General features: G+C 47.5%; 61 protein-coding genes (2 of these 61 running past the window's edge). 28 read left to right on the top strand and 33 right to left on the bottom strand.

Annotated elements, in window-relative coordinates:
• On the bottom strand, positions 1–67 hold the 5' portion of the coding sequence (locus KNQ12_RS11575; protein WP_023466910.1) for an ABC transporter substrate-binding protein. 1,241 nt of this gene lie to the left of the window's left edge; only the first 67 of its 1,308 coding nucleotides appear in the window; the start codon lies at positions 65–67; the stop codon falls past the left edge of the window.
• A 204-nt stretch (positions 68–271) separates the two neighbouring features.
• On the bottom strand, positions 272–1,285 hold the full coding sequence (locus KNQ12_RS11580; RefSeq protein WP_053452495.1) for a LacI family DNA-binding transcriptional regulator: 1,014 nt from the start codon (positions 1,283–1,285) through the stop codon (positions 272–274).
• Between the two features lie 221 nt (positions 1,286–1,506).
• Between KNQ12_RS11580 and KNQ12_RS11585 the strand changes: the two genes are divergently transcribed.
• Positions 1,507–1,935 carry a VOC family protein gene (locus tag KNQ12_RS11585; protein WP_053452494.1) on the top strand — a complete coding sequence of 143 codons (429 nt, stop codon included), beginning with the start codon at positions 1,507–1,509 and terminating at the stop codon, positions 1,933–1,935.
• 91 nt (positions 1,936–2,026) lie between these two features.
• Complete coding sequence (locus tag KNQ12_RS11590) at positions 2,027–2,200, top strand: nucleotidyltransferase domain-containing protein (RefSeq protein WP_082318502.1); 174 nt, start codon at positions 2,027–2,029, stop codon at positions 2,198–2,200.
• Between the two features lie 123 nt (positions 2,201–2,323).
• Here the strand turns inward: KNQ12_RS11590 and KNQ12_RS11595 are convergent, their stop codons facing one another.
• Entirely contained in the window at positions 2,324–2,458 is a 135-nt protein-coding gene (locus KNQ12_RS11595) for a ribbon-helix-helix domain-containing protein (RefSeq protein ID WP_214748433.1), read from the bottom strand.
• Between the two features lie 60 nt (positions 2,459–2,518).
• On the opposite strand from KNQ12_RS11595, the gene tnpB reads away from it, so the two are divergent.
• The 5 genes from tnpB to KNQ12_RS11620 all read left to right on the top strand — a co-directional run bounded on the left by tnpB (position 2,519) and on the right by KNQ12_RS11620 (position 5,150).
• Positions 2,519–3,691 (top strand): IS200/IS605 family element RNA-guided endonuclease TnpB, encoded by a 1,173-nt coding sequence (tnpB, locus tag KNQ12_RS11600; RefSeq protein WP_053452493.1) that lies wholly within the window; start codon positions 2,519–2,521, stop codon positions 3,689–3,691.
• Between the two features lie 66 nt (positions 3,692–3,757).
• Positions 3,758–3,988 carry a nucleotidyltransferase domain-containing protein gene (locus tag KNQ12_RS11605; protein WP_053452492.1) on the top strand — a complete coding sequence of 77 codons (231 nt, stop codon included), beginning with the start codon at positions 3,758–3,760 and terminating at the stop codon, positions 3,986–3,988.
• A gap of 1 nt (position 3,989) precedes the next feature.
• Entirely contained in the window at positions 3,990–4,397 is a 408-nt protein-coding gene (gene hepT, locus KNQ12_RS11610; RefSeq protein WP_053452491.1) for a type VII toxin-antitoxin system HepT family RNase toxin, read from the top strand.
• Positions 4,398–4,718: 321 nt separating this feature from the next.
• Positions 4,719–4,874, top strand: a complete 156-nt coding sequence (locus tag KNQ12_RS11615; protein ID WP_156357226.1) for a hypothetical protein — start codon at positions 4,719–4,721, stop codon at positions 4,872–4,874.
• Between the two features lie 3 nt (positions 4,875–4,877).
• A complete protein-coding gene (locus KNQ12_RS11620; RefSeq protein WP_053452490.1) occupies positions 4,878–5,150 on the top strand; it encodes a hypothetical protein in 273 nt (90 codons plus the stop codon).
• Between the two features lie 964 nt (positions 5,151–6,114).
• Here KNQ12_RS11620 and KNQ12_RS11625 read toward each other — a convergent pair.
• Positions 6,115–8,433: a DEAD/DEAH box helicase family protein gene (locus KNQ12_RS11625; RefSeq protein ID WP_214748417.1), complete on the bottom strand. Its 2,319-nt coding sequence runs from the start codon at positions 8,431–8,433 to the stop codon at positions 6,115–6,117.
• Positions 8,430–8,753 carry a nucleoside triphosphate pyrophosphohydrolase gene (locus KNQ12_RS11630; protein WP_053452488.1) on the bottom strand — a complete coding sequence of 108 codons (324 nt, stop codon included), beginning with the start codon at positions 8,751–8,753 and terminating at the stop codon, positions 8,430–8,432. Before KNQ12_RS11630 ends, KNQ12_RS11625 begins: the two co-directional genes overlap by 4 nt.
• Positions 8,754–8,842: 89 nt before the next feature.
• Between KNQ12_RS11630 and KNQ12_RS11635 the strand changes: the two genes are divergently transcribed.
• Together KNQ12_RS11635 and KNQ12_RS11640 are read left to right on the top strand one after the other, a co-directional pair.
• On the top strand, positions 8,843–9,232 hold the full coding sequence (locus KNQ12_RS11635; RefSeq protein ID WP_053452487.1) for a RidA family protein: 390 nt from the start codon (positions 8,843–8,845) through the stop codon (positions 9,230–9,232).
• A gap of 270 nt (positions 9,233–9,502) precedes the next feature.
• Positions 9,503–10,054, top strand: coding sequence for a DUF4352 domain-containing protein (locus tag KNQ12_RS11640; RefSeq protein WP_053452486.1), 552 nt, complete (start codon positions 9,503–9,505; stop codon positions 10,052–10,054).
• A 19-nt stretch (positions 10,055–10,073) separates the two neighbouring features.
• Here KNQ12_RS11640 and KNQ12_RS11645 read toward each other — a convergent pair whose 3' ends face one another.
• Positions 10,074–10,427 carry a hypothetical protein gene (locus tag KNQ12_RS11645; protein WP_053452485.1) on the bottom strand — a complete coding sequence of 118 codons (354 nt, stop codon included), beginning with the start codon at positions 10,425–10,427 and terminating at the stop codon, positions 10,074–10,076.
• Positions 10,424–10,804 carry a hypothetical protein gene (locus tag KNQ12_RS11650; protein WP_053452484.1) on the bottom strand — a complete coding sequence of 127 codons (381 nt, stop codon included), beginning with the start codon at positions 10,802–10,804 and terminating at the stop codon, positions 10,424–10,426. Before KNQ12_RS11650 ends, KNQ12_RS11645 begins: the two co-directional genes overlap by 4 nt.
• 149 nt (positions 10,805–10,953) lie before the next feature.
• On the opposite strand from KNQ12_RS11650, the gene KNQ12_RS11655 reads away from it, so the two are divergent.
• From KNQ12_RS11655 to KNQ12_RS11675, 5 genes are all read left to right on the top strand, one after another.
• The gene (locus tag KNQ12_RS11655; RefSeq protein ID WP_053452483.1) at positions 10,954–11,634 is read left to right on the top strand and encodes an ABC transporter ATP-binding protein; all 681 of its coding nucleotides are present in this window, start codon (positions 10,954–10,956) and stop codon (positions 11,632–11,634) included.
• Entirely contained in the window at positions 11,627–12,658 is a 1,032-nt protein-coding gene (locus tag KNQ12_RS11660) for an ABC transporter permease (RefSeq protein WP_055969991.1), read from the top strand. The genes KNQ12_RS11655 and KNQ12_RS11660 overlap by 8 nt, the downstream gene beginning before the upstream one ends.
• Positions 12,659–12,731: 73 nt before the next feature.
• Entirely contained in the window at positions 12,732–14,810 is a 2,079-nt protein-coding gene (locus KNQ12_RS11665) for a methyl-accepting chemotaxis protein (protein ID WP_082487290.1), read from the top strand.
• A gap of 21 nt (positions 14,811–14,831) precedes the next feature.
• Entirely contained in the window at positions 14,832–15,482 is a 651-nt protein-coding gene (locus KNQ12_RS11670; protein ID WP_055969986.1) for a Type 1 glutamine amidotransferase-like domain-containing protein, read from the top strand.
• Complete coding sequence (locus tag KNQ12_RS11675) at positions 15,479–15,886, top strand: NUDIX hydrolase (RefSeq protein ID WP_055969982.1); 408 nt, start codon at positions 15,479–15,481, stop codon at positions 15,884–15,886. Before KNQ12_RS11670 ends, KNQ12_RS11675 begins: the two co-directional genes overlap by 4 nt.
• Positions 15,887–15,933: 47 nt before the next feature.
• On the opposite strand, the gene KNQ12_RS11680 is transcribed toward KNQ12_RS11675, so the two are convergent.
• Positions 15,934–17,025: a GGDEF domain-containing protein gene (locus KNQ12_RS11680; RefSeq protein ID WP_035399134.1), complete on the bottom strand. Its 1,092-nt coding sequence runs from the start codon at positions 17,023–17,025 to the stop codon at positions 15,934–15,936.
• Between the two features lie 145 nt (positions 17,026–17,170).
• On the opposite strand from KNQ12_RS11680, the gene KNQ12_RS11685 reads away from it, so the two are divergent.
• On the top strand, positions 17,171–17,347 hold the full coding sequence (locus tag KNQ12_RS11685) for a hypothetical protein (RefSeq protein WP_023466867.1): 177 nt from the start codon (positions 17,171–17,173) through the stop codon (positions 17,345–17,347).
• A gap of 89 nt (positions 17,348–17,436) precedes the next feature.
• Positions 17,437–19,086 (top strand): methyl-accepting chemotaxis protein, encoded by a 1,650-nt coding sequence (locus KNQ12_RS11690; RefSeq protein WP_053452478.1) that lies wholly within the window; start codon positions 17,437–17,439, stop codon positions 19,084–19,086.
• A gap of 47 nt (positions 19,087–19,133) precedes the next feature.
• Here the strand turns inward: KNQ12_RS11690 and KNQ12_RS11695 are convergent, their stop codons facing one another.
• On the bottom strand, positions 19,134–19,661 hold the full coding sequence (locus tag KNQ12_RS11695; RefSeq protein WP_053452477.1) for an NUMOD4 domain-containing protein: 528 nt from the start codon (positions 19,659–19,661) through the stop codon (positions 19,134–19,136).
• Between the two features lie 132 nt (positions 19,662–19,793).
• Between KNQ12_RS11695 and KNQ12_RS11700 the strand changes: the two genes are divergently transcribed.
• Positions 19,794–20,372: an AAA family ATPase gene (locus KNQ12_RS11700; RefSeq protein WP_174315936.1), complete on the top strand. Its 579-nt coding sequence runs from the start codon at positions 19,794–19,796 to the stop codon at positions 20,370–20,372.
• Positions 20,373–20,410: 38 nt separating this feature from the next.
• Here KNQ12_RS11700 and KNQ12_RS11705 read toward each other — a convergent pair whose 3' ends face one another.
• Genes KNQ12_RS11705 through KNQ12_RS11715 form a run of 3 tightly spaced genes read right to left on the bottom strand, consistent with a single transcriptional unit; the run spans position 20,411 to position 22,839 of the window.
• The gene (locus KNQ12_RS11705) at positions 20,411–20,752 is read right to left on the bottom strand and encodes a GNAT family N-acetyltransferase (protein WP_053452475.1); all 342 of its coding nucleotides are present in this window, start codon (positions 20,750–20,752) and stop codon (positions 20,411–20,413) included.
• The gene (locus KNQ12_RS11710; protein WP_053452474.1) at positions 20,753–21,799 is read right to left on the bottom strand and encodes a DNA alkylation repair protein; all 1,047 of its coding nucleotides are present in this window, start codon (positions 21,797–21,799) and stop codon (positions 20,753–20,755) included.
• Positions 21,796–22,839, bottom strand: coding sequence for a bifunctional transcriptional activator/DNA repair enzyme AdaA (locus tag KNQ12_RS11715; protein ID WP_087681842.1), 1,044 nt, complete (start codon positions 22,837–22,839; stop codon positions 21,796–21,798). Before KNQ12_RS11715 ends, KNQ12_RS11710 begins: the two co-directional genes overlap by 4 nt.
• 162 nt (positions 22,840–23,001) lie before the next feature.
• Between KNQ12_RS11715 and KNQ12_RS11720 the strand changes: the two genes are divergently transcribed.
• The 4 genes from KNQ12_RS11720 (at position 23,002) to KNQ12_RS11735 (ending at position 27,519) form a co-directional block, all read left to right on the top strand.
• A complete protein-coding gene (locus KNQ12_RS11720; protein WP_214748414.1) occupies positions 23,002–23,577 on the top strand; it encodes a class I SAM-dependent methyltransferase in 576 nt (191 codons plus the stop codon).
• The gene (locus KNQ12_RS11725; RefSeq protein WP_058265507.1) at positions 23,555–24,244 is read left to right on the top strand and encodes a response regulator transcription factor; all 690 of its coding nucleotides are present in this window, start codon (positions 23,555–23,557) and stop codon (positions 24,242–24,244) included. Before KNQ12_RS11720 ends, KNQ12_RS11725 begins: the two co-directional genes overlap by 23 nt.
• Positions 24,241–25,590, top strand: a complete 1,350-nt coding sequence (locus tag KNQ12_RS11730; protein WP_058265506.1) for a sensor histidine kinase — start codon at positions 24,241–24,243, stop codon at positions 25,588–25,590. The genes KNQ12_RS11725 and KNQ12_RS11730 overlap by 4 nt, the downstream gene beginning before the upstream one ends.
• A gap of 135 nt (positions 25,591–25,725) precedes the next feature.
• A complete protein-coding gene (locus KNQ12_RS11735) occupies positions 25,726–27,519 on the top strand; it encodes an acyltransferase family protein (RefSeq protein WP_058265505.1) in 1,794 nt (597 codons plus the stop codon).
• A gap of 50 nt (positions 27,520–27,569) precedes the next feature.
• Here KNQ12_RS11735 and KNQ12_RS11740 read toward each other — a convergent pair whose 3' ends face one another.
• The 3 genes from KNQ12_RS11740 to KNQ12_RS11750 form a co-directional block, all read right to left on the bottom strand.
• The gene (locus KNQ12_RS11740) at positions 27,570–28,622 is read right to left on the bottom strand and encodes a copper resistance D family protein (RefSeq protein WP_082318498.1); all 1,053 of its coding nucleotides are present in this window, start codon (positions 28,620–28,622) and stop codon (positions 27,570–27,572) included.
• Complete coding sequence (locus tag KNQ12_RS11745; protein ID WP_023466847.1) at positions 28,556–29,083, bottom strand: copper resistance CopC family protein; 528 nt, start codon at positions 29,081–29,083, stop codon at positions 28,556–28,558. Before KNQ12_RS11745 ends, KNQ12_RS11740 begins: the two co-directional genes overlap by 67 nt.
• 63 nt (positions 29,084–29,146) lie before the next feature.
• Entirely contained in the window at positions 29,147–30,517 is a 1,371-nt protein-coding gene (locus KNQ12_RS11750) for a hypothetical protein (RefSeq protein WP_023466846.1), read from the bottom strand.
• A gap of 245 nt (positions 30,518–30,762) precedes the next feature.
• Between KNQ12_RS11750 and KNQ12_RS11755 the strand changes: the two genes are divergently transcribed.
• Positions 30,763–31,782 (top strand): hypothetical protein, encoded by a 1,020-nt coding sequence (locus KNQ12_RS11755; RefSeq protein WP_075642745.1) that lies wholly within the window; start codon positions 30,763–30,765, stop codon positions 31,780–31,782.
• A gap of 66 nt (positions 31,783–31,848) precedes the next feature.
• On the opposite strand, the gene KNQ12_RS11760 is transcribed toward KNQ12_RS11755, so the two are convergent.
• The 3 genes from KNQ12_RS11760 to KNQ12_RS11770 form a co-directional block, all read right to left on the bottom strand.
• Entirely contained in the window at positions 31,849–32,334 is a 486-nt protein-coding gene (locus tag KNQ12_RS11760; protein ID WP_075642746.1) for a FixH family protein, read from the bottom strand.
• Positions 32,327–33,694, bottom strand: a complete 1,368-nt coding sequence (locus tag KNQ12_RS11765) for a PepSY-associated TM helix domain-containing protein (protein WP_214748411.1) — start codon at positions 33,692–33,694, stop codon at positions 32,327–32,329. The genes KNQ12_RS11760 and KNQ12_RS11765 overlap by 8 nt, the downstream gene beginning before the upstream one ends.
• 276 nt (positions 33,695–33,970) lie before the next feature.
• Positions 33,971–34,552 (bottom strand): DedA family protein, encoded by a 582-nt coding sequence (locus tag KNQ12_RS11770; protein ID WP_053452466.1) that lies wholly within the window; start codon positions 34,550–34,552, stop codon positions 33,971–33,973.
• 272 nt (positions 34,553–34,824) lie between these two features.
• Here KNQ12_RS11770 and KNQ12_RS11775 point away from each other — a divergent pair, with 272 nt between their 5' ends.
• Positions 34,825–35,610 (top strand): NUDIX domain-containing protein, encoded by a 786-nt coding sequence (locus KNQ12_RS11775; protein ID WP_023466838.1) that lies wholly within the window; start codon positions 34,825–34,827, stop codon positions 35,608–35,610.
• Between the two features lie 48 nt (positions 35,611–35,658).
• Here KNQ12_RS11775 and KNQ12_RS11780 read toward each other — a convergent pair whose 3' ends face one another.
• Positions 35,659–36,507: a VOC family protein gene (locus tag KNQ12_RS11780; RefSeq protein WP_214748408.1), complete on the bottom strand. Its 849-nt coding sequence runs from the start codon at positions 36,505–36,507 to the stop codon at positions 35,659–35,661.
• A 121-nt stretch (positions 36,508–36,628) separates the two neighbouring features.
• On the opposite strand from KNQ12_RS11780, the gene KNQ12_RS11785 reads away from it, so the two are divergent.
• Positions 36,629–36,979, top strand: a complete 351-nt coding sequence (locus KNQ12_RS11785; protein ID WP_214748405.1) for a winged helix-turn-helix transcriptional regulator — start codon at positions 36,629–36,631, stop codon at positions 36,977–36,979.
• Positions 36,980–37,083: 104 nt separating this feature from the next.
• A complete protein-coding gene (locus tag KNQ12_RS11790; RefSeq protein WP_214748402.1) occupies positions 37,084–37,866 on the top strand; it encodes a nucleotidyltransferase domain-containing protein in 783 nt (260 codons plus the stop codon).
• Positions 37,867–38,126: 260 nt separating this feature from the next.
• Here the strand turns inward: KNQ12_RS11790 and KNQ12_RS11795 are convergent, their stop codons facing one another.
• The 3 genes from KNQ12_RS11795 to KNQ12_RS11805 form a co-directional block, all read right to left on the bottom strand.
• Positions 38,127–38,711 carry a DUF4352 domain-containing protein gene (locus KNQ12_RS11795; RefSeq protein ID WP_214748399.1) on the bottom strand — a complete coding sequence of 195 codons (585 nt, stop codon included), beginning with the start codon at positions 38,709–38,711 and terminating at the stop codon, positions 38,127–38,129.
• Positions 38,712–38,879: 168 nt separating this feature from the next.
• The gene (locus KNQ12_RS11800; RefSeq protein WP_214748396.1) at positions 38,880–39,815 is read right to left on the bottom strand and encodes an NADP-dependent oxidoreductase; all 936 of its coding nucleotides are present in this window, start codon (positions 39,813–39,815) and stop codon (positions 38,880–38,882) included.
• Positions 39,816–39,927: 112 nt separating this feature from the next.
• A complete protein-coding gene (locus tag KNQ12_RS11805) occupies positions 39,928–41,397 on the bottom strand; it encodes a methyl-accepting chemotaxis protein (RefSeq protein ID WP_058713456.1) in 1,470 nt (489 codons plus the stop codon).
• 153 nt (positions 41,398–41,550) lie between these two features.
• Here KNQ12_RS11805 and crcB (KNQ12_RS11810) point away from each other — a divergent pair, with 153 nt between their 5' ends.
• Positions 41,551–41,949, top strand: coding sequence for a fluoride efflux transporter CrcB (gene crcB / locus KNQ12_RS11810; RefSeq protein ID WP_214748393.1), 399 nt, complete (start codon positions 41,551–41,553; stop codon positions 41,947–41,949).
• Positions 41,950–42,300 (top strand): fluoride efflux transporter CrcB, encoded by a 351-nt coding sequence (crcB, locus tag KNQ12_RS11815; RefSeq protein WP_214748390.1) that lies wholly within the window; start codon positions 41,950–41,952, stop codon positions 42,298–42,300.
• 54 nt (positions 42,301–42,354) lie between these two features.
• On the opposite strand, the gene KNQ12_RS11820 is transcribed toward crcB (KNQ12_RS11815), so the two are convergent.
• The 11 genes from KNQ12_RS11820 to KNQ12_RS11870 form a co-directional block, all read right to left on the bottom strand.
• Positions 42,355–43,209 (bottom strand): DegV family protein, encoded by an 855-nt coding sequence (locus KNQ12_RS11820; RefSeq protein ID WP_058265493.1) that lies wholly within the window; start codon positions 43,207–43,209, stop codon positions 42,355–42,357.
• Between the two features lie 70 nt (positions 43,210–43,279).
• Entirely contained in the window at positions 43,280–44,308 is a 1,029-nt protein-coding gene (locus tag KNQ12_RS11825) for an aldose epimerase family protein (RefSeq protein ID WP_081637451.1), read from the bottom strand.
• A gap of 92 nt (positions 44,309–44,400) precedes the next feature.
• On the bottom strand, positions 44,401–46,077 hold the full coding sequence (locus KNQ12_RS11830) for a LytS/YhcK type 5TM receptor domain-containing protein (protein WP_214748387.1): 1,677 nt from the start codon (positions 46,075–46,077) through the stop codon (positions 44,401–44,403).
• A gap of 178 nt (positions 46,078–46,255) precedes the next feature.
• A complete protein-coding gene (locus KNQ12_RS11835) occupies positions 46,256–47,572 on the bottom strand; it encodes a hemolysin family protein (protein WP_023466825.1) in 1,317 nt (438 codons plus the stop codon).
• A 36-nt stretch (positions 47,573–47,608) separates the two neighbouring features.
• Positions 47,609–47,977 (bottom strand): MerR family transcriptional regulator, encoded by a 369-nt coding sequence (locus KNQ12_RS17150; protein ID WP_035399153.1) that lies wholly within the window; start codon positions 47,975–47,977, stop codon positions 47,609–47,611.
• Between the two features lie 157 nt (positions 47,978–48,134).
• Entirely contained in the window at positions 48,135–50,270 is a 2,136-nt protein-coding gene (locus tag KNQ12_RS11845) for a (Fe-S)-binding protein (protein ID WP_214748384.1), read from the bottom strand.
• A 177-nt stretch (positions 50,271–50,447) separates the two neighbouring features.
• A complete protein-coding gene (locus KNQ12_RS11850) occupies positions 50,448–51,782 on the bottom strand; it encodes an alkaline phosphatase (RefSeq protein ID WP_214748381.1) in 1,335 nt (444 codons plus the stop codon).
• A gap of 104 nt (positions 51,783–51,886) precedes the next feature.
• Complete coding sequence (locus tag KNQ12_RS11855; protein WP_214748378.1) at positions 51,887–52,324, bottom strand: NUDIX domain-containing protein; 438 nt, start codon at positions 52,322–52,324, stop codon at positions 51,887–51,889.
• A gap of 57 nt (positions 52,325–52,381) precedes the next feature.
• Positions 52,382–52,801, bottom strand: coding sequence for a hypothetical protein (locus tag KNQ12_RS11860; protein ID WP_023466820.1), 420 nt, complete (start codon positions 52,799–52,801; stop codon positions 52,382–52,384).
• Entirely contained in the window at positions 52,791–53,213 is a 423-nt protein-coding gene (locus KNQ12_RS11865) for a YwiB family protein (protein ID WP_235147615.1), read from the bottom strand. The genes KNQ12_RS11860 and KNQ12_RS11865 overlap by 11 nt, the downstream gene beginning before the upstream one ends.
• A gap of 108 nt (positions 53,214–53,321) precedes the next feature.
• Positions 53,322–55,022 (bottom strand): glycoside hydrolase family 13 protein, encoded by a 1,701-nt coding sequence (locus tag KNQ12_RS11870; RefSeq protein ID WP_052169408.1) that lies wholly within the window; start codon positions 55,020–55,022, stop codon positions 53,322–53,324.
• 347 nt (positions 55,023–55,369) lie between these two features.
• On the opposite strand from KNQ12_RS11870, the gene KNQ12_RS11875 reads away from it, so the two are divergent.
• Positions 55,370–56,517 carry the 5' portion of an NAD-dependent succinate-semialdehyde dehydrogenase gene (locus KNQ12_RS11875; RefSeq protein ID WP_214748375.1) on the top strand. Its footprint extends 289 nt past the window's final position, so 1,148 of the gene's 1,437 nt are visible here — the first part of the coding sequence; it begins with the start codon at positions 55,370–55,372; its stop codon lies off the right edge, out of view.

A 56,517-nucleotide genomic window follows, 5' to 3' on the forward strand; every position in this document is an offset into this window, starting at 1 on the left:
AACATCCAGCAAGAACGCTTGCTGTTAACGCACCGACTGTTAACACGCTAACTAATTGTTTCTTCATCTCATCTCATCCTTTTGTTAAGTATTCCGCTTGTACGTAAGCGGTTTCAATTAATTATTCAAAAATACCGAAAGCGCTTTCGAAAAGGCTTTAAAGAAAATTCCCGAAAGCCCTTTCGGAAAAAGTGATAAAAAATGATTTCGAAATCGCTCTCGCTTTTCCTCACTGACAACGAGCGAGAGCGATTCCGAAACAACCATTGTGTTATTCAGGTACTGGACCTGTCGATTGACGAACCATCAAGTTAACCGGAATGACATCGCGTGTCGTAACCCGTTTTTTGTTGACGATCTGTTCAATCAAGACTGATGCTGCATGTTGACCAATCGTTTCCGTATCTTGTCGGACCGTCGTCAACTTCGGTGTAATGTATTTCGCGACATAGATATCATCGTACCCAACGACTGAGATGTCTTCTGGAATCCGTAACCCGGCTTCATGAATCGCTTCAATCGCACCGATTGCCATTTCATCCCCGGCAACGAAGACCGCTGTCGGTCGTTCAGGTAATGCTAGCAATTCGTTCATTGCCCGCTTGCCTTCTTCCCCGGAAAAGAATCCACCGTTGACGAGATATCCGTCCGGAATCGGCAAATCAAGTTGTTTCATCGCTTGCTGATAGCCTTCAATCCGCGCTCTTCCCGCATCTGTCGACGTATCCCCCGCAATGTGGGCGATCAACCGATGACCGAGTTCGTGCAAATGATTGATGGCGAGTGTGCCACCAGTGATGTTATCCGAGTAGACGACACTACAATCGGCACTGTCCATGTCGACGACGACGATCGGAATCGTACTTTGAATCAACTCCTGGACGTGCTGGTCCATCTGATCGGAGCAGATGACGACGATGCCGTCGACTGCCCGGTGTCGGAAATGCTCGAGGTAACTCATATCACGATTGCGTAAGTTTCGCGATGCGAAGATGAGGTCATACCCTTGTTGTTCTGTTGCTTTTCGGAAACTCTCAATGATCGCGTTGAAGAACGGATGCATCATTCCGACGCCATGTGCTTCCGAGAACATCACACCGATCGTCCACGAACGTTTCGTCGAGAGCGACTGGGCGTGCGCGTTCGGTAAGTATCCCATCTCGGCTGCTGCTTGGACGATTTTTGCTTTCGTCTTTTCGCTAACATCCGAATAATTATTTAAGGCTTTTGAGACCGTTGTAATTGAAAAACCGGTCATCTTCGCTAAATCATAAATTGTTCCCATGCTACTCACTCCATTTCACCGAAAGCGCTTTCGATAAATTTAGTATACGAAGTCTCTCTGGAAGTTGCAACCTATTTTTTTATGAAAAATCAGATAAATTGAAAACGTTATCATTTATACTGGATTCAATACAAAAAGAAATCGATTTTTCTTTTAATACGAACAAATGTTTGGTATACTTAAAAAAACACACTTCGCCTTTTTTAGAGAGGAGCTTTCCCATGCCCATTAATCCGTATCTCGTCTTCAACGGCAACACGCGTGAGGCAATCACGTTCTATGCACAGGTTTTCGGTCAAGAACTACCGGACATCATGGAGTTCGGACCAGGTCCCGGTCCTGACGGTCAGCCCTACCCAGAAGAGATGCAGTCACTTGTTCTACATGCTGAACTGATCGTTCATGGTACCCGCTTAATGTTCTCAGACGCAATGCCACATGATCCGGTCACTATTGGTCAGAATGTTACCTTGGCGCTCCACTTATCTGACGTCGATGTGTTACAGAAGACATTTGATCAACTCGCAAAAGACGGTAACGTCATCATGCCGATCCAAAAGACATTCTGGAGTGAAGCCTACGGAATCGTCGAAGATACGTTTGGTATCCAGTGGCAGGTCAATCATGTAGAGAGTGAAGTGTCGGTGTGACCTTTAAACTCCTCGAGTTCTCGAGGAGTTTATTTTTAATATATCTTAGCCATAGTACACTTTGAAAAAAGGGTTGGAAGGAGCGAATCACATGATATCGATGACGTCGCGACAACAACTCGTTCAAACGATTAACGTACGCGTGCATGATCATTTCATTATCTTATTCGGCTCCGGAGCTACGGGAAACATGACAGATGATAGTGATTTGGATATCGCTTATTTAAGTGACCACACCCTCTCTGCCTACGATCGATTTTTATAAAAGCGGGCGCAAAACCCCTATGCCTTTAGGCTAAGGGATGTATGCCTAACTTCCTTGTGTTTGGATGTATTTTTGAATCATTTGTTTGCTGACATTTCCGATGCTACAGGAGACATCACTCCATTACTTTTCTAAACCTTTGCGAATCAGTTCATACACCGCACCGGCAAAAGAAGAAATATAATTCTCTTTTTGATATTTCTCTATTTTTTCCACTAAATCTTTTGGAAATTTAATCAATTTTGATACGCGCTCCATTTGACATCACCTCTTATTAAGTATATACTCAATATATACTAAAAGGGGGTGAAAATCAAGATGAAAGAACACAAGGCTTACAAATTCAGAATCTACCCCACGAAAGAGCAGAAAATCTTGATTGCGAAGACGATCGGTTGTTCACGATTCGTCTTCAACCACTTCTTAGCGAGGTGGGATGAGACCTACAAAGCGACTGGAAAAGGACTCTCTTACGGTTCTTGTTCCAAAGAAATTCCTATCCTGAAGCAGGAGTTTGACTGGCTGAAAGAAGTCGATAGTACTTCCGTGCAAGCTAGCGTCAAACATCTTACCGATGCCTATGACCGTTTCTTCAAGAAACAGAATGAACGTCCTCGTTTTAAATCAAAGCGAAACCCCGTGCAATCGTACAAGACGAACATCCAAGGCAAGTCTCAACTGCCTGAAGTCTCCATCATCGGGAACAAGCTCAAACTTCCGAAGCTGAAATGGGTTCGTTTCGCCTATTCGAAACAGATCGCAGGACGTATTTTGAACGCTACGATTCGACGTAACGCTTCAGGGAAATATTTCGTCTCCCTGCTCGTCGAGCAGGAGATCCACGAATTGCCGAAGACCGGCTCATCTGTTGGCGTCGACGTCGGACTCAAGAACTTTGCCATCCTGTCGGACGGCACGGTATACAAGAACGACCGTTACTTCCGTTCGCTTGAGAAGAAACTGGCGCGCGAGCAGAGAAAGCTCTCTCGACGTCAGCGCATCGCCTTGGCTAGGAAAGTCAAGTTGTCCGAGGCGAGGAACTACCAGAAGCAGAAGCGGAAGGTCGCCCGCATCCACGAAAAGATTTCAAACAAACGTACCGACTTCCTGCACAAGGTATCGACCGAGATCGTCAAAAACCACGACGTCATCGGGATCGAGACCTTGCAGGTAAAGAACATGCAGAAGAACCGCAAGTTGAGCAAGTCCATCTCCGAGGTTAGCTGGTCGGAGTTCTTCCGCATGCTCGAGTATAAGGCCGACTGGTACGGCAAGACCGTCGTGAAGGTCGGAAAGACCTTTGCCTCGAGCCAGCTCTGTTCGAGTTGCGGCCATCAACACAAAGACGTGAAACATCTTGCCCTACGTGAATGGACATGTCCGAGTTGCGGAGTCCATCATGATCGCGATATGAACGCAGGACTGAACCTCAAGCAAGAAGCAGAACGTATCTTAGCTTCTTCAACCGTCGGGACGACGGGGTTAGCCTGATCATTTTTCGACCGTTAGGTCGGATAACTCAGGAATCCACTACGGCTTTAGCCTAATGGTAGTTCAATGGCGGGTCAATTAGCACGACTCGCTGGTCGTGAAGTTGATCTCGTCGATATAAAACAGATTGCCCCGATTTTGACGATGCAGATCCTCACAGAAGGTTTAGTCATCGACTGCCAAAATCCGAACGAGCTGATACGACAACAAATGCGTGCTTATAGCATGTATGCTGCCTTTTCTGAGGAGAGGGCTCCAATCGTACAGTCAATCAAAGATCAGAGGAGTGCTTTTTAATATGAACGATGTGTTGTTAAATAAGATAGCGACCATTGAACGTTGTTTATTAAGAATACAGGATGTCTATCAGAACAAACCTAGTCATTTAAAGGATGACACCAAACAAGATAGTATCATTTTGAACATCCAGCGCGCATGTGAGGCAAGTATCGCCATCGCCATGCATCTAGTTCGAACACGGAAGCTTGGTCTACCTAAATCGAGTCGTGATGGATTTCAGTTGCTCGAGGAAGGTCAGCTCATCGATGCTTCACTGGCTACTAGTCTCATGAATATGGTCGGATTTCGTAACATTGCAGTACATGACTATCAATCACTAAATCTGGACATTCTTCAAGCGATATTAGATTGTCATCTTAATGATTTTTTGACATTCACTCGAACTGTCATTGAACTAGAGGATTGATTCGCTACGAAGCTTTTTTATAAGTAAAGGCGATTCCGTAAATTGGAATCGCCTTTTGTTTAGCTATCACTTAAAGAGTGAAATGCATAATTGGCTGCATTAACGGCTCCAACTAGTATTGTCTTATGTATATTGAAAATTCTCCATTTCCTCACACCTCTTCATTGTAATGTAGCTAAACAAAATAGAAATAATCTTTCAAACGTTTCTACAGGTTCAAAGCAATTTACAGGAACAGTTGATGATATAAAATATGTCATAGGCGTTGAAAAAGGACATATAGATTAACTTAATTCATGAATGGAAGAAGGAGTGTGCTTTATGGATATCCAAACCTTTATCTTTTTAGAAAATGAACAGGAACATGTGAACATCACAGAACAAGATCGCATTCAAGTATACATTCAGCAAAAAGAGGATTGGTTAGAAGACGGCTCTTTAAATCTAGACGGTACGATTTCGTTTACCCAGAATTAAATCATGCAAGGAGCCAATCACTCAGACGAACCTGCACCATTGTGGCAGTACTATGCAGATGCTTTGAAAAACTGTCTAGAGGATGACTCCGCTACATTTTATTATCTGAATACACCTATCGAAGTGTGCTTAAAAAAGGTAGGTAAATATCGATTATCATTAATTATTGATCAAGAAGAAGCTATCTATAATACATTAGATTTCATTCAAGCTTTTAAACAATCAGCTCTATCTTTTCTTCAGCTAATTGAATTTACTTCTAAAATGAATTACTAGGAATAAATTAAAAATTCAAAAATTTTACATTTAAATGCATTAAATTCATTTAATTTATTGTATTTATCCTTTTCTTCCAAACCTGATATTTGCAGATTTCATAGTTTTTATATTCATTACAAACCCTTATAATCCAACAATTTTTTAGACATTAATGATAGGTTGGTTTTAGAAAGACAGGAAACCTGATAAGTTAACCTGATAAAAATTAATGAAATTTTATCAGCCCCCATTAAAAAAAATGATTTAATATATATTTTCAAAATGGTTGAAGCAAAATATTTACCTAAAAAATTTTATTTCCTCATTTTTATTACGAAATTAATTTAAATAAAATTACCTGAAATAAAAATCTCAGCTTCATTATTTTATATTTCCTTACTTAATAGACCATTTTAATTTTTTATTATAATTCCTTCTGTATTTCTTATAAATCATTCTATCGGTTTATAATTCCGTAAGAGTTTGTTTATCTATCTTTCTACCTCTTTATAATCCTGCACAGTTCTCTTATAAATCATTCTATCGGTTTATAATTTCGTAAGAGTTTGTTTATCTATCTTTCTACCTCTTTATAATCCTGCACAGTTCTCTTATAAATCATTCTAACGGTTTATAATTTCGTAAGAGTTTGTTTATCTATCTTTCTACCTCTTTATAATCCTGCACAGTTCTCTTATAAATCATTCTATCGGTTTATAATTTCGTAAGAGTTTGTTTATCTATCTTTCTACCTCTTTATAATCCTGCACAGTTCTCTTATAAATCATTCTATCGGTTTATAATTTCGCAAGAGTTTGTTTATCTATCTTTCTACCTCTTTATAATCCTGTACAGTTCTCTTATAAATCATTCTATCGGTTTATAATCTTGTAAGAGTTTGTTTATCTATCTTTCTATCTCTTTATAACCCTGCACAGTTCTCTTATAAATCATTCTATCGGTTTATAAAATTGATAAAGGATTAGCTTTTAGATCGAAAGTATTCGTTAATTCTGTAATTGACGATATCTTTTATGATTCTATAAAGTTCTCTACTTTTTATATTTAATCTCATTAACAAAAACTCACCAGAGAATGTTAATATTCCGCCCATTCTCGGAAACGGCATCTTTTTCAATAAACTTTCTACTTTTACTGTGTCAAATAGTCCTTTTAACTCCGCCGTTTGCGTATCCTTCAACTCCCGATACTTTTCCGCATGCAAATACTCATAAAAGAACGGCGCGACTTCTCCAACCGTAATTGGCTCCATCCATCGTTCTTCTCCCCGCTCAAGCATTGCTAACAGAACGACCATCTTATAACTCCGATTCATGATCGTCTTTTCGACTTGTTCAATCAATTCACGATTTGCGTCGTACGCTTCGACCTCTTCGTCCGATAGTTCCTGATGCTCCTTCAAGAACCCAACGTAAGAACCCCAATCTTGTTTATAGCCTTGTGGAACTGCCGCATATTCTCCGATTTCAACATAGGATGGTCGATAACCAAGTTCGTATTTGATTCGCTCGTATTGCTCAATCAATCGTAACTTCCGCTGACTTGGTTGCCTGAGTCGATGAATCAATTCCAGTGCCCGCGTATCGAACTCAATCACACAGCCGGGTGGTGGCGTAATCGGTTCTGTCTGCCCTCGCTTGAACGATTCTTTCATTGTTCCAAGTAGTTTCAGTTTCGTTTCGACGTTACGGTAATTCCCAATTAAGTCAATGATGACGCAATGCGATTTGTCTTGCGCTAAGCGTAGTCCGCGTCCGATTTGCTGCGTATAAATGGCGACAGATTCCGTCGGACGACAGAACAGCAGTGTATCCACTTTCGGAATATCGACACCTTCGTTGAATAAATCGATCGTAAAAAGAACTTCAATCTCGCCTTGCTCGAATGCTTGCATATATTGCGCGCGATTTGTCGTCTGTCCTGTCAGTGCAAATGCCTTCGTTCCTTTATCTCGAAATACTTGCGCTAGATATTCCGCCTGCTTAATCGACGAACAAAAGCCAATTGTCTTCGTTTGATGATGTTTCTCCCATGAATGATAGATATTATCCGCGACTTCACGATCGAGTTGCCGATGCTCGAGCTGCGACGCATCATACGTTCGACCAATTCTTCGAATCTGGGAATAGTCGATCGTGTCATGAATACCGTAATAATGAAACGGCGTCAAAAATCCTTCAGCAATCGCTGCCGTGAAGTGCATCTGGAAAGCAACGTTATGGTGACAGATCGCATAGACATCGGCTCCATCCATCCGGTCTGGTGTCGCCGTCAGACCGAGCAGGAAACGGGGCGTGAAATGATTGATGATCTTCCGATAACTCGTCGCTGCCGCGTGATGGAACTCGTCGACGATGATGAGATCAAACTGGTCAGTTGAAAAACGGTTCAAATGACGCTTTTGCGCCAACGTCTGGACGGAAGCGAAGACGATCTCCGTCGTCTCTGTGACGGTCCGGTCACTGCCGATGTAGAAACCAGTCTGCCACGCCGGATTGACTTTTTGAAACGAACGCTCTGCTTGCAGTAATAGTTCTTTTTGATGTGCCAGGAACAGGACTCGTGTAAAGTCTCCCGCAAAGAACGCACTCAGGTAGGTCTTCCCTAGTCCAGTCGCAAGCACTGCCAACGCCCGTGTCCGTCCTTCTTCCATCGTTTCCCGTAACGCTTGGAGCGCTTCTTCCTGCACCCGGTGCGGCAGGATTTCTGGCGCAACGACGACCGTTCCTTCGTCATACTCGACTTCTGGTTCCGCGACATACTGACGTGCCGCGTACTCTTGACGATAAGCATCTAAGACAACCGGATTCAGTTCTTCTGCCGATTCGCTGAGGTAAAGATCCATGAAGGCATCAATCGCATCATCAAGGATCTGTGGAGCGACAGCTTGTGGTAGATGGACGTTCCATTCGATTCCAGACCGAAGTGCACTGTTCGAGATGTTCGACGAACCGACGATTGATAAGCCAGTCTCTGCGTTTCGAAACAGATACGCTTTCGGATGGAAAGAGCGTCCACCAGACCGATAAAAGCGAACTGACAACCCATCAAGCGCAAGCAACTGTGCCAATGCTTCTGGGTCAGTGATATGTAGATAGTCGCCAATCAACAGACGAATCTCGGCTCCTCGTTGCAACGCACGACGAAACGCCGGGACGAGTAAAGCGACGCCTGACTTCTGAGCAAACGCTGCGACGATATAGACTTCCTCTGCCTGATCAATGGCTTCGATAAGTGAGTCATATAAGTGATGCGTCGTCAGCTTCGCTTCCGGGATCAATCCTCGACCTCGATCAGGTAGAGGCGTTCTTCAAATCCACCGCGTTGTTGCTGTTTCTTCGCTCGGACGGCTTCCAGTTCCTCGACTGTCACGCCATGTATCTTCGCTAACGCTTGGATGAGCTCCAGTAAATCAGCTAACTCCTCGACAGCGTCTGTGTCCGTCGTCGCTTCCTCGTATTCAGCCAGTTCTTCATGTAATTTCTTTTTCGCTTCCACTAGGAATTCATTTTCGTCCAACGTGCGGAACGTCGCTTTTTTCCCGTTTTGGTCGATGATGTTTGGAATCGTGTCTCGAACTAATTTATGATAAAGTGGCATATCAATTCACTCCTTTGAAGGGTTGAGGGATATCCGAGTCGAATCACTCGGTGTCGTACATATGTATTTTATAAGAGGAGGTTCTTTTCATGTCTACATTCAAACAGATCGACACAACGAACGCCCCTGCTGCGATTGGTCCTTACTCGCAAGGCTTTATCGCAAACGGAACACTCTATGCTTCCGGGCAAATCCCGATCGACCCGGCAACAGGCGAACTTGTTCCAGGCGGAATCACGGAGCAGACGGAACAAGTCATGCGAAACGTCGATGCCATCCTGAAAGAGGCAGGACTGACACCCGACCGCGTCGTCAAGACGACATGCTACTTAACGAGCATGGAACACTTCGCTTCTTTTAATACGATCTACTCCGATTACTTCGCACCGCACGATCACTTCCCAGCTCGGTCTTGTATCGCTGTGAAGGAACTACCAAAAGGTGCCTTGGTCGAAGTCGAGATTTTAGGACTCCTCTAATCACACATCACGCATTTTGCGTGGTGTTTTTATTTGTAAATCCTTGTAGTGTCTTCTCTATTCAAAACCTAAAAAATAGAAATTTCAAAATTATTTTAATATAAATAAATTATGGTATTAATTTGGGTTTTATGATAGATTACTATTAATTCTTACTTATTTTATATTAAAATTTGTTATTTATTAAAAAGTATAGCATTTTTTCCATTTTAATAAGTGTAGGAAATACATAGCAATTCTTATTGAATTCGAAGGGATCGGTTTATCAGTATGAAAAAGCTTCTTAAATTGGTACTTGGTTTGATCATCGCAATCGTCATTCTTATCGTTGCAATGGTCGCATGTACATCATTCTTCGCAAACGAAGTAGACAAAGAGCTCAAAAAAGGAGGAGAAGTCACTGCAGTCGATTCAAAACAGGCTAAAGGCGATAAACAAAAAAATACACCTAAGCATTTTGCATTCGGCGATACGATCAAAGTCGGTGATGTACAGCTCACGATTTCAAAAGCTCAAAACCAGTCTCCTGCTCAATACAGCGAATCAAAAAATGGAAATGTCGTTGTATTTGATGTAACAGCAATCAATAAAGGCGATGATTCTGCTTTCATCGATGATACGGAATTCAACCTCTATATTAATGATGAACAAGTCGATTCTTATTTCGGAGATGACATGGCAATCAGTGGTGATTTAAACAAAGGTAAGACGTTAAAAGGTAAACTCTTTTACGATGCACCAAAAGGTCAGTCCCTCGAACTTATCTACAAACCTTCTTTCTCATGGAACGATAACGAAGTCGTCTTTAAAGGTAAAAATTAATGAGTAAGCGCTCCTAGTTTTAAGGAGCGCTTTTACTTTGTTTTGCTCGTCGTTGAATCGCATGCATCACGATTGGTATTTGTACAACCAGATTCAAGATACTTACTCCGATCACTAGTTGACTGACCGTCAATGGATTGAAGTACCCTTCGCCATATCCTCTCCCTACGCTGAGCGCGATCCCGTATGAAATCGCAAACGAAACTAGATTGCCGATGACGATATATTTCGGTTTCCCACTCCGCGCAAGTGAATACGATAGAGCACCGAGTCCAAACAAAAATAAGGCATAGCCTAGAAGTGAACCTTCTTTCCAATCAAAATAGGGTCCAAACCAAGCAAAGGGAATCACATACAACCATGTTCGTTTCATCGCTGCCCCTCCTGACTCGCTTGTGATGTGAAAAAACGATACAACGCGTCACGGATGTTTCTCCATCCAGGTGGATAGACATTTGACTTACTGATACAGATGATTTGTTTATTCGTCGTTACTTCAAGCGTCCAATCCGTCCCGTCTAGCATCTCATGCACTGACTCAGGATACGTCTCCCACGCTACTAGATCATACTTCTTCATCCACATATCCATGAACGCTAGATCGTCTTGTGTCAGTATACGTTCTCCGGATGCCGTCAATCGATTTTCTTCATCTTCTGCTCGAATTGTTTGACTTGCACGGTTCCACCAAAACGTCTGTCCTATTCCCCTTCCGGACTCGCGGTAATAGATCCGTTTTACTGTCTCCATCATAATCATCCCCTAAATTTGATGTTCCCAGTATACTCCATTTATTATTTTTAACCTGTTTCATTTTTTACTATGGTTCTGCTGATTTCTGTTGCTGTGAAACATTTTTCTCCTTCTATCAGTAAATGTAGTGAAAGGAGATGTTTCACATGCATGTATCCATTCAACAAGCCGGTTATGACGTAGGTCAGCCCGTCTTACAAGAGATTGCGTTTGCTTTACAGCCTGGATCCATCACCGGTTTGATTGGTACAAACGGTGCAGGAAAAAGTACGACGATTCAAGCGATGTTCGGTACGCTGCCTTGGGTCGAAGGAGAGATCGATTTACCGGTCTCACTCGCCTATATTCCGGAGCTGCCGACCTATTACGAATATTTGACACTCGCCGAGCACCTTGAGTTGGTCGCCTCGCTCCACGAGACGGATCATGCCTATACGGAACGACTCTTAAAGACGTTCGAACTGCATGCTGTCACAAGTGACTATGTCTCTTCTTTCTCTAAAGGAATGAAACAGAAAGTAATGCTCGTCTGTGCCTTGATGCAACGCGCAGACTGCCTGATCATCGATGAACCGTTCGTCGGTCTTGACGCGGTCGCGACGATTCGATTATTACATTTACTCGAAGCAGAACGGACGCGTGGCGTGGCGATTCTGCTCGTCACCCACGTCCTTGATTCCGCGGAACGTCTTTGTGACGACTTCGTCTGGATTGATCAGGGGCGCATCAAACATCAAGGAACACTCGCTCAAATCGGTGAAGCCTCTGGTCAGCCTGGTGCCCGCTTGTTCGACATCATGGAAGCGATGGTGCTCGAGCATGATTGAAACCTTTTTGAAGCAACGGATCCGTCGACGGCATGCGGAACAGCGTCGCTTCTTTCGAGAAATTTTCGATTGGACGATTTTGCTCTATCTCGTCATTCCAGTCGGTCTGTTCATCATCTATGAAACGATCCAGATTTTAAACGGTCAAGCGGACTGGGTTCAAACAGTTCCGGTCGCTTGGATTTTACTCGGTTGGATTCTGTATGGATTCCTGCCCGCCTTTTACGCCTGGTTCGAACCCGCAGATCGTCTCTTCTTCAAACCGGTTCCTGGAGCAATCGTTCGAATGAAGTGGTATTCCGTTCGGTATCACTTCATGCGGATTTTTCTATTGACTGCCGGATTACATCTACTCTGTTTTCCGTTACATAGCACCCGGTTTGACCAATCTAGTATCACAGTACTGCTGATTAGTCTTGCGCTCTCTTTGCTCCAACCGTTCTTTAGCTTCTGGACGTACCGGTTATCCGGACAACGGTTCTTGCGAAAATGGAGCGGTCACCTCGTCCTAGCAACCGGACGTATCACTCTGTTGCTCCTGCTTTGGCTGCAACCGCATCCTGTCCTCTTCGTTGTTGCACTGGGTGTGTTACTATTCGGATCTCTTCATGTCCGGCACTGGTCACGGCGTGAGGACGGATTAACGGAGGACATTCTGTTGTCGATGAAACGACAGTCGAGTTTATCGACGACCGTCCTTGAATTGAACGGTGCCTTACCAAAACCGTCGCATCGAAAGCGTCCGTTCCTTCATCTGCGATTATTCAAGCAGACGCATCAGCAACTCCCGCTGATCACGTATCTGCGAGATCCGAGTAAACGTCGTTTCTTACTCCAGCTGTTTGCTGCGATGAACTATGGCCTTCTCGTCTTACCATGGATTGGACGTGGTCTTGTCATCGCCTTCGTTCTGTTCGTCCTGTATCAAGAAGTAAAACAACACGCCCTGTGGTTTAGAAAGCAGCGCTTCTTTCGGCTCGTTGACTCTCGTATTACAGCTTCTACGGAAAATAAAGTCATTTAAAAGATATGGAAATCCAATATCTCTTCTCGTGTTCCTTTCGTACACTAAAGGTAATCTAAAACGAACGGAGTGGATGCGTATGAAGTGGGGTCTGTATCCGAAAATGTTACTTGCTTTCCTCGGTCTTGCAATCGTACCGATCGTCTTGATCGGCTCGTTTTTGTATATTGAAACGAAGAATGCCTTAACGGACGAAGCTTACGCGAAACTTGAGGCGATTCGTGATGCTAAAAAAGCGACTGTCACGCAACATATCGATGAGAAATTTTTGAACCTCGAAGCATTAGCAGAGAACGAACAAGTCCAGCAAGCTTTCGCTCCCTTAACGAAACAGTTTGCGGACGGTGGACTGGCGAACGACGCCTACCAACAAGAAGCCAAAAAATTCGATACCTACTTCAATCAATACATCGAGCAGTTCGGCTTCTATGATGTCTTCTTCATTGATCCGGACGGAAATGTCGTCTATACGGCGTTCAAAGAACCGGATCTCGGTCAGAATGTCGTCACCGGTGATCTCAAATCGTCAGGGCTCGGAAAAGCGTATCAGGACGCCTTAACAAAACAAACAGGCGTCATTGCTGATTATGCGTACTACGAACCGTCAAAAGCTCCTGCTGCTTTCTTTGCGATTCCCTATGTCGACCCAAAGACGAACAAACCACGTGGAGTTCTTGCGCTTCAGCTCGCCGGTGATCGAATCAATCAGATCATGAAAACAACGGCTGGACTCGGCAAAACCGGTGAATCGTATCTTGTTGGTGCCGATCAACGCTTACGCTCTGATTTCCGAGCGACAAAACAGACGGAAGTCGGCGAAAAACGGGTCCAGTCGACGCCAGTCAAACAAGTCGTTGCCGGTCAGACGAAAACGACAGAAACAACGGACACCGATGGTCATGAAGTCGTGACGTCCTTCACACCACTAAAAATCGCTGGTCTCAACTGGGGACTGATCACAGAAGTCCATACGGAAGAAGTGTTTGCTTCTTTATCTGATTTCGTACAAAAGCTATTGATTGCGTTAGTGGCGTTAATTGCTTTGGTAGCACTTGCTGCGATCCTCTTCACACGCACGCTCGTCCGACCAATTCGCGCGTTACTGCATAGTGCGGGCGCGATTGCCGAACACGATTTATCACAACCGGTCGTTGCGACGTCACGTGATGAGATTGGACAGCTCTCCCGTTTATTCGAGACAATGCGCCTCTCTTTAATCAATTTGGTACAGCGAGTCGATGCAATGTCACGGACGATTGATGACTCTCTCGCTGAGCTCGTCGTTGAAGCCGAAGAGACCGGACACGGAACAAAAGAGATGGCAACAGCAATGACTGGAATTGCCGCAACCGCCCAGCAACAGTCTGGCGCGTTTGATGGGCATACAGCGTCCTTACAATCCTTGACGGCAACAATCGAGCAGAACGCGCAAACGTCGGCTCTCGTCGTCGATAGCGCTAGTCGTTCAGAAAATCTTGCAACGACCGGACGTTCGGATCTCCATGCCGTTACGGAACAGATGCAATCGATTCAAAATGCGATTGATGAGGCTGCCGATAAATCACGTCGCGTCCAAATCGCTTCCGAGAATATCTTAGAGATCATCAGCATCATCGAATCGATCGCTAACGAAACGAATCTTCTCTCATTAAACGCTTCGATCGAAGCCGCACGTGCCGGGGAACAAGGCAAAGGATTCGTTGTCGTCGCACGCGAGATTCAGAATCTTGCCAACCAATCGAAACAGTCAATGGTTCGCGTCCAGGAAACAATCGATTCGATCCAACTGGAGACAAAACAACTCGAAGACGCCATGGCACGCGGAACCGTTGCCGTTCAAGACGGTGTCGTTCGCGTCACGGAAGCGACGCAATCGTTTGATTCGATCGTCACCCAGTCAAAAGGTGTCACTGTTGATATGGCCGCCCTTTCGGAAACGAACCGGGATGTCTTATCGACCGCTTCCCACCTCGTCGCACAAGCCGAACAGCTGCGTGCCGGAATCATCGCCAGCGCTCAAGACAACCAACATGCATCCGAGCAATCACTCGCTTTCAGCGAACGAATGGATGTCGTCCATACGCTGACGGAAGAGATTTATACGCTCTCCCGTGAGTTGCACGAGACGATCAACCGCTATACACTGGATTAAACTTGAAAGGAGACATGCCTCATGCCGACTCACTTATTCCTCTTTGGAGGCGGTCCTCCTTTTACACCGAACTTACGAACACGATTTGCTACATTAACGAACGGTGGACCGGTCGCGATTCTATACATTCCGCGGATCGGTAAGGACTGGACGCGTTACGCCTCGATCTATACGAAGCCGTTACAGGAAGATGGCATTTCGTCTTTCGTCCATCTGCCACTATCTGACGCACCAACAGACGGACAACTCGCGCAACTGAAACAGTGTCAAGGCATCATCATCTCCGGTGGCGAGACCGAATTGTATCAGCAATACTTGGTCGGTACACCGATCGGTGACATCATTCAGTCGCGTTTCGCAGATGGTGTTCCGGTCGTCGGTTTTTCAGCTGGTGCCCTCGTTTCGCCCGAACGGTGTATCATTCCGGAGATCGACCAACGCGACAATCGACGTCTTCGCTTGCCTGGTCTTGCCTTACTGAACGACGCGGTCGTCTGTGTCCATTACGAGACGTGGGGCGAAGCTGCCCATCTCGTGCAATCGTTTACGGAAGAAAGTGCAGACCGTGCTTTCGGACTTGCTGACGAAAGCGGGATCTATTTATGCGATCAGCAGCTCGTCGAAACAGAAGGAACCGATCCCGTCGTATTGTCGCGGAGTCCCGTCAGATGACAGCGATCGTTCCTGCCGTCAAAGGCATCATCATTCACGAGCAACGTCTCCTGATCGTCCGCCGGGCTGCTGCTGACTTCGGCGGTGGGACGTGGGAATGCCCGGGTGGCAAGATCGACTTCCGTGAACTGCCAGTCGATAGTCTCGTTCGCGAGATAAAAGAAGAGACACAGTTGACGGTTACCCCGGAGCGTCTGCTCTATGCCTCGAGCTTCCTGACGCATCCCGATCGGCAAATCGTTCTCTTGATGTACATCTGTTCGACGCATCAGACGGACGTTCAGTTATCCGCGGAACACGACGCTTATCTCTGGGCGGACGAAACAATGATTCGTCAGTTGATCGCGCCGAATATCTTAGCTGATTTTGAACGACATGATGTATTTTCGTTACTGCATCGCTAAACACAACTGCCCCGCCTGACCAGTTGGTCGAGCGGGGCAATTTTTATTTACAGTAAAGGATCTCGGTAACAGACGACGCGATTCCGACCGGTTTGTTTGGCTTCATACAATGCTAAGTCGGCTTTCTGGACGGTCTCAAATACAGTCGATGCTTGATCGGATGAAGCGGCACCTAGCGATAACGTGACATGAAAAACGGGGTGCTCCTTATAAACGAAGTGTTGATCGGCGCAGGCAGATCGAATCCGTTCCCCCAGTCGTTCCGCTTGTCGAAGTGGTACGTCCGGCAACAGTAAGACAAACTCTTCACCACCGTACCGACCGACGACGCCCTGTTCTGGACAATACGATTGCAAGAGATGGCTGAGTTGTCGTAAAACGACGTCACCCCCTTCGTGTCCGTATGTATCATTGATTGATTTAAAATGATCGAGATCGAGAATGAGGACGGAGAAGACTGTTCCGTTCTGAGCGTACTCGGCTAACGTTTCATCTAGCTTCCGGCGGTTTCCCAGTTGCGTCAGCCCATCCGTTAAAGCCAGTTCCTGTTGTGTGTGGACGAACAAAAAGTGCTTCCTTAATTCCTGTAAGAAACGATAGGTGACGTAGCCACCAATCATGATGACGATGATATAGACGAGCGCAATCTCTAAAAACCGCTCGAACGTGTTCGTTAATAAATAGAGCGCCGGTAAGCTGTATGCGATCCCTGTTCCAAGCAACACGAGATAATCCTTCATCCGTTGAGCAGCGAACCGTCGATAAATCGTCGCTGTCACGAGTAACGCGACACAGATCAAGGTTGTCAGAATCAGTCCTTGGTATTCGCCAGCTGGTGTCACCGCAAATCGGGCGCCGATGATGAACAGCATCGTGATGCTACCGCTGACTAATCCGCCGTAAAAGTACGCCGTGACGAGCGCAACGAGACGCAAATCAATCTTTGCAACGTCATAGGAAATACTGTTAAAGATCAACAGGGCACCAATCACACCGGCGATACAACCGATCGCGAGTCGGACTTGTAAGGAAGAGTTAGGCGAGATGCGCTCGATCCGTCTTAGCGGTAAAAACGCAAACAGCAATGTCGCAATCAACAGTGAGAAGTTCAACAACAATGAATTAAGCAACGTAAGCACGACGACATCCTCCTCATTCCATTTCAGATGTTTACTCTATTCCCTCCAAATTACACATTCCCCTCTTTTTCCAAGGTTTTCAAACAAGAGGAGAGGGAATCAAACAAATATGTCTATCGTCTACATCATTAAGGGGGAATCTTTCATGGACCGTCAAGCTGAAAAACGAAAAAGTAAGATGCCATTCTTCATTATTCTCGTCATCGCTATCTTCGTCATCGTTGCTGCTGCGTTGATCATTTACGTCACATCCGAACCAAAAGAAGAGACACAAGCACTTATGACACACCTTGCGACTGTCTTACCGATTTACGTGAACTAGATTCACAAGACCTTTACACAAGCCGTACAACACCTTCATACATGTTGCGCCCCCTCCTTCCGATAGGTACACGGGAGGAGATGTTTTTTATGCTTATGAAAAAACGACTATTAGCACAACAACTAAATGGATGGCTGATTCCGATCGTTGCCATCGGACTAATTGTGATCAGCGGTCTAAGCGTTTACGCATCGTATCAACAATCCGTCGCAGCAACTGAGGAACGGCTGATGCGTGAGTTAACCATGTTCGACGCGAATGTCCGGGCAACGTTTCTTGCGTATCCGGATGACACCACAGACCGCTCGCGTGCCATCAAACGATTGCAACAGCAACAGCGAACCGACTTATCACTTGACGACTACACGGTTCGCTTTCAAAGCCTGAACACGAGTGAGGCGTTCCGACCGTTGACACTCGAACCGGCAAAACGAAAACAACTACAACAGCACTTAAAAACAGCCCGTACATATGCTTTTTCGAATCAAGACCAGTTTCTTGTCGCAATGACGATTCCGGAACTCGATGACGTCATCTTGCTGACGACTGATCGCGATAAATTAATCGCCCCTGCTCAAGATTTAGCTTGGACACTTGTCTGGGTCAGTTTGATTACGCTTGTCAGTATCAGCCTCTTGATTCGCTCACGAATTAGAAGACAACTCGCCCCGTTATCGAAACTCTCCTTACAGATTGAAGAAGCGCATGCGAAGCGATCGTATCGTCCATTAACACTCAAGACGACGACCTTTGAGTTACAACAGCTGACGTTTCAATACAATCAGTTGATGCAACAGATCGGAGATTTAACGGCTGAGATGCAACAAGCGAGTCAGGAGCTCGAATCCGTCCAGCCCCACTTTTCCTCACGCTTATCCGCGATGGATCAATCGGTCCAGGCCGTCGATGAAGTCGCCGGTTCTTTACTTGCGCAATCGTCGCAAATGGATCAGACAATCGTCGCCTCGACACGTTTGACCGCTCAAGGGCACGATGCGTTAAGTGAGATGCAAACGACACTTCTCAACAGCCAACATGCCGTAACCCGTTTTCAACAGACTGTTCAGACGAATCACACGACACTTGAGACCTTACAAGAGGAAAGCCAGTTACTGAAGGAACAATCCGCGGCGACAGAGCAGATTTTGCAACAGACCTCACATCTACAGCAGCAAATGGAGACCTCAATCTCACACATCCAACGTGTCGCTGAAGAGACGCGCCGCTTGTCGCTGAACGCGCTGATTGAGGCAACCCGTGCCGGAGAAGCCGGTCGTGGCTTCACCGTCGTTGCCAAGGAAGTCGAAAAACTCGCAATCGATATCCGAATGAGTACAGATCATATCCGGCAGGTCAATCAGACCTGGACGACAGGACTCAATCAAGTCGAACAAGCCCTCTCGCAGATGACGGAACGTTTTCTCTCAACATCGCAACAGCTCGAGACGGCAACGGCACACTTGCAACAGATGCTGACTGAAGCGACGACGATCGAAACGACACTGGGTACCGTGGAACACCAACGTCAAATCGTCGCAGATGTTCAGTCGAACATGCAGGAACATCTGCAGTCCGTTCAGCAGTTGATGTCGGAGCTCTCTTCTTACAGCCAAGTCCTCGGTGATCAAATGCAACACCACGTCAACCAGCAGACGGAACTGAAGACACATAGTGCGGTACTCGAGTCACGCATCAGTTCGTTGCAACAGACCGTTCGCTCGAGTGAATCGCCATCTTAACAAAAGGAGCGCCTCCCATCTCTGGTAAGCGCTCCTTTCCTCTGTTCTCAGCCGATATAACGTGCTTCCTTTTTATCGATGATATTTCGAATCCGGTTCTCCGTCACCTGATACTGCTCTGCCAGCTGACGAATCGTCTTCCCTTTTTCATACTGCGCGCGAATCGTTCGAATCTGAAACGATGACAGCGTCACATGTTGACCTAACAAGAGATCAAACTCGCCCAGCAGTTCAGTATACTGTTGATCGATCGAAGGCAGGACGTCTAAGTTCGATAACTGATCGTCAGCCCGTTTGCCGTTGCGCCGGACGAGTTTCGCTTCCGTGACGTCAGCCGTTAGAAAAGCTTGTGCAACGAGTACACCGACCTGGACGCGTTCTCCTCGACCACGTTGATAAAGCGTGACTTTCCGGTATCCTTCCCGATTGAGTCGCGGACGGAGCAAGACACCTTTTCGTCGTTGCTGGACACCGCGACACGTCACAATCGTTCGGTCGAGCGATCTTACGCGACCTAGCGATGAGACTTCATATATACCTACATAGCCGATGACGGCTTTCCATTGTTCTTGCATGGTTGTCCTCCTTCAGACAAGGACACGACGGGACTTCATACTTGAATTATATCAAATTACGAACAAACGTTCTAGTGATGTCACTCGTCGGAATGTGCTATTATTAGCAGAAAAAGGAAATGAGGTTCGTCTATGAAATTTGTCTTGTTACTCGGTCCCCAAGCGGTCGGAAAGATGACGATCGGTCAGGAAATCGAACGATTGACGGAGATGAAAGTCTTTCATAACCACCAGACGATCGACCTGTTATTGCCTTATTTTGATTTCTCTGAACCCGCACATCACCGCTTAAAGGATACGATCCGGCGCGAGATGTTCAAGGAAATGGCGAACAGTTCGCTCGAAGGTGTCCTGTTTACATTCCTCTGTCTATTCGGCGTCGAAGGTGGTGGTCTCGAGTTCATTGAAGAGACAGTCGAATTATTCGAACAAGCGGGTGCTGACGTCTATATCGTTGAACTCGATGCGCCGGTCGCAACACGCCTGCACCGGAACACGACCGAAAACCGATTGACGCACAAAGTAACGAAGCGTGATCTCGCTGCTTCTGAACAGGACTTACGCGAGACGGCGGACGGATACCGGACACGTTCGCTTCCAGGTGAACTACCGGACGTCAACTACCTCTTCCTCGATACGGAACAGTTAAGCGCGCGTGAAAGCGCTGAAGCGATTTGCGACCATTTCAACTGGTCCAAAACAACGGTCTAATCACAAACGAGCCCCGTCCTGCTCAAGCAGGCGGGGCTTTAATGATAGAGTTTGCGTTCATATCGATTCGCCTGCAACTGAAATCCGTTCCGACGCCAGACCGCCGCACTGCCCGCTTCGCCGTAAACATACGTCAGTAATAACGTCCGTGCGAGATACGACAAAATCGACGTCAACGCTTCTGTAATGTATCCGTGCTGATCATCCTCATCCGTCGTCGTGTAACGTAAGGTTCCGGTCGATCCATTCCATGTGAAGGTAATCGTCCCTACGATCGTTTTCTCACGCAACGCATGCAACGTCCATTTACAACCCGATTCTTCATCCGTTGCTTCGACAAACAATCGTGACGTCGTAAAATCCGGATGTCGTCCTTTCATTCAGCTCTCCTCCTCGACCTCAAACGTTGCTGTCGCGTAAACCTCTCCGTTAATTAAAATCGTTAATGTATGTGTACCAGGATAATGGACACGCGTCGTCATGTTCCGAAACGATTGGCGTCGTTCAACTTGTAAGACACCTTTGACTTCCCGCTCCCGCAGTTGAAACACCTTCCGACTCGTTCCACGTTGTTTGACGTAATCGATCGCGTATTCAAGACGCAGACGTTGCTCGACGGAACTGTTTACTTGAAACGAAAACTGTAACTCTTGACCAATCGTCACTGGTGAGACGACCAAGTCCGTCACCGCGACCTCACCTTGCGTGACGTGTCCGAACAACTGTAACACTTCTGGATTTCCGCGCTTCAGTAACGTCCGCGAAGCATGGCGTAAAATCCAGTCTGTATTCGGATCTGTTCCTAAGTGACGTTCGATTCGCTCGATCAGGTATTCCGGATGTGTCTTTGAAATATCGTTCAAGTGATTGGCGACACTTTTTCGGACGTAAAGTGACGGATCCTGTAGTAAGGCGTCAAGAATCGGTAACGCCGGACGCGGATCAGCAATCAAACGCGGAATCGCTTGTCCCCACGGCAGACGCGGGCGTGTTCCTTCAGACGCTAAGCGCCGGACGTGTTCATCGTCTGATGTTGTCCATTTGAGTGCCTGGTCGAGATATCGTTCCTGATCGACAAGTAGAAAACGCCGAACGGCGAACTCCGACGTCGAATGTTGCGTCAACTTGGCAAGTATCTCTATCGCAAGCGTCCAGTCAGAAAGGTCTGCCGTTCGTTCGACATACTCTGGAAAAACAATTCCCGGTAGCCCAGTAAACTGCGGTGCGAGTCGCTCTAGCTCCGACACCGAGTCCGGAAACGGTGGCAAGATCGTCTCCAGCGTCTCCGCCACACGACGGACACGTTGTTTAAACGCGAGTTCTTCCCAGTCTCCCTGCTCGACTCGTCTTCGAAAATCCGGTACATCGACCGCTGCTCCTAAGCGGTCGAGCCAACTCGGTGAAAATACATCTTTAATCAAACTCATCCTTCATCCAGTCCTCTCTGTGTGCGCTCCAGTTTGAGCAATGTTTCCTTGCGTGCGAGTCCACCCGCGTATCCACCTAAATCTCCATTCGTCCGAATGACCCGATGGCACGGAATGACGATTGCCAGTTGGTTCGCTCCATTCGCTCGTGCGACGGCACGAACAGCAGTCGGTTGACCGATCCGGATCGCCAGCTCTTGGTACGAGATCGTCTCCCCACTCGGAATCCGCTCGAGTTCTTCCCAGACGCGGCGTTGAAATGGTGTCCCGTACCGCATCAGTGGCGTCTGAAACGATACCGGCTCTCCTTTGAAGTAACGACGGAGCTCCGCTTCGATCTGTCCAAAGACCGGTGATTCCCCGGGAACGATGACAGCGCGCGCTTTTTGACGTAATTGTTCGATTTCCCGCTCCAGTCCACGTCGGTCGACGAACTCGAGCAGATGTAAGAGTTGATCGTCGGCAATCGCCAGCATCGAACCGAGTGGTGTATCAAGCCATTTCGCGCGTAAGACCTGCCCGTCAAAGCGCGACGGTGCCTGCCCGAGAATCCGTGCTGACGCCTCACGAAAACCACTACTCGATTCATAACCTCCAGCCAACTGCCCTTCGATGATCGGCTTACCGGTCCGGATCTCCTTCATCGCAAGCCCCATCCGTCGTGCCCGAGCATACGCGACGAACGTCATTCCGAAGCGTTTCTTGAACTGGCGGCGTGCCGTTGATTCATCGAGACCAAGTGCTCGAAAATCGGCTTCCTTGAATCGTTTGTCTGGTTCTGCCTCGACCGCTTCGATCAAGCGTTGAATCGTACCATGATCGCCGGGATAAGCAAGCGGATGACAACGACGGCACGGTCGATAAGAGGCAAGTAATGCCTCTTGCGCCGTCTCAAAAAACTCACAGTTCTCTGCTTTCGGTTTTCGTGCCGGACACGTCGGACGGCAAAAGATGCCGGTCGTCTTGACACCAACAAAAAACGTTCCTTCGTACGTCGCGTCCCGGCGAACGAGCGCTTCATAATACGTGTGATGTTCCATCGCCTTCCCCTCCTTTGTCCTTAGTATACCGGCTTGTCCGGTCATCATGTCGCCGAAAATCAGGCATTGATATGTTTAAGATTCACTTAAGAAACATCGTCCTGTTTTCGAAAGGGACGATGTGCATACTACATGATATACTCAACGGAAAGTAGGGTTTTCATGTTTGATTTCTTAAAAGAAGCACTTCACGCACCACTCCGTGTCGGAGCCATCGCACCGAGCAGTCCACGTCTGGCTGAAATGATGGCACGACGCGCCGTCGCCGATCGTCCACGCCAAATTCTTGAAGTCGGAGCGGGTGACGGAGCGATCACCAAAGCTTTACTGGCCGCTCGTTCACCGGAGACACATCTCTTGATTTGTGAACGGAGCGAAACGTTCCGCCCGGCACTCGAACAATTACTGGCTCAGGAAACGAATGTCACTCTCTTCATTGGTGACGTTCAAGGATTATCCGATTCATGGAGCGGACAGATCGACGTCATCGTCAGTGGTCTCCCGTTTGCGTCGTTCCCGGCAGCGTTACGGCATGATTTATTGGCACAATTCCAAACGTTACTACGATCAGACGGTCACTTCATCGCCTTTCAATACACCCGGTTTCAGTTCAAGATGTTCCGGGACTATTTCCAAGAACACAGCTATTCGCACACGCTCTACAATCTTCCCCCGGCTTACGTCTTCGAGGGGGTACAACAGGAGGAATCTACACATGCCCACGCTCTTGATCGTTGACGATGAAGCAGACATCCGTCAATTGCTTCGACTGTATTTAACCAATGAAGGGTACAAGATCCTCGAAGCCGAAAATGGTGAGGAAGCGTTAGCGACTCTTGCAACGCGTCCAGTTGATGCGATGTTACTCGACGTGATGATGCCCGTTCGCGATGGCTTCTCGACCGTTCAAGCTGCGCGCGCTGCCGGTCACACGTTACCCGTCTTGATGCTGACAGCGAAACGCGAAGACATGGATAAAATTCAAGGTTTGACCTTCGGGGCGGACGATTACATCGGTAAACCGTTCAATCCGCTTGAAGTCGTCGCCCGCGTCAAGGCGCTGTTACGCCGCGTCAGTCAGTATCATGTCCCGACTACTGCTTCAGCGATTCAGGTCGGTCCGTTCACACTCAAAGAAGACGAACGCGTCATCTTTAAATACGATGTACCGCTCGCCCTGACACGCCGTGAATTTGATTGCCTGGCGCTCTTTTTGAGTCACCCCCGTCGTGTCTTCTCGGCTGAAGACCTGTATGAACGGGTTTGGCAGGAGGAAGCACTTGGTTCCGCGTCGAACGCTGTCATGGTCCTGATCCATAAGCTCCGCGACAAGATTGAGGATGTCCCGAAAGAACCGCGCCACCTCCAGACGGTCTGGGGCGTTGGTTATAAGGTTGAGCCATGAGACGGATCAAACTAACTGTTTGGATGCTTGTCTTGTTGCTGCTCGCTGCATTTTTGAGTACGGCACTTGCCTGGTTGCTGGCGAGTCAATTGCCGCTTGGTGGAAAAACGGTTCCCCGTTACTACTACACGACGGAAGAAGACACGGTGAGCGCTGTTAAAGAGGACATTATACGTTATCAAAATGGACAAATACCGACCGGGCCCTATGAGTGGGCAGTATACGATGCCAATGGTCGTCTGGTCAGCGCTTCCGACAAGTATCCAAAAGACTTAACACCGAGCCGACTGCTTGCTGAGCAAACACCAACCGAGCGGGAGCCATCAGACACAGGAAAGGTTAGGACATTGCACCATATCGAAGCGATCAATCTTGGAACCCGTGAGCCTGGCTATTTTTTGACTGTTCAGTCCGATAAACCAACACTCAATGAATATCAAGTCGGTAATTCGAACGCCTTCTTCATCTTACAAGTCGTCTTGTTCATCGTCTTTTTACTGCTTTTAACACGTTGGATCGCTGGTTTGTTCCGCGAACTCGAGCGACGGCTTGAGCGGTTGACGGTCGAACCAGCGCCAACGGAACCGTTACCTCCCGTCAAAGGACCGAAGGAATTCAAGTTGTTCGCCCAATCGATCGAACGAATCGAACAGGAACTCCGCACCTTACGCGTACGCGACCAGGAGCGGTTCGTCGAGCAGTTGCGATTGATCACGAGTCTGTCGCACGACCTACGGACTCCGTTGACCTCAATCCAAGGCTTCATCCAGTGGCTAACCGAAAAACACGAGACGTTATCCGCGACGGAACGGACGGAGCTTCTAGCGATTGTCACCCGACAGTCAGAAACGCTCGCTTCCCGGATCGACGAATTGTTCACGCTCGCTAAATTATCGAACACCGATTATCCAGTCGAACGGACATCGCTTGATCTCGTCACACTGACGGAACAAGTCCTGGAACTGTTTCCTGGCACTTCTTCTACTGTCAATGGTCCTGCACACGCGACTCTCTTCGCCGATCCGATGCTCTTACGACGCTTGCTTGAGAATTTGATTCGCAATGCGACGCTTCACGGGACCGGTGATCTTCGGATTACCATCAACGACGACGCAGAAGGTATCCAGCTGATCTGTTCAAATGCGATTGAATCGACTTATACGCTAGAGGAACTAAACGAATGGCTAACACCGTTCGGGACGTCCGATGCTTCCCGCTCGTCTGGTGGCTCCGGCATCGGTCTGTCGATTGTTCAGCAAATCATGGCGCGTCATGCGGGGAACGTCGCGTTGACTTCACAAGACAACCGCTTCATCGTGACCTGTCGTTTTCCACATATTTCATAAGCCTGCATCCGATGTGCGCATCGGGTGCTTTTTTGGTCAGGTTGTTACTTCTTAGACACTTCTTTGAAATTGGAATTCGATACACTAAAGACTGTTAGAAATTAGTTGTCGTTTTAAAGGAGTTGTTCGTGTCTTATGAAATCCTCGTCTCGTTCGATTACATATATGCCAGGGCTTGATGGCTTACGTGCCTTCGCTGTTCTATCTGTCATTCTCTACCATCTGTCGGTTTCATTCTTCTCCGGTGGTTTCCTCGGTGTTGATCTCTTTTTCGTCCTATCCGGTTATCTGATTACCGGTCTCTTGTTACGCGAGTGGCAGACGACCGGACGCCTCGATTTGAAACGATTTTGGATTCATCGCTTCCGTCGCCTGTTCCCGGCCCTATTCGTCATGCTGTTACTCGTTCTCGGGTACGTAACCATCTTTGAACGCGAACTGTTGCATACGGTTCGCCAAGATAGTGCCTTTGCGCTCATTTACGGGACGAACTGGTGGTATATCTTCCATGACGTCTCCTATTTCGAGTCGTTCGGTAAGCCATCACCGATTCAAAACCTTTGGTCACTCGCAATCGAGGAGCAGTTCTACCTGCTATTCCCGATCTTACTTTGGTTCGGAATGAAAAATCGTCGCTTGTTCCTGCAATTGATGGGCGTTGCGATCGGTGCATCCGTGCTTGCGATGGCGATTCAGTTCACACCTGGTGAAGATCCAAGTCGTGTCTACTATGGCACGGATACTCGGTTATTCGCCCTATTGATTGGGAGTCTACTCGCTTTCGCGTGGCAACCAACCCGCTTTAAGCTCGATATCCCAAAACGTGGTGTCCGGTTACTGAATCAAATAGGTGCCGTTACTTTGCCACTCTTGCTTATATTGATGATTGTCACAAGTGAGTTCGGAAGCTTCTTATACCGGGGTGGTTTTTTCCTTGTCGCCGTCCTTGCTGCACTAATGATTGCTACAATTGCTCATCCGGCGTCGATTTGGAGTCGATGGTTTGCGCATCCAGGCCTTGTTGCGATCGGTAAACGATCGTACGGTCTATATCTGTGGCATTTTCCCGTCATCACACTGATGACGCCAGTCGAGCAAATCGGCACGTTCTCATTACTTCGGACCGTATTGATCGTCGTCGTGCTTGTCGCCTTAACTGAAGCATCGTATCGCTTTATCGAACGTCCGATTCGTCAGCACGGACTATCCGGTTATTTAGAACGTCTGTCGTTACATCCGCGGCAGTTACGTCAGTTTTCGACGTTGCAGTGGACGAGTGTTGCCGTGTTGACGATTCTCATCGTCAGCTTCATCGGTAACTTATCGATTCTTGCTGTCTCCGATACGCCGAAGCCAGAACCTGCTTTCGAGAAGATAGCGGCGCCAAAAGAAAAACCGAAGCCGATCCTGAAACCGACGACACCAAAAGCAAAGCCCGATCAGCGAAAAATCTGTCGACCGACGCTTGCGATCGGGGACTCGGTCTTACTCGGTGTCGAAGATTATCTCGGCAGTACGCTCAAGCAATTGACGATTGATGCGAAACTCGGTCGTCAGCTGCGAGAAGCGATTCCGCTGAGTGAGCAGTATGCCGCGTATAATCGACATGGACGCCAAGTCATTCTCCACCTCGGAACGAACGGTAGCTTCCGAAAGGATCAGTTGAACAGTTTGCTCGATCAATTCGCAAATGCCGATCACGTCTATCTGGTCACTGCACGCGTCCCGCGTCCGTGGGAAGCAGAGGTCAATCAGATGTTACGCGAGGCATCGAAACGGAAGCGAGTCGAACTGATCGACTGGCATGCTGTTGCCGTCAAACATCCATCTTACTTCGAAGCAGATGGTGTCCATTTGAATATCAAGGGCGCACGTGCCTATTCGAAGATTCTTGCGAAAGCAACGAATTGCGCTGTTTCAACGAAATAAGACCACGTCAAACAAGGTAGCGGAACGATCCGCTACCTTGTTTTTTATACTCATCCTGTCGCTAGCAACCCAAGATAAATCAAACTGACGCTGAATAAACTCAGCAAGATACCCACTGCATGCCGACGATATCCTAGTAAAAGCAGTGGTAAGGTTGCAATCCCCATCATCAAAACCCATCCATTCCCCACTGGATCACCGGTCGGTAGTTGCCCTAGCGTCGGTTGTTCGAGACGGCTGAGTGAAGCACTCGCCATGAACAGCAATACTAAAATGATACTCTCCATCCGGAGTAACGGACGCGGATCGTACGTTGAGTCAAAACGCAACCGACGCCGAACAAGCGTGCCATTACAGAAAGCATAGAACAAAAGCGGTAACAATAAAAGGTGCTTCAGCAACAACGCTTGACCGTATGGCACGCCCCAGAGATTCGGATAACGTTCAAGCGGAATCGCCAGTTGCATCAGTAACAGCCCTGACAGGATGACACCCGTAAAGGCGATCCGGGCAAACGGACTGAACCAACTTAAAAAGGCAGACCAATGAACGGTCGAGCGAGCACCGATGGCTACCCAAAACACGACACCGATCCAAGCTGTCACACATAAGAAGTGACTAAACTGAAGCGTCCACCCGAGCGCACCGTATTTGGCCGCCGCGTGACTCGTTCCTGCGATGCCAATCCATAACGGGATCGTCAAGAGTGCGAGCAGGATGGATCGTCGCTTTTGCCATGTGAATACGATCAATAGGAGTAAAGCAGAGAAGTAAACGACAAGAAACATCCGACCGATATGCAACTCCAGTAATCCTGTTCGAAGAGCCTCTGTCATCGTTTGCGTCGAAAGTAGAAAACGAACGGCACCAAAGACCGGGATGCTCGTTCCAAGAACGAGCATCCCGAGTCCCGCTACCGCCCACGACGTACCGTCCATTAATAGCGGTTTTCGTTTCGTTGGGATGAAGCATAATACCAAATAGCCCATCCAAAGCGCTCCACCCATATAGACGAGTAGTTCTCCTAGAAACGCACTCATGTCGAACGACGACGTAACACGAGAAGGATGACGATACTGATTAACAGTCCCCCGACGATCCATGGGAGCAGTGTCGGAACGAGTCCTTTTGAAACAGGCTCTGCTTCAGGAACGACTGCTGCTTTTTTTTCCATCGGCTCAGCCTTTTCTACAGTGCTTGTTTCAGCTTTTGCCGCACCCAGTACCGTAAAACGGATCGTTCCTTTCACGGGATGACCATCATCTGAAATCGACGCCCACTTGATCGTGTATTTTCCTTCCGTTAAAGGCTCTGAGACGACAGCACTCAGTTCATTTCCGATGATAAGTGGTTTCGCAAGGGCTTGTTCAACTCCATTCGCGTCTACTACACGTAAGGTGCTCGTTTTTTCAACAGCCTCACTGAACGTCAAGCGGATCCGATCGACGGGTTCAGATAATGCCGATCCATCTGCCGGATTCGAGCTTTTTAAACTCGTGTGTGCTTCGACCGATATGGGCAACAGACAAATGAGGAACAGAAGGGCAAATCGGATGATGCGCATGTCGTTTACCTCCTTTCTGCTTGATGTGTACAAGAAAACCCGCTGTCACCAGCGGGTCGTCCTTTATTGTTGCGGGCGACGACGGAGTGCGAAGAATCCAAGGATCGATGCTGCTGCGATACCAAGCAGTGACCAGACGATACCTGTCGTCGATGCTTTTTCTTGCATACCACCGAGACCAGTGTTCGGCATTCCAGATGGTGCACCTTTGAATTTATCTGGGAACTGATCGACGATTGCTGTCGCAGTCCCTTCCCCTACACCGTACATATGCGCGTAAGCTTCACGAATCGCTGGGTACGTTTTGTCGTAATCTTTTTCATTATAGCTATTGAAAGCAAGCAAGAGTTGGTCAATGTGAACCTTTAATCCTTCTTCCAAATCTTTCGCTTTCAAACGTCCTTCTGTTGCTGCATCGAGGAATGCTGCCTGTTCAACACGGTACTCATCAAGTTCCTTCACAGCCATGTCGCGTGCTTGATCATCTTTCGCACCTGTTGCTTTGACATAGTCAACGAAGTAGCCGATGTGGCTCGACCAAATCTTCTTGAATTGTTGCGCTGCTTCACTACCATAAACAGAGCCAATCGAAGCTGTCAGGTCATCCGTATTTTGATTCAAGGCACCGGCCGCAGCGTCAAAGTCTTTTGCTCCGTCAATTCCTTTTTGCATCGCGAGCACTGCAAGCGCCGCGTGTTCAGAGAAGTTTCGGTTCAGTCCGGCACGAAGATCAGCTGCTGGTGTATCGACTTTCGTATTTTTGAATTTATCCGGGTACTGATCAACAATCGCACCAGATAATCCTTCTCCGACCATATACATATGCTCAATCGCTTTACGTAGATTGCTGTAAGCAGCATCATAATCACCCGCTACATAGCTATCAAACGATGTTAACAGTTGCGTGATATGGACTTTTAGTCCTGCTTCGAGATCCGCTGCCTTTAGACGTCCTTCCGTTGCTTTATCGAGGAACGCAGCCTGTTCGACACGATACTCATCAAGCTCTTTCAATGCTTTTTGTTTCGCGTCTTCGTCCTTGGCACCAGTTGCTTTGACGTAATCGACGAAGTAACCGATATGGCTCGCCCAGATTTCTTTGAAGGCAGCGCCTGCTTCTTCCCCGTAGACGGAACCAACAGCTGCCGCTAAATCATCCGTGTTTTGATTCAAGGCACCGGCTGCCTGCTCAAAATCTTCTTTACCATCAATTCCTTTTTGCATCGCAACGACTGCGAGATACGCGTGTTCAGATAGAATTTGATCGAGTGTCGCTCGTAAATCCGATGCTGGAGATGAGACATCGAGGGAGACTTTTCCTGAACTGTGAGACATCTTACTATGGTCCTCATGACCGTGAGCACTGACACCTGCTGCTGGAATCAACAATGCGGCACTAAGCGGAACAGCGAGATACGACTTTTTCATCTTCATCTTATGAACACCCCTTTGATTTTTTGGACTTCACATAGATAACGTAAGGAGTTCACGAATGGTTTTATCTTTTTACATTTTTTATTTAAAATATTTTTTCTGACGAAATAAACTTATGTAGCACTTTCATTATTTTTTAGTTTTTATTTACTCATTTCGCGAAATAGCCAACTTATTTTCTAATCATTTCATTAGAATCTTCTTATAACCTCATCTTTTATCTTTTATAGAACAGGAGTGGACTTATGAAACGGATTGTCATTGGCGCAGTACTTGCTTCGCTCGTCGTCTCGCAAGCAGTTGGACCTGTCGAAGCAAAAAGTAAAGCGAAGAAGAAACCTGTTGTGCAAGTCGATCGAGACAAAAATGGGATTCCAGATGCTTGGCAAAAACAATATCATTTGGGATATGGAAAACAAGTCGCAACAAAAGATCACGATCGCGACGGTTTGATGAATGTACAAGAGTATCAACTTCGTCTCAACCCAACTAAATCGGATTCGGATCGTGACGGGATCAAGGATGGGAAAGAGGATTCGGACCGCGACTCACTCACGAATCAACAAGAATACACAGCGCATCTAAATCCGTTGAAGAAGGATTCTGATCAAGATGGTATTTCTGATGATAAAGAAGACCAAGATCAGGATCGATTGACGACACGAGAAGAGTTCATCGTCGGTACGCAACCATTGAAAAAGGATTCAGACCGTGATGGCATCAAAGACAATGAAGAAGACCGGGACCGGGATACGCTTATCAACGAAGACGAATTTGAACTCGGTTCTGATCCAACAAAAGCAGATAGCGATCAGGACGGGACTCGAGATGATCAGGAAGATACGGATCAAGACGGCGTTCAAAATAATCAAGAACTCAAACGGATCATGATCAAAGTGACGGATACGAATAAGAAAAAGTTCGAGTGGCGTTACAGTAATGAACATCAACGGAAAGAATTGCGCTTTAAAGACGAGATTGGTATTACTGACGTTGCGACGTTAAAAGATCGTCTTCTCGTCACACCATCGATGACGGAAGAAGAATTATTAACGTTAGTCGCACAGGCGCTTCAATTACCAAACATCAAAACGTTACACGTCCAGATCAAGTTCTATAATGGACAGGAACTCGAATCAGAAGATGAGCACTCGGATGACGATGATTCTTCGGATGACTCAGAAGATGATGATCAAGATGATGATTCAGACGATCATGGAGACGATGACGGGGATGATCACGGAGATCATGGTGATGACGATTAATCGTCTATACGAAAAATGAGAGGACGGAATAGTATTCCGCCCTCTCATTTTTTATTTCATTATTCTTCAATGATGGTGACCGCTACTTCCGCCAGCTGGTTTTGCTCCACCTTGTAAGATTTTTAAATCTTCTTTCGATAACTCACCGACGATGAACTGCCGTGTTGGCATGATCATCGCACTTTCACTGCTTGCATGCGCTTTGACATAATACAAGCCGGATTTCGGTAGTACCTTCGCAATCGTATAGACACCTGGCTTTGTCTCTTCTGCCGGTTCCATACTATAGCGTACTGTTCCATCCGCTTTCCAGATTTCGAAATGTACATAATCGACTTTTTGAACCGGTTTAGCTTCACGCCAGACTGTTGCTTCAAACGTCTGCTTTTTCTTCGCATCCGGTTGTAAGTCCTTTGGGATATTCATTTTGATCGATAACGGCTTAGCTACGGCATACTGTTCTGCTGCATCGGAATCGACCGCACAGCCAGCAAGACTCGTCGTCGTGACGAGCAGTCCGCCGAGCATGAGTGTTTGTATCGATTTACGCATTGAAGAACCTCCTTACACTCGGAATACGACGGATGACGAGGAAATCGACCAGCCAGACGACGAGCAACGATAGACCGACGAGCGGGAAGACGATTCCCAGCACGACAAGCACAGCGAGGAATCCTTTCAACATGAATGCTTTCGGTCCTTTCGGCGCCCCCATCCCTTTACTTGGTTTTCGCTTCAGCCAAAGATAGAAACCACTGACTGCCACGAGAATGATTCCGAGACAAATCAACAGACTAATTAACTGATTGAACCAGCCGAATTCCGTTCCCTTGTGGAGTGTGATTCCGGTAGCGACGATCTTTCCGACGATACCATAGTTGTCATAACGATAGTCGGCGAGCACGGCACCGGAATATTGATCGAGATGGATCGTCGCTTCATTCTGTGCTTTCGCTGGATACGCAGACAGCGTATAGACACCGATCGGATCACTTGGAATGCTGATCTTAAAGCTTGGATCCATCCCTTGTTGTTTGCCGATTGCAACGATGTCATCGATCGAAGCCGGGACGGCTCCTTCGACTTTTGATTGCGGGACATCAAGTGTTTCGGCAGCCCACGGGACTTCCGCGATATCCTTCGTTTGAAGTGTTGACGTCGGTGCCTCCCCACCCCAGATGGACGGTGGATAACCAAGCCCTTGGTTCGTGACAAGGGACTGGAAGTTCGTTCCCCAGAAACCGGACCACGGTAAGCCAGTCAAGATCAGGAACAGCATCCCTGCTGTGATCCAGAATGCTGGAACAGCGTGGAGATCACGACGGAATAACTTCTTGCCTTGACGAAAACGCGGGAACAAGACGCCTGACAGTCCCTTTTGCTTACGCGGGAACCATAGGAACAGTCCCGTCACGATCAAGACGATCGCCCAACAGGCGACGAGTTCAACGATCCGGTCGCCAGTCGTTCCCGCCATCAGTTCTCCATGGATCTCTTCGATTTTATTCATGATCCGGTCATCGTCAGATAATGTTCCGATGATCTTACCAGAATACGGATTGACGAAGACCGTCGCCGACATGTCTGGTGACGAGACCTTCACTTCACTGGATCGATCGTCGGATTCACCCGGTCGGTACGACGTGACAAGTGCATCGGGATACTTCGCTTTGACGCGATCAATCTGTTCCGTCGCAGTGATGCGATCTGCTTGTGGTGTAACTTCATAATACGATTGATACAGGACGTTTTCGATTTGTGGCTTAAAAAGATAAATGGATCCTGTCACAGCAAGCATGACTAGGAACGGTGCAAAAATGATACCAGCATAAAAATGCCACCGCCAAATCGTCCGGTGAGCAGAAGAAGTCGGTGCTTTTTTGACCGTCTCTTCCGTCTGCATGAGATTCATATGTATCCTCCTCTGGCAATAAATATGTCCACTCTGTGAACATCTTCTAGTATAAGCGTTTACAATCCAATTTCAGCCACTTGCTTGTGACGATAAATTGCCAATACAGTGTGTAAATCACGTAGCTTTTAAGAAGTGAAAAACGTCTTTTTTTGACAATGATTTCACTTTTCTTGTAGATTACTTCTTATTTCAAAAAACTATCCTTATTCATAAAACCAAACTTCATCTAAAAAAGCGAATCCTAATCTGGATTCGCTTGCTCGTGTGATGTTTTTATATTGAAGAACTTTCCTCGACTGATTCCTTTTGACGCCGATGATATACGATACCTGTTACTACTAGACCGATTAAGATGACTACGATCGCACTGATGATTCCGGGATTCACCTGAAGCCAGTTCCACAATTCCGACCACGTGACAGCTTCTCCGATCCGGACGATCAAAAAAGTCCAGAGTCCTGTATACACGCCTGCTGCTAAGAATGTCATTACTAAATAACGCGGTAACGGATAACCAAGGAGTCCGGCGACATAATGAATCGGATGTCTGACGCCGGGTAAGAAGAACGATAGTCCAATCGCCCATAACCCGCGTCGTTCGATGATCGTTTCTGCTCGTTCTAAGAAACGTGACTTCATCCATCGTTTGACGAGCGGAATCTCGCGGAAGAACCGAGCAAGTAGATAAAACCACGTAAAGGCGATGAAGAAGACCGGCCAAGCGGTCAGCCAGATGACGACCGGGTACATTCCCTCTCGTAATCGAAGTGCTGCAAAACTCATCATCAAGACATCGTCCGACAATGGGGTGAACATGATTCCGCCAGCCAGGCGGACGAGTGCCATGATATCCATCACGTATCCCTTCTTTCTGTTTCTCTCTACTTTCAGTATCCCCGATTTTTCTGAAGTTGAGCCCTATCCATTTCTTAAGTTCTTCTTTAGTTATACTTTTCCGATCAAAAGAGATCATCATCGATGATTTAAAGTCACGTAGACCGTAGGACATGTATACGCAATCGTTCAATAAAAACTCCTTTTCCCACATCGAGAAAAAGGGTTTCATCCGTCCGTTCGAGAAGGGGTACAACGTACATCTGAACGCTCATCTGATAGGAGGAATTTCCATGTTACATCGCCGGAAGACCTATACGATTCGTCCCGAACGCCTAGAAGAATTCACTGAGTTTTTCCATACCTATTTGTACCCGCTCCAAGTCAGCCATGGTGCCCGTCTTGTTGGTCGCTGGGTGACCGAGGCAGAAGATGAAGTCATCGCCATTTGGGAATATCGCGACCGTGAACATTACGAACAAGTCGATCGTGATGTCCGCAACAGTGCTTTACGTCGCGAAGCGATGAAGAAGCGCGCGCGTCTCGGCAAAAACCTCTATATCAAATCCTATGAAGATTTCATGACAGCGACCGGTACGTATGCTCCCCCTCGCGCGATCGTCAGCGTGACCGCGTACATCACGAACGATGCCGGTGAAGTCCTGCTCGTCCGCAACCTCCACCGGGGTGATACGTATGAGATGCCGGGTGGACAAGTCGAAAATCACGAATCGATTCTTGACGCCATTAAACGGGAAGTCAAAGAAGAAACCGGTGTTGATGTCACAATCGATGGCATCACCGGTATCTATCAAAATGTCTCAAGTCACGTCCTGTGCGTTTGTTTCCGTGGGAAAGCCGTTGGTGGTGAACTCGCGACACAAGAAGGCGAAACGACGGATGTCGGCTTCTTCCCACTGACACGTGACTCGCTGAGTGAGTATATCAAACGGGAACACTTTCAGTTGCGGACGCTTGATGCAATGGATCCCCATTACTTCCCGCATGCCTTATATAAAGTCAGACCGTATGAACTGATCAGTCGGTACGACGGTAACGCAACGTCGTCTTCACGGTAAACCAAAAATCCCCTTACAGTGTTTTCACTGTAAGGGGATTTTTTTCGGTTACGTTGTCAATCGAGCGGTAATTCCGGCATCATCGGTGACATAGACATCGCCTGCTTGATCCGTAACGGTATAAGCGGAAGACTTCAACGCCTCGATCGCTGCTTGGAGCGTCGCTTGATCCGGATAACGTAGTGTCCAGTAGACGAGTCCGACCGCATCTTCCGGATTCGTTGGTGCGTTGACACCAGACCAGACGTTCAGACCGATGTGATGGTGATAGCCACCGGCAGCAACGAACAATGCACGCATCCGCGAAGCGTCAGCGGCAACTTCAAAGCCGAGCGTCTCGACATAAAATGACCGTGCTGCTTCGAGTGTCTTGACGTGGAAATGGACATGTCCCATGACCGTATCGCTCGGCATGCCATACCAGTCTTCTTCTCCCGCTTCGACGAGCATACTTTGCCAATCGACGGGATCCGTCGTCATCTTGACATCACCATTAGCTTCATACGTCCACGTCTCACGTGGACGATCGGCATAAATCTCGATCCCGTTCCCATCTGGATCCGATAGGTAAAAGGCTTCACTGACGAGATGGTCGCCTTGACCAATCTCGATCCCTTGTGCAATCAGATTTCGGATGACGAAACCAAGTTCTTTTCGGTTCGGTAGCAAAATCGCAAAATGATATAACCCGGCGACCGAGTTTGGTGGAAAACGGCGGGCATTCGGATAGACTTCAAGTTCAACGAGTGGTGTATCTTGTGCACCAAGTACCGTCAACTGATCCGTTTGTGTCAGCACGCGTAATCCGAGTGACGTTGTATAAAATGAAATCGAACGGTCGAGGTCCGTAATACGCAAGCGAACAGGACCGAGTGTGATTTGTGGATGAATCGACATGTTGTTTCCTCCTTCAATGAAATAGCTCGTATCCCTATTATTACGCGGAAGCGATCGAAGCGGAAGTAGGCACGAATAAGTGGTATAGTATCCTAAACGATACCATGAAGGAGGAAGACTGATGGAAGAGACACCAAGCTGTCGGGTCGAGACAGCACTCGAAATCTTGACCGGAAAATGGAAGCCGTCGATTTTACTCGTCTTGATCACACACGGAACGCTCCGCTTCAGTGAACTGAAACGACAATTGCCGAACATTACGCAAAAAATGCTGACGGCTCAACTGCGTGAGCTCGAACTGAACGATATCGTCCATCGCGAGATTTATCAAGAAGTCCCACCCCGTGTCGAGTACTCTCTGACGGATTATGGTCGGACGCTCATTCCAGTTCTTGACGCGATCAATGCATGGGGTGAACAGCATGTCCTCCATCTTGAACAGAAAGAAAAACTCGCTTCCGCTTCCAAATGAGGAATCCATTTCGATGTGATTTCTCATTTTTTATGGAAAAACCTGTCTATTATCCCGTATACTGACGTAATAGACTTCTGTTTTTCGGAAAGGAATGAGTCCTCATGCATCAACTTCATGCGATCGAGCAACTAGTTGCTCGACTCAAACAAGATCCTGCAGTCGAAGCCATCTTCTTGAAGGGATCTTTTGGACGGGGAGAAGAAGATGTCCATTCAGACATCGATCTGTACTGTCTCGTCTCGGAAGAACGTCAAACAAAATTCTTATCGCGTCGTTTGTCCCACCTTTCTGCTTATCGTTCAATCATCTGGAAAGATGAGATTGATATCATCGCCCCACAAATGATCGTCGTCTATGATGATCTGCTACATATTGATTTGTTTACGGTGACGCTCGACTCGCTGAATCATAAGGATCAATTGCGTGTCTTGTATGATCCACAAGAACAGTTGACGGACTTTACGAATACTTGCGACTTAACGCTTTCTGCTCAAGAAGCGACCGATGAAGCAATCGATGCTGTCTGGTTCTTGTTTCAATATAAAAAAGCAGCAGCACGGGGAAATGACTTATGGGCAGTCGAGATGCTCCGTAGCGCCTTGATTAAGTTTGCAAAAGTATTGCTCCATCATCATGTTCCGGAACGAGCGCAACTCGGATTAAAGACGATTCCGACGACATTACCAGACCATCCACGCCTTGCTCTTGAAGCAATCTACGACGTTCTGACACCCGCAACGCACGCTGAAGCGGCTCAACGTTATTTAGCTTGTTTAGAAACTGAACGAAACGCGCTCGACCAGACGCTTGCCGCTCATCCAGAGACGCTCGCTTTACTCGATCGATTAACGCCTGAACTCTCGATCCAAAAATCAGGACGGTAACAAGAAGGGGCTGACTCAAAAATCAGTTTCCACAAAGATAAGGGTGGCAGAATGATGATCTGCCACTCTTTTCTCGTAACAAAAAGAATGACGCGTTTCACGCCACTCCTAAAGGAACAAGCGCATTTATGCGCTGTCAGAGACAAACAAGACCCGCTTTCCTGCTTAAATGAAGCAGGAAAACTGGCTTGTGTCTCGCCTGAGGAAAGGGCGTGAAAAGACGCGTCATTCTTTTATTGACTCTCTTCTATGGTCACTCATTACTGTGTCAATTGAATCTCTTTTGATTGTCCACCTGCCCAGCCAAAGCCAGACGAGACTTCAAGCATCGGATTTTTCACCTGTTTCGGTAATTCGAAGACGATGTTGCCGCTTTTCTCGATATTCGGGTTGATCGTCTCCAAGAAGAAGCCCATTCCGTCTTCATTCGCATAGAGATCGAGCTCCGTATCGGCTGAGTATTCCGTATCGCCGACATTGACTTTAAACATGTTGCTATCGACGAATCGCTCTTCCTTATCTCCGTTTAGAATCGTCAGACCGATGACTAAGAATTGTCCTGATGTTTTCTTTTCTCCGAGAACGTTCGACAACGTATCAACCATCTTGACGTCGTTGACGACGTACGTCAGTTTTCCGACCTTTACCTGATCATTCACTCCGTACGTCTTCTTGACCGGTTTTGCAGCTGCTTTTGCCTTCACTGGTTTTGCTTCTGATTTGACTGTTTCTTGTTCGACTGTCACTTTTTTCTCCGGTGCTGCTTGTTCTTCGTCATCTCCTAGATTCCCGAGAATGACTGCTCCGATCACGATGATTCCTGCCCACTTCACTCCTTTTTTCATGTTACTTCCTCCTTTTAATGTGGCTGACTCACGTCTGATAGCCCTAGTATAGGAAGAAGCAACCCCTTATCCTTTACACTTTTTTAACCAGGTTATTTTTTGTTTATGGTTCGATAAAAAGATTGACAAAAAATAAAAGAGAACGCTGATTTCAGCGCCCTCCTCTCCTTATTCTCCTTTGACTCGGATGACGATTTTGCCTTTTGCGTGCCCTTCTTCGCCATAATCATGTGCTTCCTTGATTTGATCCAGATCAAAAATCCGGTCGACGACAGGTTGTAGCTCGCCACGTTCGACAGCTTTAGCGATATGTCGCAAACGCTCACCCGTCGGTTGCATGAAGACATATGCAGATCGTGCATTATGCTCTTTCGCTTGCTCTTCATCCGGTGGCGTGGAAATCGAGACGAGCATGCCGTTCGGCTTCAGCATCTGATACAATTCGGCTTGCTTGTCGCCGCCCATCGTGTCAAACACAAAATCGACGTCGCGAACACGATCCGCCGGATTTTCCTGTTTGTAGTCGATGACTTCGTCGGCTCCAAGTGCTTTTACCCAGTCGACATTTTTCGTACTTGTTGACGTGATAACGTACAAACCGTTCGCTTTCGCAAGTTGAATCGCAACCGTTCCGACGCCCCCTGATCCGGCACCAATGAAGATCCGGTCACCCGGCTTCGCATCCATCACTTCGAACATGACTTGCCACGCTGTATGCGAGACGAGTGGAAGCGACGCTGCTTCTGCGAAACTGAGCGATTCTGGTTTTTTGACGACGAGATGCGCATCGACTGCGACATACTCTGCATACGTTCCTTGACGGGCGATTTCCGGGCGGCTGAAGACGGCGTCCCCGACTTGAAGATCCGAGACGTTTTCTCCGACTTCCTGAATCACACCAGCAACGTCCCAACCGATGACGAGCGGCATCTCATAGCTCAACATCTGACGCAAATATCCTTCGCGTAGTTTCCAATCGACCGGGTTTACACTCGCGGCGTAGACTTCGATTAAGACATCATCTGGTCCGATGACCGGCTTTTCCAGTTCTCCGACCTTGAATTGTTCCGATCCACCATACTGTTCAATGTAAGCTGCCTTCATCCGTTGACTCCTCCTTCAATATTCGTTCCCTATCTTCTTCCCCGTCCGTTCCACCGACAAACAGTCTGAAGATACACAACAGCTCCCCATCGATCGATGAGGAGCTGTTTCGTTAACGACTCGTTTGCTGAAGAGTGGATGCCGTTTCGTTTAAGGCATGAATCGCCTGTTGCAGTTCCATGACCTGTCCAACTTGATGACGCGTCAGACCAGATAACGACTCACTTTGCGCGAGCAACGCATTCATGAACGTATCAAGTTGACCGGCTGCTGCCGTGATGGCGGCAAGGCTGCTCGTCATCGTCGCGAACTGAGTCTGCGCTGACTGGATTGATCCAACAACTTCCGTTGTATCCGTCTCGATCGTCTGTAGCGCTAACTGACTCTCTGCCATGCGTTCTTCCTGCTCACGTAACAATGTCGTACTCGCATGAATCGAGTTCCCTGTTTGCGTGACGTCCTGATCAACACGTTCGATGATCGCATTGATTTCCTTCGACGCTTCTGCCGTCTGTGCTGATAGATTACGAATTTCTTGCGCAACGACCGTAAAGCCTTTTCCGAACTCGCCGGCACGAGCTGCTTCGATCGATGCGTTAAGACTAAGCAGGTTCGTTTGCGCCGCAATCGCATTAATGCTCGACGTGATGGCGACGATTTCCTGGAAACGTCCAGCAAGCTGTCCGAACGACGTGACCGACTCATCCATGCTCGTCGTCAATTGTTGTAAGGATTGTCCGGCAAGACCAATCGTCTGCCTGCTCTTTTCGGCTGTCGTTCGCGAGGACGAACTGCGCTCGAGTGCGTGGTCGACCGAAACGGTCACATCCTCCATCCGGTTGACTTGCTGGTCGTTCAATTGGCGAATTTCACGAATCGCTTGAACGCTTCCTGCTGCATCATGTGCCAGCTGTTGCATCGCCAGATCAACCTGACTGAAGGAATCCTTCGCCGCGTCGACCGTTTCACTCATCTCTTCCGTAAACGTCGTTACTTCCGTTGCGGTTGCTGCCGTTTGTTCGAGAGCAATTTGCGACGTCGCCGCGTAGGCTTCCGACCGTTCTTGTTCTTGGCGGACGGCTAACATGACGTTCCGTCCAAAGACAGCGACAAAAACAGCCGCTGAGAAAATCATCAAATAGATGACATAGGCGACGATCAAGTCGAATGTATTCGTAAAGACAATCGTTCCCAGCATTGTGAATACTGCCATCTCAATGAGTCCAAGGATTCCGGCGAGAATGACCAAACGCGGAATTAAATAGACGATTGAAATCGTCAAGTAGAGATAGACGATCGTCCAAATGCTTGGCGACGGCAAGGTCACCAAAACGAGAGCGAGTACGAAATACGTTAACGTCACTTGGACGTACTTCCCGCTCGGACGATGTCCAAGTAGGCGGTTGCCCACAAGCAACGCGACCGTCAAGATCAAACCACCGACTAAAAACTGATAAAACACACTGATTGGGACGTAATTCATTTGCGCAAATAAGAAAATCAATGGATGCGCAATCGTAATTAACGTTGCAATCAGGCGGGACAAAATCTTTGTACTTTGTTGCTCGAGGGCAGATACCATCTTGTTCAAACTCCTTCACCTTATTAAAGTCATACAGTTGTTCATCGGCAGAAAGAATTCATTCGTTAAGTCTCTCGAGTGACTTTTTTTCTTGACGCTTTCTTGAAAGCGGGAGTACGGTTAACGTAGACTTTTTCAGAAAAGAGGATTTCTATGCTGTATGTACTCGTAGGTCTCGCAGGTGTTCTCGGTGCCTCGGCACGGTATGGGCTCGGACTGCTGATTAACGACTTCACGACTGGTCCGTTTCCGTGGGCGACGCTTGCGATCAACTTGATCGGGAGTTTTCTTCTCGGCTATGCGACACACTTTTTATTTCGAACGAAACTCTTACATCAATATGCGATCACAGCCATCGGCACGGGTTTCATCGGCTCCTTTACGACGTTTTCGACATTCAGCGTTGAGACGGTGACCTTACTTAATGAACATCATTTAGCGGACGCGTTCCTCTACGTACTCGTCAGCCTATTTGGCGGTTTGTTCCTGTCTTATGTCGGTTACGCGCTCGGAACACGACGACTGCGTCACGTGACGAAAGGACGTGAGTGAATGACGCTACTTGCTCTCGCCATCGGTGCTTTTTGCGGCGCCATCAGTCGGTTTGCCGTCAGTCAATGGATGAAGACGTTTTGGAAACGCGAATTTCCATTAGCGACGTTCCTGATTAATGTAATCGGTTCGTTTTTACTTGGACTCGTCATCGGTGCGCATCTCGATACGACATGGACGTTACTCTTAGGTACTGGTTTCCTTGGATCGTTTACAACGTTCTCGACGTTCAAAATCGAGACATTGCAGTTATTTCAGGAAGGAAATCGTAAAGTACTTACCCTCTACCTCATCTCGAGCTACGGTTTCGGAATTCTTGCAGCGTTCCTTGGAATTACACTTACAGCTTGAACGAAACAAGAGGCGACGGAAAAATCCGTCGCCTCTTGTCGTATCCGTTTTAATTTAATCATTCATCCAGAATAGACCAACCGTCTCTGCTCCGGCATGCGTCCCGATTGCTGGTCCGAACGTGCCTTCGAGAATCGTCAAATCCGGGAACTTCGCTGCGACTTGCTGCCGCAGTTCCGCTGCCATTTCCGGTGCCATCGTCGTCGCGACATAAATCCGGTTCTTATAGAACGTGTGCTGACGCATCGATTCGTCGATTTGTTTAACCATTTCAATGTAAGCTTTCTTTAAAGAACGTGCTTTTTTGAATGGTACGATTTTTCCTGCTTCATCCGTCGTGATGATCGGTTTGATGCTGAGTAGGTTCGCAAGGAACAAGTCACCAGATGAGACACGTCCACCCCGGCGCATCGTCTCCATATTACCGACGATCATATAGAAATGGGTCTTTTTCGTCAACGCTTGTAAGGCTGCGACGATTTCCTCGACGGATTTCCCCTGTGCCGCGAGCTCCATCCCGTAACGAATGAACTCTTGTTGGTTCTCAAACGCTGTATGCGAGTCGATGATATGAACCGGAAAGCTGGCTGCTTCCGCTGCTGATGCTGAACTTTGGACGGTACTTGAGAGCCCGTTCGTACAGTGCACTGCAATGGCACAGTCATAACCTTCTTCTTTCAGACGTTCATATGTTCCAACGAACTCCCCAAAGATTGGTTGTGATGTTTTGGCAATCAGCTTTTTGTCCGCATCTAGCGCACGGAACAAACGCTCGACCGTGATCGCATTCTCTTGGTACGCCGTATCACCGAGTAAGATTTGAATCGGTACGACATTGACGCCGATCGCTTCTGCCTCTTCCTTCGTGAAATAGGCCATACTATCGGTCACCCATGCTATTTTAGTCATTTTCCTTAGCCTCCGTTAGATTCTTCTCGCTTTATCCTACCATATACAGAAGTGGAAATCGCAAGAAACGTCATGACATCATCTGAAAATGAAACGATGTACGCTTATGATAGTGCTCATCGGCATGCAAGACGACGGAAGGAAAATTCGGTTGGTTGATTGCATCCGGTAATCCTTGTGTCTCAAAACAGATTCCGAGGTATGGGGTTGCGCGTCTTCCACAAATCGTAAACTCGCCCGACAAATGATTAGCAGTGTAGACGACGACTCCCGGTTGATCCGTCACGACGCGCAATCGCCGCCCGCTGATTGGCTCATCGAGAACGATTTCTCCACCCTCTCTAAGCAGGAAGGGATGATCAACCCCACTACCTGCTTGGCGGAGTTGTTCATCTGATGCATGTGTCACTTCATGCAGGGGACGGGTATCGAGAAAATCAAAGACGGTGTCTGTCACCGGCAGAATATCACCGGTCGGTACCGCATCTTTCGTCAACGGAACATAAAAAGGTGCATCCATTCGTAACAGATGCTGTTCAATCGTCGTCTTCGCCTCACCCGTCAAGTTAAAGTACGTATGATTCGTCGGACTGAATGGTGTCGAAGCTGTCGTCTCCGCTTCATAATGGATATGCAGGACGTTCTCGTCCGTCCATTCGAACGTCAGCGTGAACGACAAGTGCCCCGGATAGCCGTTCTCCCCACTCGGACTATCTAAACGTAGAACAAGTTTGTCGTCGTTGATTTCGTGCGTGAACATTCGGTTCGCCCAATTTTCGCTTCCTCCATGGAGGTGATGTTCACCCTCATTTTGTTCGAGTACATACGTCATTCCTTCTAGCGCAAACGCACCATTCGCAATTCGTCCTCCGACGCGTCCGATCGTGGCGCCTAAGTGATGCGGATCATCTTGGTATTCTGATAGGTCGTCAAACGCGAGTACGACATTTTCGACCATTCCATGTTGATCCGGAACCCGGATGGCAAGAATTTTTGCGCCTCGGTTCAAGATATCGATACTATGCCCATGCACATTCTGTAACGTGAATCGTAACAAGGACTGATCTCCTAGTTGCCCTACTTCTGTTGTCGTAATCATCATTTGCTTCCTCCTGTACGATACGTTTTCCTGTTTTCGTATTTACCCTCGGAACGAGACAAAAAAACAACAATGGCAAAAGACCATTGTTGTTACAGAGACGGAAGTGGTAATCGCACTTCGATCCGAGTCCCTTGATGGATGATCGAGTGGACGTGTAATGTTGCAGTCGGACCGTATGTCACGTCTAATGCGCGTCGAATCAGGAACAGATTCGAATCCCCCGCCTCCTGTTGATCCAGTTGTTGCATCACGGCAAGCGGCATCCCTTGTCCGTTATCCGTGACTTCGATGACCCAGTCTGTCGTCGCCTTGAAGGCACGGACATCAATCCGGTGATGGCGTCCTGCCTTTACGAACGCATGACGCAGTGCATTATCGACGAGCTGTGTCACAAGGAACGGGAAAACGAAGTATTCTTCAACAGCGGTCTCGATATCAAGATCGACCGTGATATCGGCGGAGGTCAGTTGATTCGGGCGACGTCGTGTTCCTTCTAGTGATAAATAGGCTTTCAGGGTCGCCAGTTCCTCGCGTAGTGGATGTTCATCATGCCGCGTCGCTGCTGTCAACAGTTGAAGTAGCGCATTCAGTTGATGTTTCACAGGAGTTCCTGGATCAGCTGTCCGCTGGATTTCTTCGATGATGCCTTTCAGATAGCTGACATGTAACATCGGTTTCATCTTTCTTCCGCTTAACCGGAGCAACTGATCTTCTCGATGCATATGCAGCTCTCGTGCTAATAAACGGACGAGTTGTTCCGTCATCCGCTCGACGGTGTCGTCAAATAAGTCTTTCGAAAAGTAACAGATGACACCTGCCTTTTGACCGTTAATGCGCATCGGATGAAAACTGAGAATTTGTCCCGTCTGCTCGTCTTCCTGTCGGACGGGTTCTTCTGCTTCGATCCATCGTTGTTCCTCACGTCTCGGTTGCTCGCCACAGACTGCTGGTTGCTGGTCCGTCATATCGATGACGACCTCTGTCGCCCCGAGCACGACGATCCGTTGCATCTTCGTCTCCTTCAATAACGTCGCTCCGATCTGCCGCGCGACTTCCGAAGTCAATCCCTGCTTTCGTAAGGGTTGTAATGCTTGCAGTAGACGATCGGAACGCTCGGTTTGCCGGACGAAGAGTGCTCCTTCGAGTCGAAGTTGTGTCCGTAAAATCATGATGAACAGTACGACCCCACATATGTTTGCGAACAGTAACGGAAAAGCAGCACGACTCATCAAATCAAGTGCTTTTGCCGTATCCGGTGCAAGTAATAGCGTGATTCCACTTTCAAACAGTAATGCTGTCAAGACGATACCGATGGGCGGAACAATTGCATAACCATCATGCAAGCGCCAGCGTTTTCGATACCAGCCGCTCGCAAGTCCAGCGAGCATGGCGATGATCCAACCGGCTTCCGCCCCTAACGAACCGAGTACGTAGCGGTGTAGACCAACTAAACATCCCGTAATGCCGCCAATCACAGGTCCACCAATCAATCCGCTCGTCACGATGACAGCGAGTCGGGTATCAAGCAACAAGGCATCTTTTTCGACGGCTAATCCGAGTAACGGATCAATCGTCGTATCTTGCGAAAGTTCAATTCCTGCATAGTTCATCAATATACCGGATGACACGAATGCGAAGAGCAGTGGAAGGTTCATTCCGCGGTCCATCTTGAATATGTATCGGGAAATGCGCCACTGGGACAATAAAAAGGCTAACAGTGCTAACATACCTAAACGACTCAGTAAGAATGGAATCTGCTCGAGCACGGAATACCTCCTCGTTTCATAGGACGCGAATCAACAATAAAGTCGTATTAGATTACATTCCCGCTCCTCTCTGCATTCTCCTATCATGACGGCTGAAAGTTCGCACAATCCGTCCATTCTTGATTTTTTGACTGATGCGATGAAAAAAAGCCGGCTCCTCCATGAGGAACCGACCATCTTATGCTTCTGCTTGTTCAGCTGGATGCAACCAAATCTTGACGCGGTTGATTTGATAGTTCTCCATCTCCATCACCTCGACGGAGAAGTCTGGTGTATCGATATGCTCACCTGGCTGAAGATCAATGTTATGCATCTGAATCCAGCCACCGATCGTATCGACATCTTCAACATTCGTAAAACGAATATTGAAACGTTCTTCCAAGTCAGCGAGCAAGACTGTACCGTCGAGTAGGAACTCGTCCGATTTGACCTGTTCAATTTCCTCGACTTCATCTGCGTCGAATTCATCACGGATTTCACCGACGATTTCTTCGAGTAAGTCTTCCATCGAGACGAGACCTGCCGTTCCACCGTATTCATCGACGACGAGAACGAGATGGGTCCGGGTCCGTTTCATCTTGCGAAGTGTCTCTTGAAGCGACGTCACTTCCGAAACAACCGGTAAATCCTTGATATAGTGTGTCACCGGATGCTCATTGCCGTTCGCATAATCCGTCAAGACTTCCTTGACGTTGACGTATCCGAGAATCCGGTCCTTATCATTTTCTTCTGTAACCGGGTAACGCGTGTACGGATTATCCATGAAGATTTCCATCAGTTCATCCTTCGTCAAACGTTCTGAGATCGTCTCCATCCGCATCCGCGGCACCATCAAGTCTTTGACGATGTGCTCATCAAACGCAAAGACGTTTTGCATGAGGGCAAGTTCCGTTTGGTTGATTTCACCACTTTGGAAACTTTGCGCCATAATGATTTTCAATTCATCTTCCGAGTGGGCTTGTTCGTGCCCTGCAGGTTTGACACCGAACAGACCGAGGAATAAACGCGCTGAACCGTTGAGTAACCAAATGAATGGGTACATGATTTTACCGAACACATAAAGTGGACGGGCAAACAACAATGTCATGCGTTCTGCATACTGAATCGCAAGCGTCTTCGGAGCGAGTTCACCGATGACGACGTGTAAGAACGTGACGGATACGAATGCGATACCAAACGACAAGAGTGTCGAAACAGCAGCAGAGATCCCGAAGTCATCGAAGACAGGGTGCAAAATCTTTTCAACAGTTGGTTCACCAAGTGCCCCAAGACCAAGTGCTGTGACCGTGATCCCAAGCTGACAGGCAGACAAGTAGTAGTCGAGATCGCCCGCGATTTTTTTCGCAAGGACGGCACTTTTGTTCCCTTCTTGAATCATTTGATCCAAACGCGACATCCGAACCTTAACGACAGCAAATTCCGATCCGACGAAAAACGCCGTCAACGCAATCAACAAGACCACTAAAAATAAATTGATGAATAATATAGTATCCAAAATCCCCTAAACAGGGGTCACCTCCATTGTTTTGTATTAAAGCTGTGCAATCAAGGAAGCAATCAATGTTAGACGCCGGGACAGTTCTAAGCGGATCGCTTGTTTTTCGACGTCCGTCGAATGTAACAAACGCTGCTCGAGTCCTTCAACCGTCGCCTGAAGTTGTTTCACTTCCTGATAAATCGTCTCCCCTGTTTTTTGTTCCCGTTCCGTAAAAGAAGCAAGAATCTCTTGCAGGGAAAGCCGTTGAGACTTCAAATATTCAATCTTTTCGATTTGATGAATGACCGATTCGTCATACAGACGGTAGCCAGAAGCGGTACGCTCTGGTGTTAACAGACCGAGTGATGTGTAGTAATCGATCGTTCGTTTTGATAAGCCGGTGGTCTCCGCGACCTGACCGATTCGAAGTAACGCCTTCCCAAAAGATTCTCACCTCCTTTCCATAGCTAGTTCTTTTATCTTATCATGTCAAAACCATACAGTAAAACGTCGCGCTTTTTAAGAGAAAAAAAAACGACTACTCCCGTTCGCACGAGAATAATCGTTTCATCCCACTTTTTCATACGGTTACGACAGGTTCTTCGACTGGTACACCGACGATCGAGCGTTCCAGTAATTCAACGACATCGTACGTAGCAACCGCCTCGTCGACTTCCTTCGCCTTCGTGCCGTCACTGAGCATCGTCAGACAGTACGGACATGCTGACCCAATGACAGACGGTTGGACCGTCAACAATTGTTCCGTCCGTGCGACGTTGACGCGTGCGCCGACTTTTTCTTCTTGCCACATCATCCCGCCGCCAGCACCGCAACACATCCCTTTTTCCCGATTGCGTTCCGTCTCGACGAGCGTGATTCCTGGAATCTTCTCGAGAATATAACGTGGTGCGTCGTAAATATCATTGTAACGACCGAGATAACACGAATCGTGATAAACGACACGCTCCTTGACTTCATGGAGCGGTGTGATCCGTTTCTCGTCAATCAGTCGTGCGAGCAATTCCGTATGGTGATACACTTCAACGTCCGGACTCAGTCCGAAATCTGGATACTCGTTTTTAAATGTATTGTAGGCATGCGGATCAATCGTGACAATCTTTTTGACGCCGTATTTCTCAAATGATTTGATGTTTGCTTCTGCGAGTTCTTGGAACAAGACTTCGTTCCCGATTCGACGTGGTGTATCGCCCGAGTTTTTCTCATCGTTTCCGAGAATCGCAAACGAGATATTGGCCTCGTTAAGAATACGTGCAAACGCCATCGCGATTTTTTGACTTCGGTTATCGTACGATCCCATCGCACCAACCCAGAACAGGTACTCGAAGTCTTCGCCCGCTTTTTTCTTCTCCTTTGCTGTCGGAACGACGAGTTCATCCCGGTTTTTCCGCCAGTTTTCGCGTTCTTTCCGGTTCATCCCCCACGGATTACCTTGACGTTCGATGTTCGCCATCGTCCGTTGCATCTCCGGATCCATCTTGCCTTCCATCATGACGAGATGACGACGGAGGTCGATGATCTTATCGACATGTTCGTTCATGACTGGACACTGATCTTCACAGTTCCGACAAGTCGTACACGCCCAGATTTCTTCTTCCGTAATGACGTTCCCAATCAATGAATCGGGAACGATATCCATCTGTCCGGCTGCTGCCAGGGAAGCGATTTGATTACCTTGCGATCCTTCGAACGCAAAGGCAGGTGCCCATGGCGAACGTTGAGTGATCGCTGCCGTTTTCATGTTGAGATGGTCCCGTAATTTAACGATTAAATCCATCGGCGACAGCATCTTCCCCGTTCCGCTCGCTGGACACATATTCGTACAGCGTCCACACTCGACGCAAGCATACAGATCAACGAGCTGTTTCTGATTGAAATCTTCGATTCGGTTGACCCCGAAGCTGAATTCCGCTTCATCGTCTTCTGCCTCTTCCATGACCGATAGATCAATCGGTGCCAAACGCCCGACTTTCGACGTTCGACCGAGCCAAACGTTTGCTGTACCGGCAATCAAGTGCGCATGTTTACCTTGCGGGATGTAAACCATGAAGCTAAGTAAGAACAGTAAGTGTGCCCACCAGAAGAAAACGAATAATCCGAACGCAATTGACTCCGGCACCCAACTGAATAAGAACGCGATGCTTGAAGCAACCGGTTCACCGAGCGTCGAATGATTCTCATAAACAAGGAAGAATCCGTTCCCGAACAGGACGGCGACCATCAAACCACCGATGAAGATCAACGCAAGACCTGCCATGAAGTTTCGTTTCAAACGGACGAGTTTTTCGACGTACCGGCGATAAAATCCCCAAACGACGGCAATCAAGATGACGAGCATGACGATTTCTTGGAAGAATGTAAAAATCGGATAGAGCGGACCGAGTGGGACGTGCGGGAAACGCTGACCGACTGCGAGTCCTTTCCAGATAAAATCAATCGCTCCGAATTGAACGAGTAAGAAGCCATAGAACATCATGACGTGGATGGCGCCACTTTTCTTATCCTTTAATAATTTCTTTTGACCGAAGACGTTGACTAAGACTGCGTCTATTCGTTCTTTGTTCGTCAGTGTCCATTCCGCCTTTTTCCCCCGTTTAATGGCGGCATAACGACTTTTGACGAGTGACGTGAACAGATAGCCTGCATAGCCGATGACGAGTAGGAAGGCAATCCAGTTAATGAGTAAAAACGTATTCATGTTCGAACAAACCCCTTTCCCCCTAAAGCAGTTGTGTTGAAATGAGTATAGCATATAATGAATGGCTATTCATTCATTTTTTTTCATTTAGTTTTTACTGCGTCACACAAGCAGATAAGTACTCAAAAAAATCAAGCGGTGGATCATCCACCGCTTGATTTAATCACGTCCAATACGTCATTTTTTTAATTTCATAGCATTGGCCATCAGACCAGGGATGTCCGTATTTTCATGCAATCCACTGAACTGTTCGCTTTGTGGACCGTAAGCGTAGAGCGGAACGTCTACACCTGTATGCACGGCAGTCGTCCATCCGACATACGCTCGTTTACTGATCATCTCATTCAATGTCATGACGCGTTTCTTCGCATCCACTTTTTGCAACGTCTGAATTTCTTCAGCCGTCAAATCAAACGTCGTTTCTCGTTTGACGACAGAGGCGATATTCGATAAGTCGTCGTTGAACTGACGAACCATCTCATCCCCCGTCGCCTTGACGTTTTTCAAGACTTCTGGTTTCGCTACGTACTCATCGTATCCACCGACGGACATACCACCTGTATCATGGTCACCGGCGACGACGACCAATGTGTGTTTATCTTTTGCTGCAAAACGAAGCACTTTTTCGACTGCCTGGTGGAACGCTTCTGCATCCTTCATCGCCCAAGCAGCATCATGCGCATGACCCGCCCAGTCGATCTGACTTCCTTCTACCATCAAGAAGAAGCCATCGCGGTCTTTCTTCAATGTTTGCAGGGCTTTCGACGTCATCGTCGCAAGGCTCGGTTGATTCGTGTTTTCCCGGTCCAGTTCTGGTGCCATTCCTTCTTCTGCAAACAATCCAAGAACTTTACGACCATCCGTCTCATTTAGACTTTCGAGTGAATCCGCATACTGGTATCCTGCTCGTTCTGCTTTCTTCACTAGATTACCAGCCTCTTGAACGCCACCATTCTTTTGATCAAAAAAGAACTTCTGACCGCCACCCAGTAAGACGTCGACTTTCATTTCATCCATGTATTGTTTCGCGATGTCAGCTTCATTCGCACGCGTTGCGACGTGCGATGCAAAAACAGCTGGTGTCGCATGGGTGATGGCTGATGTCGAGACAAGTCCTGTTGCTTTGCCTGCTTGATCCGCCCGATCAAGAATAGACGCTACTTCTTTTTCACTTGGATCCATACCGATTGTTCCGTTGTTTGTTTTTGTTCCTGTTGCCATCGCCGTTCCGGCAGCAGCTGAATCGGTCACTTTCGTGTTTGCCGAATACGTCCGCATCATTCCTTTTAAGTGACCGTCGAGTTCCGTCTCCTCGCCTCCTTGATACCAGCGATAATTCGTTGCATAGGCAGCTGAATAACCGTCCGGGATCATGAAGATGACATTTTTAACCTTCGCTTGTTTCGTGTTTTGTTTTGCCTCGACCGGCTGAGCCGATTCATATGTATAGCCCGCAACTCCCGTCATAAGCACTGTACCGAGAATACCTGTCGCCATCCATTTCTTGTTCATTTGTGTTTCCTCCCTGTTCACGATGATGGTTTCATCATACCGAGCGAATGTAAATGAACGATGGAGACCGCTTTAAGGAATGTAAAGAAACGATGACAGCCGAGTTACCACTTCATCTCTTCAAACATGTAATAGCCTTTGTGCTGTTCTTCTAAATATGCCGATAATGGAAGACGGACGTCTTCACTCGTGATGTACTCCGCTAACTCTGTTTGGTTGATCCACTTCGTCTCAATGATTTCTTCATCGGGATCACTTGGATCAAGTACACCACTCACTTCGCAATCAAAATAAGTCACGAGGCTGTGCGCTTGATAAGTTGGCATGAAGTTCTCCGTTAAGAAGGCAAACGACGACGATGTGACCGTCAAACCGGTTTCTTCTTCCACCTCGCGACGCAGTGCTTGCTCGAGGGTCTCTCCAGACTCAATCTGTCCACCGGGTAAGCTCCAGCGTTTCTCCTGACCCGATTGATTATGGACGATGAGCAGTTGATCGCCCTTACGGATGATCGCGACGATGATTCGATAGAGTGGATACATGACGCTTCCTCCTAAAAAGACCACCTTGCCTAAAACAAGATGGCCCACTGTGATTGTTTATTCTAAGCCGAGCGACTGCGGCAGACGAACTGCACGTGCGAAGGCATTTTTATAGTCCTTTTTCGCGACCAACTTTTCGACTTCACGGATTGCTGGATGCTGTTCGTCCGCGAACGCACCAAGAATCGTCAAGTAACGCTCGTATACTTGATCGTCTTCCTGACGTGCTTTCAAGAGCGCTGTATACAGCATGACGGTATCTTCACCGTATAAGACCGGTAATTCTTCGTTAATTAAAAGCAGTGTATCAATCGCTTCTGGATCGACCTTCGGATTATATTCCGTGATGACCTGCTCTGCGAGTCCTTCGAGTTGATCGCGCCATTCGTTGTAACGCGGCTCATCGTTCTCGAGCCACTCAAACCATTCCTCTTCCAACATCTGCTCCATTTGACGTACTGTTTGTTCAAATGCCATTCGTCTCACTCCGTTCCCAAGTTAAATCAATCATATACGTACCGACTGCTTGTCCATTCATCTTTAATGTATAGCGAAACTGCATCTGCTGCCGTTTCATCTCAATCGTCTTCGTGTCCGTTTCCATCAACATCTGACCGAATTGACTGCCATATTGGCTTTTGGTCGTCTCTCCTAAAATGAAGACGTGATGCATCGCAACAGGACCTTTGCGATTCAAAGCGATCTGGTCTTTTGACCATTTGATCGTCGTATCGATCGGTTGTTCATCCGGCTGAACGAACTTCACGGCAAAACCGTCTTTTGTTTCGAACAATGTGCCGTCCGCCTCAAGTTCGACCGATTCACGCATCGGACCATCTTCGATCGTCGTCACTTGTCGTAATGACACCGGGTACTTTACTGGTTTCACTTCTATCACCTCATCGTTTAGCGTACACGATTTTTTCGTCTGATGCACCTTCTGCTTACATGCAAGAAAAAAACGGATTCGACAACTATCGAATCCGTTCAAAACATATTAGCGCACACGGTACAGACGAGCTTCGAATGGACGAAGTTCCAGCTCTGTTCCTTCATGGTGCATCGTCGGATAGTTGCCGAGCAACATATTGTCCGAGTGCAAGATGATGTCCGTATCGATTTCTGCTGTTTCGCCTTTTAAGTTCGTAACGATCAAGAATTGTTCGTCACCAAACGTCCGTGTATACGCGTAGACTTTCGTATCTTCCGGTAAGATGAGATCATACGCGCCATAGATCAATGTCTCTTCCATCTTACGGATTTGGATCATTCGTTTGTAGAAGTTCAAGATTGAATCTTCATCTTGTTCTTGCGACGCGACGTTGATGTCCGCGTAGTTCGGGTTGACACCAAACCATGGAGATTGATTTGAGAAGCCACCGTTTTGCTCGTTCGTCCACTGCATTGGTGTGCGTGAGTTATCACGGGACGAGTTCCAGATGACTTCCATGATTTCCTCATGTGTCTTCCCGGAAGCAAGTTGCATCTCGTACATGTTTTTCGTCGCGACATCATCATAATCCGAGATGTCCGGGAATTGAACGTTCGTCATCCCAATCTCTTGTCCTTGATAGATGAACGGTGTGCCTTGCATGAAGAAATACATCATCGCAAGCGACTTCGCGCTCTCTTTCCAGTACTGTTCCTCGTCGCCCCAAAGAGAGACCGAACGAACCTTATCGTGGTTTTCGAGGTACAACGCATTCCAACCTGTTGCTTCAAGTCCTTTTTGCCATTTCGTCAGCACTTGCTTCAGTTTGACGACGTCGACGCCTTTTTCAGCGTCTGCGCGCCAGAGATCCATGTGTTCGAACTGGAAGACCATGTTCATCTTACCGTTCTCTTCTCCGACCCAGAGATCCGCTTCTTCCGGTGTGACGCCATTTGCTTCTCCGACTGTCATGATATCGTATTTCGAGAACGTCTCATCCTTCAACTCTTCGAGATACGCATGGATGCCTTCTACGTTCATATGCATATCGAATGAAGGGACATACGGCATACCAAGCGGATTCGGGAGATCAGCGAATGATTGATCCTTGTTGATGTGACTGATCGCATCGATTCGGAAACCGTCGATACCTTTATCGAGCCACCAGTTGATCATCGTATAGACCGCTTGACGCATGTCGCGGTTTTGCCAGTTCAAGTCTGGTTGACGACGAGAGAAGACGTGCAGGAAGTACTGCTCCGTCTTTTCGTCATATTCCCATGCTGATCCACCGAAAATACTTTCCCAGTTGTTCGGTTCTCCACCATTGACCGCATCTTTCCAGATGTACCAATCGCGTTTCTCATTGTCTTTTGACGAACGTGATTCAAGGAACCACGGGTGTTCATCCGATGTGTGGTTAACGACGAGATCAAGCAAGACCTTGATGTCACGCTTATGCGCTTCTTCCATTAAGAGATCGAAGTCCGCCATCGTACCGAACTCATCCATGATGTCTTCATAATCACTAATGTCATATCCGTTATCGTCGTTCGGTGACTTGAACATCGGGCAAATCCAAAGAACGTCGACGCCAAGATCCTTCAAATAATCCAGTTTTGCGATGATACCCGGAATATCGCCGATTCCATCGTTGTTTGCATCGTAAAAGCTGCGTGGATAGATTTGGTAAGCAACTGCTTCTTTCCACCAAGCTCGTGTAATTGTTTGTTGGGCCGTTTCAGGGCGCGGTATCATTTGTGTCATGTGTCGTGAATCCTCTCGTAGGTCAGTCTTTGGGGTGTTATTTTCATTAGTTATTGAACTTCTATACACAGCGCAACCGATTGCGCAATTCCTCTACCTTCATCTTATCAAATCCACTTTTAAAGTCAATGTTTCGGGGGTGATTCCACCATTTCACATCAACGGTTGTCACTCTTCGTTCACACTGAATATTTCAGATCGTTTTACATTACATTTACTGAATTATCCTACACTGTTTATCGGTCGATTTCTACCCTTTTGCATAACCTTTCCTTCCGAAAGTGAATCTTTTTTTCTTCGTTCGGGTATACCCTTACCAATGCATGTAAAAAAGGGGGATTTTCAGGATGAAGGGACAATTCTTTATTGGTGGACAATGGCTAGATCACGGACGAGAACGGACGGATGTTACGAATCCAGCAACTGGAGAAGTCGTCGGTAGTGTACCAAACGGAACAAAATCAGACGTCAACGACGCAGTAGAAGCAGCACGGAAGGCATTTCCTGACTGGTCAAAGCGGACAGTCTACGAACGTGCCGAACTTCTCGAGAAGTTATATGCGAAGATGATTGAGAAAAAAGATGAACTGGCTCGCCTGATGACGCTTGAAATGGGGAAACCGCTCGCTGAGTCAGAAGGTGAAGTGCAGTATGCCGCAAACTTCGTCAAATGGTTTGCAGAGGAAGGAAAACGCGCTTATGGGCGTGTCATTCCAACGCATGATGCGAGCAAACGACTTCAAGTCATCAAACAGCCGGTCGGTGTCGTTGCTGCGATCACACCATGGAACTTCCCGGCTGCCATGATTACCCGAAAATTGGCTCCGGCACTCGTCGCTGGATGTACGTTCGTCATCAAACCACCAACAGCGACTCCGCTTACCGCGCTTCGTCTTCTTGAACTCTGTCAAGAAGTCGGGATTCCAGAAGGCGTCGTCAATGCCGTTACAGGTAGCGGGAAAGCGCTTGGTGAATCACTCGCGACACATCCACATGTCGATAAGATCACTTTCACTGGTTCAACCGAAGTTGGACGGACGCTGATGGCTCAAGGAGCAGAGACGATCAAAGCGATGTCGCTTGAACTTGGCGGACATGCACCGATTCTCGTCTTTGATGACTGTGATCTCGATTTAGCTGTCGCTGAGACGATTAAGTCGAAATTCCGTAATGGCGGTCAAACGTGCGTCTGCGGAAACCGGATTTACGTATCCGACTCGATCTATGATGCGTTCGTTGAAAAACTCGGACAAGAGACAGCGAAGCTGAAGACCGGAAATGGTCTTGATGCTGAGACGAAGATTGGACCGATGATCAATAAAGCGGGTTACGATAAAGTCAAAAAACATGTTGATGATGCGACATCCGCTGGTGCACGAGTCGTCACGGGCGGAACAGGAACGACGGATGAGGTGAATGATATCTATTATTATGAAGCAACCGTTCTCGCGGACGTAAAACCCAGCATGCTGATCATGAACGAGGAGACGTTCGG

Source organism: Exiguobacterium sp. s11, assembly GCF_018619015.1.
GTDB classification, from domain to species: Bacteria; Bacillota; Bacilli; order Exiguobacteriales; family Exiguobacteriaceae; genus Exiguobacterium_A; species Exiguobacterium_A indicum.

What these genes read in the sequence shown, in the direction of transcription:
- KNQ12_RS11580 (WP_053452495.1), bottom strand. Translation starts at nt 1,285, where the DNA reads ATGGGAACAATTTATGATTTAGCGAAGATGACCGGTTTTTCAATTACA.
- KNQ12_RS11585 (WP_053452494.1), top strand. Translation starts at nt 1,507, where the DNA reads ATGCCCATTAATCCGTATCTCGTCTTCAACGGCAACACGCGTGAGGCA.
- KNQ12_RS11590 (WP_082318502.1), top strand. Translation starts at nt 2,027, where the DNA reads ATGATATCGATGACGTCGCGACAACAACTCGTTCAAACGATTAACGTA.
- KNQ12_RS11595 (WP_214748433.1), bottom strand. Translation starts at nt 2,458, where the DNA reads ATGGAGCGCGTATCAAAATTGATTAAATTTCCAAAAGATTTAGTGGAA.
- tnpB (WP_053452493.1), top strand. Translation starts at nt 2,519, where the DNA reads ATGAAAGAACACAAGGCTTACAAATTCAGAATCTACCCCACGAAAGAG.
- KNQ12_RS11605 (WP_053452492.1), top strand. Translation starts at nt 3,758, where the DNA reads ATGGCGGGTCAATTAGCACGACTCGCTGGTCGTGAAGTTGATCTCGTC.
- hepT (WP_053452491.1), top strand. Translation starts at nt 3,990, where the DNA reads ATGAACGATGTGTTGTTAAATAAGATAGCGACCATTGAACGTTGTTTA.
- KNQ12_RS11615 (WP_156357226.1), top strand. Translation starts at nt 4,719, where the DNA reads ATGGATATCCAAACCTTTATCTTTTTAGAAAATGAACAGGAACATGTG.
- KNQ12_RS11620 (WP_053452490.1), top strand. Translation starts at nt 4,878, where the DNA reads ATGCAAGGAGCCAATCACTCAGACGAACCTGCACCATTGTGGCAGTAC.
- KNQ12_RS11630 (WP_053452488.1), bottom strand. Translation starts at nt 8,753, where the DNA reads ATGCCACTTTATCATAAATTAGTTCGAGACACGATTCCAAACATCATC.
- KNQ12_RS11635 (WP_053452487.1), top strand. Translation starts at nt 8,843, where the DNA reads ATGTCTACATTCAAACAGATCGACACAACGAACGCCCCTGCTGCGATT.
- KNQ12_RS11640 (WP_053452486.1), top strand. Translation starts at nt 9,503, where the DNA reads ATGAAAAAGCTTCTTAAATTGGTACTTGGTTTGATCATCGCAATCGTC.
- KNQ12_RS11645 (WP_053452485.1), bottom strand. Translation starts at nt 10,427, where the DNA reads ATGAAACGAACATGGTTGTATGTGATTCCCTTTGCTTGGTTTGGACCC.
- KNQ12_RS11650 (WP_053452484.1), bottom strand. Translation starts at nt 10,804, where the DNA reads ATGGAGACAGTAAAACGGATCTATTACCGCGAGTCCGGAAGGGGAATA.
- KNQ12_RS11655 (WP_053452483.1), top strand. Translation starts at nt 10,954, where the DNA reads ATGCATGTATCCATTCAACAAGCCGGTTATGACGTAGGTCAGCCCGTC.
- KNQ12_RS11660 (WP_055969991.1), top strand. Translation starts at nt 11,627, where the DNA reads ATGATTGAAACCTTTTTGAAGCAACGGATCCGTCGACGGCATGCGGAA.
- KNQ12_RS11665 (WP_082487290.1), top strand. Translation starts at nt 12,732, where the DNA reads ATGCGTATGAAGTGGGGTCTGTATCCGAAAATGTTACTTGCTTTCCTC.
- KNQ12_RS11670 (WP_055969986.1), top strand. Translation starts at nt 14,832, where the DNA reads ATGCCGACTCACTTATTCCTCTTTGGAGGCGGTCCTCCTTTTACACCG.
- KNQ12_RS11675 (WP_055969982.1), top strand. Translation starts at nt 15,479, where the DNA reads ATGACAGCGATCGTTCCTGCCGTCAAAGGCATCATCATTCACGAGCAA.
- KNQ12_RS11685 (WP_023466867.1), top strand. Translation starts at nt 17,171, where the DNA reads ATGGACCGTCAAGCTGAAAAACGAAAAAGTAAGATGCCATTCTTCATT.
- KNQ12_RS11690 (WP_053452478.1), top strand. Translation starts at nt 17,437, where the DNA reads ATGCTTATGAAAAAACGACTATTAGCACAACAACTAAATGGATGGCTG.
- KNQ12_RS11695 (WP_053452477.1), bottom strand. Translation starts at nt 19,661, where the DNA reads ATGCAAGAACAATGGAAAGCCGTCATCGGCTATGTAGGTATATATGAA.
- KNQ12_RS11700 (WP_174315936.1), top strand. Translation starts at nt 19,794, where the DNA reads ATGAAATTTGTCTTGTTACTCGGTCCCCAAGCGGTCGGAAAGATGACG.
- KNQ12_RS11705 (WP_053452475.1), bottom strand. Translation starts at nt 20,752, where the DNA reads ATGAAAGGACGACATCCGGATTTTACGACGTCACGATTGTTTGTCGAA.
- KNQ12_RS11710 (WP_053452474.1), bottom strand. Translation starts at nt 21,799, where the DNA reads ATGAGTTTGATTAAAGATGTATTTTCACCGAGTTGGCTCGACCGCTTA.
- KNQ12_RS11715 (WP_087681842.1), bottom strand. Translation starts at nt 22,839, where the DNA reads ATGGAACATCACACGTATTATGAAGCGCTCGTTCGCCGGGACGCGACG.
- KNQ12_RS11720 (WP_214748414.1), top strand. Translation starts at nt 23,002, where the DNA reads ATGTTTGATTTCTTAAAAGAAGCACTTCACGCACCACTCCGTGTCGGA.
- KNQ12_RS11725 (WP_058265507.1), top strand. Translation starts at nt 23,555, where the DNA reads ATGCCCACGCTCTTGATCGTTGACGATGAAGCAGACATCCGTCAATTG.
- KNQ12_RS11730 (WP_058265506.1), top strand. Translation starts at nt 24,241, where the DNA reads ATGAGACGGATCAAACTAACTGTTTGGATGCTTGTCTTGTTGCTGCTC.
- KNQ12_RS11735 (WP_058265505.1), top strand. Translation starts at nt 25,726, where the DNA reads ATGAAATCCTCGTCTCGTTCGATTACATATATGCCAGGGCTTGATGGC.
- KNQ12_RS11740 (WP_082318498.1), bottom strand. Translation starts at nt 28,622, where the DNA reads ATGGATCGTCGGGGGACTGTTAATCAGTATCGTCATCCTTCTCGTGTT.
- KNQ12_RS11745 (WP_023466847.1), bottom strand. Translation starts at nt 29,083, where the DNA reads ATGCGCATCATCCGATTTGCCCTTCTGTTCCTCATTTGTCTGTTGCCC.
- KNQ12_RS11750 (WP_023466846.1), bottom strand. Translation starts at nt 30,517, where the DNA reads ATGAAGATGAAAAAGTCGTATCTCGCTGTTCCGCTTAGTGCCGCATTG.
- KNQ12_RS11755 (WP_075642745.1), top strand. Translation starts at nt 30,763, where the DNA reads ATGAAACGGATTGTCATTGGCGCAGTACTTGCTTCGCTCGTCGTCTCG.
- KNQ12_RS11760 (WP_075642746.1), bottom strand. Translation starts at nt 32,334, where the DNA reads ATGCGTAAATCGATACAAACACTCATGCTCGGCGGACTGCTCGTCACG.
- KNQ12_RS11765 (WP_214748411.1), bottom strand. Translation starts at nt 33,694, where the DNA reads ATGAATCTCATGCAGACGGAAGAGACGGTCAAAAAAGCACCGACTTCT.
- KNQ12_RS11770 (WP_053452466.1), bottom strand. Translation starts at nt 34,552, where the DNA reads ATGGATATCATGGCACTCGTCCGCCTGGCTGGCGGAATCATGTTCACC.
- KNQ12_RS11775 (WP_023466838.1), top strand. Translation starts at nt 34,825, where the DNA reads ATGTTACATCGCCGGAAGACCTATACGATTCGTCCCGAACGCCTAGAA.
- KNQ12_RS11780 (WP_214748408.1), bottom strand. Translation starts at nt 36,507, where the DNA reads ATGTCGATTCATCCACAAATCACACTCGGTCCTGTTCGCTTGCGTATT.
- KNQ12_RS11785 (WP_214748405.1), top strand. Translation starts at nt 36,629, where the DNA reads ATGGAAGAGACACCAAGCTGTCGGGTCGAGACAGCACTCGAAATCTTG.
- KNQ12_RS11790 (WP_214748402.1), top strand. Translation starts at nt 37,084, where the DNA reads ATGCATCAACTTCATGCGATCGAGCAACTAGTTGCTCGACTCAAACAA.
- KNQ12_RS11795 (WP_214748399.1), bottom strand. Translation starts at nt 38,711, where the DNA reads ATGAAAAAAGGAGTGAAGTGGGCAGGAATCATCGTGATCGGAGCAGTC.
- KNQ12_RS11800 (WP_214748396.1), bottom strand. Translation starts at nt 39,815, where the DNA reads ATGAAGGCAGCTTACATTGAACAGTATGGTGGATCGGAACAATTCAAG.
- KNQ12_RS11805 (WP_058713456.1), bottom strand. Translation starts at nt 41,397, where the DNA reads ATGGTATCTGCCCTCGAGCAACAAAGTACAAAGATTTTGTCCCGCCTG.
- crcB (WP_214748393.1), top strand. Translation starts at nt 41,551, where the DNA reads ATGCTGTATGTACTCGTAGGTCTCGCAGGTGTTCTCGGTGCCTCGGCA.
- crcB (WP_214748390.1), top strand. Translation starts at nt 41,950, where the DNA reads ATGACGCTACTTGCTCTCGCCATCGGTGCTTTTTGCGGCGCCATCAGT.
- KNQ12_RS11820 (WP_058265493.1), bottom strand. Translation starts at nt 43,209, where the DNA reads ATGACTAAAATAGCATGGGTGACCGATAGTATGGCCTATTTCACGAAG.
- KNQ12_RS11825 (WP_081637451.1), bottom strand. Translation starts at nt 44,308, where the DNA reads ATGATTACGACAACAGAAGTAGGGCAACTAGGAGATCAGTCCTTGTTA.
- KNQ12_RS11845 (WP_214748384.1), bottom strand. Translation starts at nt 50,270, where the DNA reads ATGAATACGTTTTTACTCATTAACTGGATTGCCTTCCTACTCGTCATC.
- KNQ12_RS11850 (WP_214748381.1), bottom strand. Translation starts at nt 51,782, where the DNA reads ATGAACAAGAAATGGATGGCGACAGGTATTCTCGGTACAGTGCTTATG.
- KNQ12_RS11855 (WP_214748378.1), bottom strand. Translation starts at nt 52,324, where the DNA reads ATGTATCCACTCTATCGAATCATCGTCGCGATCATCCGTAAGGGCGAT.
- KNQ12_RS11860 (WP_023466820.1), bottom strand. Translation starts at nt 52,801, where the DNA reads ATGGCATTTGAACAAACAGTACGTCAAATGGAGCAGATGTTGGAAGAG.
- KNQ12_RS11870 (WP_052169408.1), bottom strand. Translation starts at nt 55,022, where the DNA reads ATGACACAAATGATACCGCGCCCTGAAACGGCCCAACAAACAATTACA.